Source organism: Rhodoferax sp. (assembly GCF_028714215.1).
Taxonomy (GTDB): domain Bacteria; phylum Pseudomonadota; class Gammaproteobacteria; order Burkholderiales; family Burkholderiaceae_C; genus Rhodoferax.
On record NZ_JAQTMS010000019.1, the window covers coordinates 1 to 56603 of the forward strand.

The following is a 56603-nucleotide window of genomic DNA, read 5'->3' on the forward strand; positions in this document are numbered from 1 at the left end:
CCCCAGGCGGTTTTCGACGCACTTGAACGCCGCGACGACTTGTCAATCTGGAATGCCGCAAGATTGGCTCCGTCCCAAGATCTGTTCTACGAACAGTTGCGGGCTCAGGTCGGGTACTCGACGCACCATTACGGGCAGGCAAAAAATGCCAATAAAGGGCTACGGCATCATTGTGCAATGGTGATGATGCCACTCATATTTCGACCCAGGTTCACCAATGCGCTCAGTTCGCCATTTCAGACCGCTGGCACGAATTGCGCAATCACTACGATCTCAGCATGGATCGGCCAATGGCTTGACTACAAGTCTGATATCTCACTGGTGTCCACGCCAATAGGCTATTCGGAAATCTGTAGGTGGTCACCTTCCGACATGCGCGAAAGACTTGACAAACTCGTTGCGGAGAAGACGTTTTGTATATCTACCGCTGGTGATCAAGCGGCGCAAGAGAATTCTTTTCGGCTGCCAGAGGACGCGCCCAAGCTGATGTTTATTGTTGGATACATTCAACGCCCCCTGGAGTGGCCAACATTGCCGGCGGAAGATGCCCTCAAAGACATGAAGCTGACGTCCAAGGTCGTTGCCGCCATGCAATTTTGTTCCGGCCGGAACGTTCAAGACGAAATTACCGCACGCCCACCAAGTTTTGCATCAGAAGCGTTGGCAGATGGGATCAGTTGCTGGCTGGACGCCATACATGCCCACAACGGAATTTGTCGATGGGACGTAGAACAAGTGGATCAAGACGTTGTGAACCTCCACTTGGAAGTGGGTGAGGACGCGAACGAAACCAGCGCCATCCCACTACGCGCACATCAACTCGGCATCTGCGGTGTCGAAAACACGCTCAAGCACGTCGCGGCCATCGGATCCGGTTTGATCACAAAACCACAATAGAACAAAAAATCCGGCTCAAGATTTCAACAAAACCCCCTTGACAGGCCGAAGACATGCGGTAGGTTGAATCAGTAACAAGGAAATTTTGGATTCAATCAAATGAGCAATCAGTCTCCCATGCCACACGCCGTCCGGATGTCGGCCTTTTGCAATCGAGGAACATCCACCGCAAAGTTCTTTGACTGGGTCGAAGAAAAGATGGCAGTGACAATGGGTGGAGCCATCGTCTTTAGTTGCTGGATTCATGTTTACGCGTTGTTGTCGTTAAGCGAAGGATTCAATTACTTCATGACGAACAATGCACCGGGCGTGCGCAAATTTATTGCCGTGTCGTTCGCCGTTTGTCTTGTCTGGTGCATTCTTGCCCACTGGATCGAAGTCGAGCGTGCTGTTCCACGCGCCGACCGGTCCTACCCACTGGTTGGATCCTGCGACCCTGAAGTCATGCGCTGGCTGGCCTACGACATCCTGGCGTTTGCAGGGTTACTCTCACTAAACGCCAGGCATCCAATTGATTGGTGGTACGTTGGACTGATGTTCGCCATGGGTAGTTTCGGCTTTTTGTATAGCAAATACCCGCCCGCCTATGGTCACGTACCGTACAACGGCCACAATGAACACTTCCGTGCGCAATATACCCAACAAGTTTCCGCTACTACAGCCGATAACACTCCCGATTACGCCACACCGGTGGCAGCCCAAACGCCGAAGACCACGTTCGCGAACATATTCGGTATGCAAGCCATCAAGGACAAACTGCTGGAGCCTGCCAAGTTGATCGTTGCCGAGCGCAATTCCAATGGCAAGGCAGAGCCACCGGCCAACGGCATCCTGCTCCACGGTGAACCCGGCAACGGTAAAACCGTCTTTGCCGAAGCTCTGGCTGGCGAGCTGAATGTCCCGTACGTCTCTCTCACCTACGGCGATGTGTCGTCCAAATGGCTTGGGGAAATGCCTCGACTTATCAGCAATTGTTTCATTTTCGCCAAGCTGCGCGCTCCATGCGTGATGCTTATCGATGAGATTGACAGCTTTATCCGCTCACGCGATACCGCGGGCAACAGCGAAGAAGGCCTAAAGATCACGAACACCTTGCTCACTGAGATCGTCAACCTGCGCAATCACCGTGTGGTGCTGCTGGGTGCGACAAACTACTTGGAGAACTTGGACGCTGCGGCAATCCGCGAAGGTCGTTTCGACTACAAAATCGAGATCACACCACCCGACGAAGAAGCCCGCATCGGGATTTTGCAAAAAGGGGTGGCCAAGCATGCGCAACACCTGAAAGTCGACCAGGAGGCTTTGCTCTCGGTTGCCAAGCGCTGGAACGGGTTTAGTGTGAGCCGCCTGCTGGCCGTGGTCAAGGCGCTGCCACGGTATGCCAGGGACCACAATCTCGCCGACATTGGCCACGACGCATGGATGGGAACACTGCGCGAAGTGCAGGGACGCAATGGCCGCGTGCCGAAGAACACGAAGAGTTTGAGCGAGCTGGTGCTCGACGTGCCAACGCGCGAAGCACTGGAAATGGTGGGCTCGCGCCTAAAGGACGTGGCTCGGATCGAATCGCTGGGTGGCACCTTGCCCTCGGGAATGCTGTTCCATGGCCCCTCCGGTACCGGCAAGACGGCTGCCGCCTGCGCCCTGGCTAAAGAAGTCGGCTGGGCCTTCCTCTCGGTGGCGGGGCCTGACCTGATGGCTGACCGCGAGAAGATCAGCAAGCTCTACGCCGAGGCGAAGGACATTCGCCCCTGCATCATCTTCATCGATGAGGCCGACGACGCACTGCGCAACCGCCAGTATTCCAACACGCCGGATCTGACCAACCGAATGCTGGCGTTGATGGATGGCACGGACGAGAAAGTCAAGGACGTGGTATTCATCGCGGCCACCAACCATCCCGACCAGATCGACCCGGCCTTGCTGCGCGCTGGCCGCTTTACCGAGAAGGTGGAATTTGCACCACCGCCGCGAGATCAGATTCCGCGCTTTGTATCGAACTGGATCAAAGGCAAAAAGGTCATGCTCGATGTCGGACTGGACGTGTTTCAAATCACCACCTTGCTTGAAGGCCAGACGATTGCCAATATCGAAGGTGTCTTGCAGTACGCGCTAAACCGCGCAATCAGTCGCAAAACAGGCCAGAAGCCCGTGGTGCTAAGCCTTGAGGATGTGACGGCCGGTGCTCGAATTGTTTTAAGCGAAGGGGAAGTGACTTGAGCGATCCGAATCAAAAAACACAGGGCCAGACCTGCCTGGCAAAGTTTTTCATGGCATGGGTAACGGAATGGATAACGGAATTTGCAAATCTTCATCCAGCGACCTACACTGAAAACCAATAGTGATCAATTCACCTGACATTCCTCATGTTCAAAGATCCTTTCCTTAACGTCATCAACATCATTCTTTTGGTTGGCATAGTCTTGGCGCTCTTTGTAGCACCCAAACTAAAAAAGGGGACACGCGAACTCCACGACAGGAATCGCGCCGCGCGCCGCAGACTCCACGGACACGACGACGACTAAACGCGACAAAGCGGCTGCATAAGCAGCCAATGAAACAAGAAAGATCGGCGGCATTCACGCCTTCTTTTTTTCCTATTTCGTCCTTGCCGGGGAGATCCACGGCTAGCACATCCTCACCAGCAATGGCGTAGCATGGAAGTGTGAACAAGCCATATTTCATCCGCGCCGAGTGGGATTCCGGGGCGCACGTCTGGGTTGCATCGTCTGACGATGTGCCAGGACTTGCCACCGAAGCGGACACCATTGAAGCGCTTGATGCCAAGCCGCAAACAATGGTGCCGGAACTTTTGGAGGCGAATGGATGCTTGCCCTCCGGTGAGTCCATTCAAGTGGAGCTATTTGCCCGACGTTTTAGCATCGCCACTTTGGCGCACGCATGATTCGTTAAGGGACAAAGCTTTCCGCCGTTTTGAAGTCAAAAACCGACAGGACTGGTTGTGGCCAAGGCGCGCTCCTGCGTCAGGCCGATGAGTTCCAGGCCTTCGATATTCTGCTGGCGAAAGCTGGCGTAGGTGATGCAGAAGCAGGGCTTGCCCATGATTCTTCCGACCACGGCCCCGATGCGGCTGCCGGCGTCGGGCGCTACCTCGCCGCCCTCCCCTGCGGTTTGCATGGAGATCATCATGTGGCTTCCGATGGGCGCGCCGCTCGCTTCAGGCCCTACCACCCAGACACTTGTCACGCCTTCGGTTTTGATGAGTTCGCGCAGCTCGTGGCTGGCTTCCAGTTTGGCGAGCAGGCCCTTGATGTTGGCCCGGCGCGAGCGACCCAGCGTGACGTGATTGCCGAGGTAGGCAGAGGTGACAGAAGGTCGGAAATGTCCCAGCAGTTCCGACACCTCGCGCCTGGCAGCAATTTCTTGACGGTGTGGGATGCGCTCACCGCCGTTGACCGGGCTGTCCACGCCGGTGATTTTTTTGTACTGGGCGTTGGCAAAGGTGTGACGCAGGCCATGCGAGGTGGCGCCCAGGTCTTTTCTGGTCAGGCCGATTTTGCTACACAGGTAATAGTAATGCGATACGGCCTGTTGCAGCTTCCGATTCTTGTCGGTGAGGATGCCTTTTCGGTTGCTGGTGGCCATGACCTTGGCCTCATCGAGCAAGGTGCGCTGTTCCGCGGTCTCAATCGGGATGACGCGAGCTTTGCCGCCTTTGGTGCCGTCCACCAGGAACAATTCCTTACCCATATCGGCGGCGAAGGGTTTGAACATGACCGTTTCCAACACGCGCAGGCCGAAATGGAGCTGGAGTCTCAGCTGGAGGCCTGCGACCACGCACAGTTCGTCCATCTGGCAGAACAGCTCTTGCGGATCGATGTTCTTGGCGGTGACGGCCTTCGATGCGATGGCCGAGTACTGGCGGCGGGCCAGGTCCGGGTCTTCGCCGATTTCCGCCAGCAGGTCCGGCAAGGCGGGGCAAAGATGGGGTTTGCCCATCCACACACCCATGCGGTGCAGCACAGTGACTTTGTTGGCCATGGTGGAGGCTGACCGGCCGTCGCGAACCCACTTGCGCACCAGTTGCGTTATCTGCTTTTTCGACAACTCCCGCAGGTTCTGAATTTTGATGTTGAGGCTGGCGAGTTCGCGCAGGCTGCTCTTGAGCCGCCAGATGTAGTCCCGCTTGGTCTGGATCGAGGCCTCCCGCTTGAGCCCCGTGCCGGAGGGGATCCTGAACCGGACAAAGAATTCATCGGCTTGACGCAGTGGATCGCCCTTGCAGGCCTCCTCAACCGCTTTGAGCAGGACCAGACCGATGCCGGTTTCCTTGTCGCCACGGCGCGGCGCCAGAACCTCAACGGGCATGGGTGTGTAGGGTTCAAGCATGTCACGTTGAGCACGGTCGGGATGGCTGTCTTTGGTTCGTAAGTTCATAGTGGTACTTTCCGGTTTTCGTTTTAGTATTTCCAAGCTCAAAGGTGCCATGCCAGTAGTTCCGGCCCAAATGCCGAAATCCACGAGTGCAGCACCCATGCCTGGGTCGCAAATGATTTTTCGATCACGTTCAAACTTCCAATAAATTGCCTCAGAACAGGTTGCAGCAGTCCTGTTCTGGTTACTGGCGGGCCATAGCACGCTATGGGGTCCCCAGGGGTGGGATGGGTCGTTAGCACTTTGTCCTGCGGTCTGATGTCCAATCAGACGCCCCGGCCAATCGCAAGGCGACGGTCGGCACCCGATCCCAGAGACTGAGGATCGGGGGGGTGTTGATCAACTGATAGGCGATCAACCCTGTACTACGGCACGCAGCCGCAGCAATGTCATTTGATTCAGGTAGCCTGCTGGCTCCTTGCGCATTCCTACCTGGTTTGCCCAGCCTGTTGGCGCTGCACGTGGGCAGGCTTCAAGGTGGACTCCCGGGCTGCACGACTGCTTTCAGCAGAGGTGACCGATGGGATCAGGTAGGTGGTACTCAAATTCAAATATCAGGAGAACAGGGGGAATGCCCTGCCCTGGCTCACATGCCACCCTCTCGGGGTAGGCGATGTGGAGGTGGGACTACGGTAACTGTCCGCGAATCCCCATCTTGCGTGGGTGAATGATGTTCGCTAAGCCAGGCGGCTAGACGTTCATGACGCGCTGAAGTAAGGCGAAGGAAACGCGCCACTCATGGCCATCCTCGCAGACGATGGAAGCGGTTTTCTGATTTATCCGTGAGATCTTGCCGAACTTCCTGATCAGATCGCGCCCTTCGAAGCTCACCGTGTCGCCGACTACAAAATCTTCTCTGCGTGGCAGAACCTCTTTGGGCTGCGACTGCGCAGCCTTTGCCGAAGGATCAAGTGCAACGGCGGCATAGCGAATCCACTTGTACTTGGCGTCATGTGAGGCATGAACCATGAGCTGATCGGGTTTGAACTCGATTACCTTGGCGGCATGCATGCGGTTGTCGCGTACGTCCAGATATTGAACCGTCTGGCCGACGTGCAATTGCTGGCGGATTGCGATCATGCGAGAGGGTTGCATGAGCAGATGTTCAACGGCGGTTTGAAGCTGCAGTAGCTCCAGATCGGTGGCCTGGGTGGCCAAAGTAGACATCAGGTTGTGCCAGTCCATTGATTTGCCCCGCCGCCCTGAAATGGGCCGTCAAGTTTGATTGGTGAATTGCCGTTTCCAGTTATACGGCAACAATTCGGCTAGTTTAGTGACTGGGTGATTGGGCAGGCGCTTGAGAACATCGCAAAGCCAGGCGTAGGGCTCTACCCCGTTGAGCCGGCAGGTGCCAATGAGCGAGTACATGGTGGCAGCCACGTGGCCGCCGCGTTCGGCACCCAGGAATAGCCATGACCGTCTGCCGACTGCAACAGGACGTATGGCAGATTCGATCAAGTTGTTGTCGGGCTGCAAAATCCCATCCTCGGTGTAGCGAACAAGCGTTGACCACTGGCGCAAGGCATATCCAAATGACTGACCCAACTCACCGCGCGGCGGGATGGTCGACGCATGACCAACAAGCCATGCATGGAACTGATCGAGCACGGGCCGCGACTGGGTTTGCCGGGTAAGCAGCTTCTTGTCAGGCGGATGGTCTTTGATGTGCGATTCGATCTCGTAGAGCTTGGCAATCCAGGCCAGCGCCTGCGCCGCCAACCCGGTGGCACCAGACGGGTCTTTGCGCGCCACCTCAAAGAAATGTCGCCTCGCGTGGGCCATACAACCGACGGCCACGATATCGCCCGATTTGAGCAAGGCGTCGTAGCCCGAATACGCGTCAATCTGTAGGTAGCCTCGGTAACCCTTCAAGAACTGCTGCGGATGAAGGCCTTGGCGTGTCTTGGTAAATTCAAAAACCACCGAGGGTGGGTGCTCTACCCAATTGCCTTGACCATCGAGTCGCTGGCCGGCACCGAGATAGCCCCAGAGTCGGCTGGTATGCGTTGAGTTTTTACTCGAATCGCGCAGTTGCACGGTCGTATCGTCGCTGTGCAACCTTGGTGCCGCCAATGTGTGCGCAATCAGCGGGGCACGCAGCACTTGCAGCAACTCGGCACTGGCGAGTTTCCAATCGCACAGGGTCGTGCGCGGTAGATCAATGCCATGACGGCCAAAGATGACGGCCTGTCTGTTGATCGGCATGTGGTCGGCATAGGTGGCCACCAGAATCTGGGCCAGCAAACTGGCATCGGCGTTGCTCTTGGGTAGTGGTGAGGGCTGAGCATGGGCGGTGCGCACCGTACTCTGGCCGTCCTTGGTGCATGCATATTTGATGCGGGCGTGTTCCAGTACAACCAGGCGTGCTGGCGTGTATTGCAGGGTTTCACTGACTTCCTCGCCAATGGGCTTGACGCTATCGAACTCGGCCTTCTGTTGGTCATCAAGGTGGTACTCAATGCGTTGGCGCGGCAAATCCTTGGGCAATGCGGGGCGACCCTTATGTTTGCGCTCGTACGAAATCTTTTGTTTGACCACTGGTGGCAGTGGCAAATCGAGCACCTCTGCGAAGAGCTCGGTCTGCGCGCTCAGGCGTTCGCTGCTGGCCCCAAACTGGGCGTGCCGAAGCTTCATGATCTGCTGGTGCATGGCCTCAATGGCGGCGCCGTATTGCGCATGCAGCTTGACCAGGAGCCCCTTCAAAACTGCACAATCATCAGGCAGTATGTCGACGTTCAAAGGGGCCAGAGCGAGCATCTCCAATTAACGTTTTTGGAGAGCAGACGTTGACAAAATGAGAGGGGAAATCGTCAATAAAAATGCGCACACAGAGGGTGAAAATAATTCGGCCTTGCGGCTCAACTGACGCGCGTCGCGTTCACCGTTTTGAAACTACTTTTTGCAATCGGCATGCCCTCCAACCAGGCCGACAACTGCGCCATGTTCAGGCCTGCCTTGGCAATCTCACCGGGGTGCGCAAAGCGCGCCCCCTCAAGCCGCTTGTACCAAAGTGCAAAGCCGGTTCGGTCCCAGTACAGGATCTTGACGCGGATGCGGTGGCGGCACAGAAAGACAAAGAGATGGCCCGAGAGCGGGTTGGCATTGAACAGCGGCTCAACCAGCACTGCCAGGGCATCAATGGACTTGCGCATGTCCACCGGATGCTCGCAGATCCAGGCGCAGGTGTTGGAGTTGACCAGCATCGCCGGGCTTAACGAAAGCCGCCGCCACTCAGGCGTTCGGTGATGATTCGCATGACGCGATCAGCGTAATGGCCGCTGAGAACCACATCCACGCCACCAAGTTTGATGGCCATCTTGGCGTCATCGCAGTGAAGCTCGGCATCACTGCGCATCGGCGCCTGTCGTTGTTTCGAATTTGAAGGACTGCTCTGCGTCAGCCCCAACGGAACTGCAAGGAAACCCGGCAACGATTGGGTCTCAAGGTGTGACGCAGGCGATCCGCTTTGCGACTGCCCCTTCAATACCTTACGCCATTTGAAGAAGGTCGCCTTGGCAAGCCCGCGCTCCAGACAAAACTGACTCGGGCTCAGACCTGAAATCTCATGGTCATGCAAAACCTGCTGCCAGAACTCCTTGCCGTGCCGGATCAATGGTGCGCTGCACCGGCGCTGCGTTACTGTCAAGAAATTGGGGATTGATTCCATCCCCCTGACGATGCCAGCGATGCCCTACCACCGCAAGATGGGGATTCGCGGACAGTTACACCGCTACTCCCAGTTCTGCGAGAACTACCGCTGCTATGCCAAGCGCCTCAAACGCTCCATGCGCCAGAATCACCGCGCCGGCGAGAAGCTGTTCATCGATTACGCCGGACCGACGCTCGAACTCACCGATGGCAGCCGCGCCCACATCTTTGTGGCTGCTCTGGGCGCATCGAGCTATACCTTTGCTTGCGCCACACCTCGCGAAACCATGGCCGATTGGCTCGGCGCCACTGCCCAGGCTCTGCGTTTCATTGGCGGCGTGCCCCAGCTCATCGTGCCCGACAACCCGAAGGCGCTGATTGCCAATGCCGATCGGTACGAACCCAGGGCCAATGAGACTGTGCATGACTTTGCGCGCCACTACGGCACCTCCGTTCTGCCAGCCCGCCCGTATCACCCGCAGGACAAAGGCAAAGTCGAGTCCGCTGTACAGGTGGTGGAGCGCTGGATTCTGATGCGACTGCGTCACCAACGGTTTGCCACGGTCGATGACGTCAACGAAGCCATCACACCACTGCTGGAGCAACTCAATGCCAAGGCGTTTCAGAAACTGCCGGGCAGCCGCGCCAGTGCGTTTGCCCAACTTGATGCTCCGGCACTGCAACCCTTACCGGCCCAAACCTGGGAACTGGCGGTTTACAAGACAGTTCGGGTGCACATTGACCAGCACGTCGAGTTTGAGGGGCACCGCTACAGCGTCCCGCAGTCGCTGGTCGGCCAAATCCTGGAAGCTCGCGTCACGGCACGCACAGTGGAACTGCTGCACCGGGGCCAGCGTGTGGCGTCCCACCTGCGTTGTGCGCACAAGGGTGGCTTCACCACAGTGCCGGAGCACTTGTCCGCCGCCCACCGGGCGCATATGGAATGGACGCCAGAGCGGCTGGTTCACTGGGGCAACAGCATTGGGGTGGCCACCGGGGCCTTGGTGACGCGCCTGCTGCAAACGCGCAAACACCCCGAGCACGGCTACCGGGCCTGTCTGGGGTTACTGGCATTGGCCAAGCGTTTTACCAGACCACGGCTGGAGGCCGCTTGCGTGCTGGCGCTGGAGTTGGGCACTACCAACAGCGCCCATGTGCGCGACATCCTGGTCAATGGGCGCGACCAGGTGCAACCTGCCACACCGGAGTGGACCAGTCCGCAGCATGCGCATGTGCGTGGCCCTGGTTATTACCAATGACGCCAATCAACACAACAACGCAAACACCCATGATGATGAACACGACGATTGAACAACCGCGCAATCTGCGCCTGGCTGGCATGGCCTCGGGATTGGAAGAGCAACTCACCCAGGCTGGAATGACAGCCATCAGCTTTGAGGAACGCATTGCGCTGTTGGTGGACCGTGAAGTCCACTGGCGCAATGACAAACGCCAAGCCCGACTGCTCAAGGATGCCCGGCTGAAGTACAGCCAGGCCAGCATTGAGGATCTGGACACCCGCGCCGGGCGCGGTCTGGATCGCAAGGCGGTGATGAGTCTGGCATTGGGCGACTGGATTGACAGTGGCCACAGTGTGCTGATCACCGGCCCCACCGGGGCGGGCAAGTCCTGGCTGGCCTGTGCGCTGGCGCAGTACGCCTGCCGCCGGGGTCACTCAGCCTATTACCAACGTGTCCCCAGGCTGAGTGAGGAACTGCGCATTCGCCATGGCAATGGTACGTTTGGCAAGTGGCTGATTCAGTTGGCCAGGACGGATGTGCTACTGCTGGACGATTGGGGCATGGCCGGTATCGACAGCCAGACCCGTGCTGACTTGCTGGAAATCATCGATGACCGGGCTGCCAACAAAGCCACCATCATCACCAGTCAGCTACCAATTGAGCATTGGCATGCATGGGTCGGTGACGCCACTATTGCCGACGCCATTCTGGACCGGGTGATGCAAAAGAATCACCGTTTCACCCTGACGGGCGAGTCTCTCCGGCAGAAACCAAAATTGAGCAAAAAGGAGATCAATCCAGACCCATCGTGACCGACACCCCTACAATTTGGATGCGCAATACCGCACGCTGCGCCACCGGTCACGATCAACCGGAATCAGCGGTCACGATCACCGGAATACGCACCAGGCGCCTTGAGCCATTTCTTGACCGTGTTACGCGATAACCCTAAGTGTCAGTTTTCGGTCGGCGGCAACACGCATTGAAAACAGACAGGACACTGACTGCGGGCGCAAGCGGCCCAGCCACCACACCGGTGGTTCCCCAGCCCAATCCTTTGGCTGCGGCTGGTTTCGATATGGGTCGCGCCGCACAGGCGTTCGCACCCTTCCTATGCCGCGGACGTCCTGATCCGATTGATGTACGGGTAATGAATTTTGGGGTTGACAACCAAGACTTCCATGAGAAATTGATTGCATGACTAATCAAAAACTCACCCCACAATGGACCGCTCAAGCCGCGGTAGGTGGTTTGACGGATGTTCAATCCCGTCGCTCTGGCCAAATCAGTGTACTCGCGGCCTTCCGTCGGAGCGCCCTCGACCTCAACCCCGACCTTGTCTGGCGCGTTGACGCGATGGAGTCAGGCGCTGCTTACAACGATTCTGTGAAGCCACTGCACTGGGTACTGGCGAACGCCTCCCTGCGCAGCATGGTCGACTCGCTGGTGCGCGACAAGCGCAAGCTGGCCTACTAGCAGGGTCTGGACTGTCGGCACACCAGCGCTGAACTGGCCGAAGAAATGGTGGGCGAGTTGGACGTGGGGAACGCTACGAAAGTCGGTAGACCTGGGTCGGTTTGGGCAATGGCCAAATTCGTGACGGGCTTTACCGCTCGCTGCCTGTCAATGGCTATCCAGCTCCAAGTTGAAATCGCGGCGGTCAAACGCCAGTTGAGGCGCGCGCAAGTGGCGTTTGACCAAAATAGTCGCGTAAGCCCCCCGCCTGAGCCATCGGGTGAGCGGCCGGAATTGTCCTATGTCGAAAAATGGGACTTGCATAAAGTAGCTTTTAAGCGAATAATTGAACATGGAAATCATCCGGTACATGAAAGAGGATGGTTCGGTCCCATTGACTGACTGGCTCTCGACGCTTCGCGATTTGCAGGCGAAGACGGCAATTCGACGTCGCATAGACCGCTTCGGCGCTGGCAATCCTGGTAGTTCCAGATCATTGCGAAGTGGCGTAAGCGAGCTCAAGATCGACATGGGACCAGGCTATCGGGTGTACTACGCACTCCATGGCCAAACCATCGTCCTGCTGCTTTGCGGCGGTAAGGGGCTCAGGCCGCCGATATTGCGAAGGCAATTGGCTACTGGGAAGATTGGAAGACTCGCAATAGGAGTGGATCATGAAACATGCTGCTTCTGTGTCTCATGAAGAGGCAACGATTCAGGAGTTTAAAGACAATCCACAAGAGGCCGCAGCTTATCTCAGCGCAGTGCTTGAGGATGGCGATCAGGAAGAAGTTTTGCTAGCGCTGCGTCGGATTACCACTGCATTTGGAGGTGTTCCGAAGCTCGCTGAACAAGCAGATCTGAACGCCAAGACACTTTACCGCACGCTCTCAGCACGCGGTAACCCAGAAATGAAAAGCCTCATGGCGATTCTGAAGGCAATGGGCATGCGGTTGGCTGTTGAGCCAATTGATGCGGCCCACGCATAATTTCAACACCATCAAGGCTTCCCTTCTTCGGGTCGGCGGCCTTTTTCAATCCTGCTCGCTTTCCAACTTTCCTTGATGACATTATTCGTAGTCGGTCATGCAAAATTGTTCTTCAAAAGACTATTTACTTCCGACACACGGTTGCAAGTTCGGTTGCAAGGAGCCTCTTGGTGATATATAGTTAATATATACGACTGAAGGTGAAAAAATGACGGTTGCAAGCGAAAACCTGCTGGTGAAATTTCGAAACAAAGACACGCAATTCGGGGTGACCCGAGGCACGGTAAAGGCATTGGCGTCGGAATTGGATGTGACCGAGACGCAAGTCATTCACATGGCTTTGTCAAAATTCGCTGGTGATGTTCTGCCTGCGTATGCGCCCGATGATGGGCCGCTAACTGCCAAGCAAATCACAGCCCTGCGCAAGGACGCAGCCAAGCACCTACCGAAAGGTAAAACTCTCTCCAGACAGGACTTGTTCCAATGACACAGAGCTGGAAACGCCCCGCGCCAGGCGACATTGTTTGGTGCTTGTTTCCAGAATTGCCAGATGTTGAACCAGGGCCAAAGTCTCGACCGGCGCTGGTCCTAAGCGTCGAAAGCCGAGAGGATGGTGATTTGGTCAGAGTTGCGTACGGGACGTCCCAGAATGTGACTCGACTAAAAGCCGGTGAAGTTGCAATCTTGCAAGCCAAGCATCCGGCGGCCTACGCCCTGGCGGGTCTGGCCTACGATACAAAATTTGACTTCAAGGTGATTGTGGAACTGGCATGGTCTGATCGGTACTTCAAGGTGCCACTCAGAAACCGCCATGGAAACATCCCAAAAATTGGGACTTTGCATGCGACCGTGCATCACGCAGTTGAAGCCGCTTATCGTGCAGCTATGTCACGATGATTCTCATGACCACGAAGGCCACCTTTTCGCTTCACAGCGGTCTTCTGGTGCGACTGGGCGTAGACGGACCCGCAGTTCCTGGCGGCTTGAGATCTATGCGACGGCAGTTGCCTGCCACATCTGGGCTCTCTCAGCCAGGTGACCAAAGCCAGCGCCTTCTTCCAGCACCACGGTCACACTCCCCGACCAGTTGATGCTATCTATGTTGTTTTGGTGGCCGGCCGCGTAGTCGCTGAATAGACGCATTCGTGGGCTCAGTGCCGTCTGCTTCCCCTGTTGCGGCAGATCCTTGGGCCCAGGCCACTAGCTCAGCAAGCCGGAAAACAATTTTTCGGCCGATCATAACCGGCCGTGGAAAGCCCGCTGGCGGATGGTGAATCCAGCGACGGACCGAGCTGAGTGGCTGACCCAAAAATACTGCAACAAAGGGAAGATCTACGAGCGCACCCGGAACGCCGCCGTTATGGATATTAGACATGGCTCAAAATACCTTGAACAAAACTCTTTGCAGCCGTGCATAGCGCGGCTGGAAGACGGTTTCGTGCCCACCGTTTGGGCGCAGTGCAGACTACAGAAAGTAGAACGACACCAAGGTGATCAGGACTTGCACCTGGTGACCAAAGTAGCTGGATCCAGCTACAAGGGCCTTACTTCAAGGCGGGCACATGACCCGCGACGTGACTCTATGACAGAGTCCGACATGCGTATCTTATCAAATCACATCCTCACTGCAGCAGCGGGCATCTACAGCAGGCAAAAAAACAACAAAAATGTCAAGACTCATTTCACCAGTCCGCCAGCCGGGACACTGCGGGGACAGACCGAAACAACAAGAGAAATCAAAACAGGTAAAGCCAAGTAAACCGGGACAAAATGGGGACAGTGATTTTCCAGAAACCAAGAAAAAAGCCCGATGCGCTTACATCGGGCTTTTCGTAACTCCTTGATTTACAAGGTAATTTTGGCGGAGTGGACGGGACTCGAACCCGCGACCCCCGGCGTGACAGGCCGGTATTCTAACCAACTGAACTACCACTCCTGGTAGCGATAACGTTCACTCTTTCGAGCCAAGTCGCCGACCCTCTCGGGCCTGCTGTTACCGACTTGCGCCACGTTCATCGGATGATGAATTTGGCGACCCCACGGGGATTCGAACCCCGGTACTCACCGTGAAAGGGTGATGTCCTAGGCCTCTAGACGATGGGGTCATAACCTTTGGACTTCCGTCTCAACCGGCAAAACCTTTCGGCCTTGCTTCACACATTCTCGGAAATTTTGGTGGAGGTAAGCGGGATCGAACCGCTGACCTCTTGCATGCCATGCAAGCGCTCTCCCAGCTGAGCTATACCCCCCAATCCCGCGAACACCTGACTCAAAACCACTTCAAGTGTTCCCAATCTCCAAGCCATAAATTATAGCTTGAAAATTCAGACGCGGCGTAAACGCGCCAGTACTTTTTCTCTGTCGCTGAGTTCCAGCACCGCGTCCAGGGACGGCGTCTGGGCCGTGCCCATTACCAGCACCCGCACCGGCATGGCCAGTTGTGGCATCTTGATGGCGCAGGCCGCCAGCACTTCCTTGATCGCCGCCGCAATCGAAGCCCTCTCCCAGTTGCAAGCGCCTAACTTTTCCGCCAGCAGACCGAGTGCCGGCTGGATCGCTTCGGTGACATGCAGCGCCACTTCTTCGGGTTTGACGGTTATATCTGCATAAAACCTTGCCGCCCAGTCGGCCAGCGCGACCGTCGTGTCACAACGGTCTTTGAACAGACCGCAGATGCGCGGCAAGCGTTGATCCGAACTGATGCCACGCTTTTCCAATTGCGCAGCCACAAGAGGAGCCAGGGCGTCGTCGCTCATGGCCTTCAGATGCTGCGCATTCACCCAGCGCAACTTGGCTTCGTCAAACTGCGCGGCACTGCGGCCCAGATGGTCCAGATTGAACCACTGCAGGAACTGCGCACGGCCGAAGATTTCGTCATCGCCGTGGCTCCAGCCCAGGCGCGCCAGGTAATTGACCATGGCGTCCGGCAGATAACCTTCGTCGCGGTATTGCGTCACTGGCTTGGCGCCGTTTCGCTTGCTCATCTTCTCGCCCTGCTCGTTGAGCACGGTGGGCAGATGGGCATACACCGGCGGCTCTTTGCCGAGCGCGCGAAAGATGTTGATCTGGCGCGGCGTGTTGTTGACGTGGTCGTCGCCGCGGATGACGTGGCTGATGGCCATGTCGATGTCGTCCACCACGACGCAGAAGTTGTAGGTCGGGGTGCCGTCGGGCCGCGCAATCACCAGGTCATCGAGCTCGTCATTGCTGATCTCGATGCGGCCTTTCACCTTGTCCTCCCACACCACCGCGCCGCCCTGCGGATTCTTGAAGCGCAACACCGGTCTCACGCCCTCTGGAATCGGGGGCAGTGTCTTGCCGGGCGCCGGGCGCCAGGTGCCGTCATAGCGCGGCTTTTCCTTGGCGGCCATCTGGCGCTCGCGCAGCGCATCGAGCTCGGCCACGCTCATGTAGCAGGGATAGACATGGCCCGCCGCCTGCAATTCGGCCAGCACCGCTTTGTAGCGCTGCATGCGCTGCATCTGGTAGATCGGGCCTTCGTCGTAGTCCAGTCCGAGCCAGGACATGCCCTCGATGATGACGTCCACCGCGGCTTGCGTGGAACGGTCCAGGTCGGTGTCTTCAATGCGCAGGATGAAGTCGCCGCCGGTGGCGCGGGCAAAAGCCCAGGGGTACAAAGCCGAGCGGATATTGCCCAGGTGAATGAAGCCGGTCGGTGACGGGGCGAAGCGGGTGCGAATTTTTTGTGTCATGGAAGTAGATCGAGACCACGGGCGAGGTCAGTTTTCAAATCGTCAATATGGTCCAGTCCCACCGCCAGACGGATCAGGCCCTGGCCGATGCCGGCGGCCTGGCGTTGCGCCTCGGTCAGACGGCCATGCGAGGTGCTGGCGGGATGGCTGATGGTGGTCTTGGTGTCGCCCAGGTTGGTGGTGATGGAACTGACCAGCGCCGCATCAATCACCGCAAAAGCATTTCGGCGCAGCGACGCGCTGTCACTGCCCTTGACATCGAAAGACACGACGGCGGCACCCGAACCTTTGCCGCTGGCCGACTGCTGCCGCATCGCCAGGGCGTGCTGCGGATGCGACGCCAGACCGGGGTAATAGACCCGCCCCACTTGGGGATGCGTTTGCAGCCACTGCGCCACCGCCAAGGCCCGCTCGGACTGGGCTTGCATGCGGATACCCAGCGTTTCCATGCCCTTGAGCACCACCCAGGCGTTGAACGGTGCCAGCACCATGCCGGCCGTGCGATTGATGGGCAAGAACACTTCGTCCACATAGCGCTGGTCGCAGCAAATGGCGCCGGCCATGACACGGCCCTGCCCATCCAGGTATTTGGTGCCGGAATGGATGATGAAGTCGGCGCCAAAGCGCCTGGGTTGCTGCAATGCCGGACTGCAAAAACAGTTGTCGACCGCCAGCAGCGCGCCCACGTTGTGAGCCAGATCGGCCAGCGCCTGGATGTCACAGACATCGGTCAGCGGATTGGTGGGCGTCTCGGCGAACAGCAGTTTGGTGGTGGGGCGAATGGCGGCGCGCCAGGCCGCCACATCGGTCTGCGAGACATAGCTGGTCTCAATGCCGAACTTGCCGAATTCGCCCGAAAACAAGCGCATGGTGGAACCAAAGACCGACTGCGAACAGACCACATGGTCGCCGGTGCGCAGCAATCCCATGCCCAGCAGCAGAATCGCCGCCATGCCGGTAGAAGTGGCGATAGCCGCTTCGGTGCCTTCCAGCGCCGCCAGGCGCCGTTCCATGCTGGTGACCGTGGGGTTGCCGACACGGGTGTAGGTGTAGCCCTCTTCTTCCTGGGCAAAGCGGCGCGCCGCGATCTCGGCGCTCGGTTGCACAAAGCTGCTGGTGAGATAGAGTGCCTCGGAGTTTTCACCGTACTGGCTCTTGTCGACGGCCGTGCGCTGGGCCAGCGTATCCGGATGCAGGTGTGCGGGGAGTTTTCTTTCAGTCATGTCATTCCTCGTGATTGGGCAGGGCCAGACGCGAGTTGTCTTCGCCGCCTTCCTCCGCCACGACCCGATTGGAGTTGAGCCGGGTAATGTCCGCCGCCGTGATGTCGCCGGTGACATAAACACCGTCGAAGCAGGAGGCATCAAAGCCCTTGATGCCGGGGTTCAGCGAACCGATCGCTTTCTTCATGCCGTCCACGTCCTGGTAAATCAGCGCGTCGCAGCCAATCAACTGGCGGATCTGCTCGACCGTGCGGTTGTGCGCCACCAATTCATCGGAAGTGGGCATGTCGATGCCATACACATTGGGATAGCGCACCGGCGGCGCGGCACTGGCCATGTAGACCTTGCGGGCACCGGCGTCGCGCGCCATCTGCACGATTTCACGGCTGGTGGTGCCGCGCACGATCGAGTCATCGACCAGCAACACGTTGCGGCCCTTGAATTCGCTCGGAATGACGTTGAGCTTCTGGCGCACCGATTTCTTGCGCACCGATTGGCCCGGCATGATGAAGGTGCGCCCGACATAACGGTTCTTCACAAACCCCTCGCGATAGGGCAAGCCCAGTAACTGCGCCAGTTGCGCGGCACTCGGTCGACTCGACTCGGGGATCGGAATGACGACGTCGATCTCATTGGGTGGCACGGTCGAGATCACGCGTTTGGCCAGGGTTTCGCCCAGGTTGAGGCGAGCCTGGTAGACCGAAATACCGTCCATCACGGAGTCCGGTCGGGCCAGATAAACGTATTCGAAAATGCAGGGATTGAGCACCGGATGGTCCGCACACTGCTGCGCATGAACGACGCCCTGCAGGTCGATGAAGACGGCCTCACCGGGGGCGATATCGCGCTCGAATTTGTGCGAGGTACCCTCCAGCGCCACCGATTCACTGGCCACCACCACAGTGCCGTCATCGCCACGCCCCAGGCACAGCGGGCGAATGCCGAACGGGTCGCGAAAAGCCAGCACGCCATGACCGGCGATCAGCGCAATCACCGCGTACGAGCCCTTGATGCGGCGGTGCACCTTGCGCACCGCTTCAAACACATCATGGGGTTGCAGCGGCAGCCCGCGGGTCGTCTTTTCAAGCTCATGCGCCAACACGTTGAGCAAGACCTCGGAGTCGCTCTCGGTATTGATGTGGCGGTGGTCGGCGCTGAAGAGTTCGGCCTTCAAGGCCTGCGCGTTGGTCAGGTTGCCGTTGTGCACCAACACGATGCCAAACGGCGCGTTGACGTAAAACGGTTGTGCTTCTTCATCGCTGTAGGCATTGCCGGCGGTCGGATAACGTACCTGGCCCAAGCCGCAATTACCGGGCAGCGAGCGCATGTTGCGGGTGCGAAAGACGTCGCGCACCATGCCCTTGGCCTTGTGCATGAAGAACTTGCGCTCCTGCTGCGTCACGATGCCGGCCGCGTCCTGGCCCCGGTGCTGCAACAGCAACAAGGCGTCATAGATCAGTTGATTCACCGGTGCGCTGCTGACAACGCCTACGATTCCACACATTATGGTAAGTACTTTCCAAATTCTGGCGGCACCAGCGGCTTCGATCCATGGAGCGCCGCCTGTGCAAAGCCGACACCCATGGATTCCTGCCACCAGAGGCCTTGCCGCAACGGTGTCATACCGATGACAAGGGTTACCGCCAATAACAAAAACACACCCCGGGTCAAACCGAATACCGCGCCCAATGCGCGGTCGGCCGGCTGCAGGCCAGCCGAGGCGAACAGTTTTTTCACCAGCTTCGCCAACAGCCCCCCAGCAAACACTGACAGCACGAAGATCAACGCAAAAGCTACTGCGTAGCGAACCGCCTCACTGGCGCCGTTCATGGGCAGCCGGGCCGCTGCCTCAGGTGCCAGCCACTGCGCCAGGACAAACGCGGCTACCCAACTCGCCAGCGACACCAGTTCGTACATCAAGCCGCGCCAGGCGCCCAGTGCCAACGAGGCCAGCAACACCACCACAATCATCCAGTCCAGCGTCGGCATCTTAAGTAGTTGAGGACAGAGCTTGCGAACTTCCAGTATCCCGGCATCGGTTGGGTGCAGAACTGGTCACTTCGTGCAGCCGGGCTCTGTCCCGCAAGGTTTCAGCATCGTTCCTACAAGGTCAAAGTGGTGGCGGGCAAACTCAGTTTCCTGATTTTTTCCGCCGCCTTGTCGGCCTCAGCCTTGCCGGCAAACGGACCTACCCGCACACGAATCCGGCGACCCTCCTTGCTCTCTACCACCTGGGTGTAGGTTTTCAGGCCGGCGTGCTCGACTTTCAGGCGAACTTCGCGCGCCCGCGCGACATCGGCAAAAGCCCCCACCTGAACGACAAACCGGCCTTCGCTGGCGCCAACTTTTTTGTCGACCTCTTGACCGTCCAGCAGTGCTTGGGCCTTGGCTCCGTCATCCGCCTTGGGCGGCACCGGCGGCGCTTTCTCGGCGACTTTCTCAAGCGCTTTCTGGACCGGTTTTTCAATCGCAGCCGGCTCCGGGTTGGCGCCTGCCTTGGGTGTTTCAGATGCCGCCGGGGCGGCGGGGACAGGCAATTTCTCTTCCGTCTTCAACGCTGCGGCTGGTTCCGGAATAGCTAGCGGCTTAACCTTGTTCCGATCCGGTATCTCGATCGGAATATCGACCGAAATGGGACGTGGCTGCTTGTCAAACAGGAGCGGGAAACCAATCACGCCGACCAGCACCAGCACGGCGGCACCGATCAAGCGATGCCTGGCCCGCTTGCGCATCACCTCGATACTCTCGGGCTGGACAGGCGTCGCCGATGGCTCGTCGCCACTCTTTCGGAACTTGAAAAATGCCATTTTGTAGGAGTTCAGAAGTTCAAATGTTTGACAGGCGTTGGGCGTGAAGGCGGGGCACTCCGTCCTTCAAAACGCCACCGACCGTGTGGAACGATCCAAACACCACGATTCTATCAGCGGGGCCTGCCGTAGCGATGGCTGCCCGCAGGGCTTGCCGGGGGTCGCAGTAGCTCGCGGCAGCGACATCAGGCTTGCTATTCAGCGCCTGCCAGCGCTCCAGCAAATGCGCCGAAGACGCGGCGCGGGGTATCGGCAAGTCCGTGAAATACCAGCGGTCGATCAAGGGATTTATCGTAGCCAGCATGGCTGCCAGGTCTTTGTCGGCCATGGCGCCAAAAACCGCGTGGGTGATCGGGAACAGGCCCATGGCCTCCAGATTGGCGGCCAGTGCCGCCACCGCATGCGGGTTGTGCGCCACATCCAGCACCAGTGTGGGATGGCCCGCAATGACCTGAAAGCGCCCCGCCAGTTGCACCGCGGCCAGGCCGTTGCGCACCGCCTGCGCGCTTACCGGCAAGCGTTCCCGCAAAGCGGCCAAGGCGGCCAGCACACCGGCCGCATTGACCAACTGGTTGGCACCCGGCAGCGCCGGGTAAGGCAGACCACTGTAGCCCCGCCCCCGCCCGCTCCAGCCCCATTGCTGCAGATCCGCAGACAGCTTGAAGTCGACACCGAAACGCCAGATGTCGGCATCGATCTCGGTGGCGTGGTCCAGCAGGCTCCGCGGCGGCATCGGATCACCGACCACCACCGGCCGGCCGGTGCGCATGATGCCGGCCTTCTCGAACCCAATGGACTCCCGGTCCGGGCCCAGGAACTCCATGTGATCCAGGTCTATGCAGGTGATCACGGAGCAGTCCGGGTCGATGATGTTGGTGGCATCGAGCCGGCCACCCAGGCCCACTTCGAGGATCACCACGTCCAACGCGCTGCGGACCATCAGGTCCAGCATGGCCAGCGTCGAGAACTCGAAGTAGGTCAGCGATATTTCTGGATCGGTTCGGCTTCTGGCCTCTTCCACGGTAGCGAAAGAGGTCACCAAATCAGCCGCATCGACGACCTCGCCGGAGAGCCGCAAGCGTTCTTCAAAATGCACCAGATGCGGCGACGTATAAACCCCCGTGCGATAGCCGGCCTGGCGCAAAATCGACTCCAGCATGGCACAGGTCGAACCTTTGCCATTGGTCCCCGCCACGGTGATGACGGGGCAGCCGAACTGCAGCCCCATCCGGTCCGCCACCTCCTTGACGCGCGCCAGTCCCATATCGATATTTTTGGGGTGCAGCCGTTCGCAGTGAGCCAGCCAGTCATCAAGCGTTTGGGGTTGAATTTTCATACGGACCCCCATTGTCGCCGAGTACGGCATGATCATGGCCCATGAAAACCCAACTCATCACCCTCTACGGCATCCCCAACTGCGACACCGTCAAAAAGGCCCGCGCCTGGCTCGGTGCGCAAGGGCTGGACTACCAGTTTCACGATTTCAAGAAGCAGGGCGTGCCCGCACCCGCACTCGACGCCTGGATCAAGGCCCTGGGCTGGGAGCCGCTGGTCAACCGCCGCGGCACCAGTTGGCGCCGGCTTGACGACGCCACCCGGGCCGGCGTAACGGACGCCGCCAGCGCCCGAGCCCTGATGCTGGCGCAAGCCAGCGTGATCAAGCGCCCCGTGGTGGAATGGACGAACGGCGAAGTGTCGGTCGGTTTTGATGCGCAGGCATGGCGGTCGCGCGTCAGCTAGGGCCTGTTCACACTATTTCTAAGAGCAAAAATGGGGTGAACAGGCCCTGAAGCGATCGCGATGCGGCCGGTAAGCACGGATGTGGGTCGCCTAAAATCACGGCTTACTTAAAAAACTGTGCAGAACACACCATGGCCACCATTCTCCAAAACCTCCCCGTCGGCCAGAAGGTCGGCATCGCTTTCTCCGGCGGCCTGGACACCAGCGCCGCGCTGCACTGGATGAAGCTCAAGGGCGCCGTCCCCTACGCCTATACCGCCAACCTGGGCCAGCCGGACGAGACGGACTACGACGAAATCCCGCGCAAGGCGATGCAATACGGCGCGCAAGCGGCGCGCCTGATCGACTGCCGCAGCCAATTGGCGGCCGAGGGCATTGCGGCCCTGCAGAGTGGCGCTTTCCATATCTCCACCGCCGGCGTGACTTATTTCAACACCACGCCGTTGGGGCGCGCTGTCACCGGCACCATGCTGGTGGCCGCCATGAAAGAGGATGACGTCAATATCTGGGGCGACGGCAGTACCTTCAAAGGCAATGACATCGAGCGTTTTTACCGCTACGGCCTGCTCACGAATCCGTCGTTGAAGATTTACAAACCCTGGCTGGACCAGTTGTTCATCGACGAGCTGGGCGGCCGCGCCGAGATGTCGGCCTTCATGACGCAGCACGGCTTCGGCTACAAGATGTCGGCCGAAAAAGCCTACTCGACCGACTCCAACATGCTGGGCGCCACGCACGAGGCGAAAGACCTGGAGCAGCTCTCAAGCGGAATGAAGATCGTCAACCCTATCATGGGCGTGGCGTTCTGGAAGGACGAAGTCTCCATTGCGCGCGAGGAAATCACCGTGCGCTTTGAAGAAGGCCGCCCGGTGGCCCTCAATGGCGTCGAATACGCCGACCTGGTGACGCTGATCCTGGAAGCCAACCGGATCGGCGGACGCCACGGTTTGGGCATGAGCGACCAGATCGAGAACCGCATCATCGAGGCCAAGAGCCGCGGCATCTATGAAGCGCCCGGCCTGGCCCTGCTGTACATCGCCTACGAACGGCTGGTGACCGGCATCCACAACGAGGACACGATAGAACAGTACCGCGACAACGGCCGCAAGCTGGGCCGTCTGCTGTACCAGGGCCGCTGGTTCGACCCGCAGGCCATCATGCTGCGCGAGACCGCGCAACGCTGGGTGGCGCGAGCCATCAGCGGCGAAGTCGCGCTGGAACTGCGCCGTGGCAACGACTACTCGATCCTCAACACCGAGAGTCCCAACCTGACTTATGCGCCCGAGCGCCTGAGTATGGAAAAAGTGGAAGACGCCCCGTTCTCGCCGGCCGACCGTATCGGCCAGTTAACCATGCGCAACCTCGACATTGTGGACACCCGCGCCAAGCTGGGCATTTACGCCCAGGCCGGCCTGCTGTCACTGGGCAAAGGGGGGGATTTCCTGAGTCTGAGCAACGACGAAAAGTAACCCCGGCAACAACCTTCAGGGACGCACCATGAGCACTTCCAGCATCGCCAATATCACCATCACGACCCAAGCCAACGTCTACTTCGATGGCAAGTGCGTCAGTCACGGTATCACCTTCCCGGACGGCAGCAAAAAATCCGTTGGCGTGGTGTTGCCCGCGACACTGAAGTTCAACACCGGCGCACCCGAAATCATGGAATGCGTGGCCGGCAGTTGCGAATACAAGCTGGCCGGCAGCGGGAACTGGGTGAAGTCGGCGGCCGGTGACAAATTCAGCGTGCCGGGCAACTCATCGTTCGAGCTCCGGGTCGCCGAGGTCTATCACTACATCTGCCATTTCGGCTGATTCAGACCACTACCGGTTCCGGTTCCAGCAGGATGCCGAAACGCTCGTAAACGCTGGTCTGAATCGCCTTTGCCAGCGTCATCACCTCACCGCCGGTGGCACCACCGCGGTTGATCAGTACCAGCGCCTGTTTTTCGTAGACACCGGCGTTGCCAACCGATTTGCCCTTCCAGCCACAGGCGTCGATCAACCAGCCGGCTGCCAGCTTGACTGAGCCATCGGCCAGGTGGTAATAAACGATCTTTGGATCGCGCGCGATGATATCGGCGCATTGCTCGGGCGTGACGGTGGGATTTTTGAAAAAACTCCCGGCATTGCCGATCTGATCGGGGTCCGGCAACTTGGCACGGCGAATGTCGCAAATCCACTGGTAAATTTGCGGCGCGGTGGGTTGAACGACGTTCGCCTCCGCCATTTTTCTCGCCAGATCGGCGTAGCCCAGCACCGCCTTCCAGGGTTTCGGCAACGAGAAGCGAACCTGGGTAATGAGCGCCCTGCCCGCCAGACCCATCTTGCTTGAGGCATGCTTGAACACCGAATCGCGGTAACCGAAAGCGCATTGGGCGGCATTGAGAGTGAACAGCTTGCCGGTTTGCAAGTCCACGGCATCAAGCGAATCAAAACGGTCTTGCAGTTCGACACCGTAGGCGCCCACGTTTTGCACCGGGGCGGCACCCACCGTGCCGGGAATGAGCGCCATGTTTTCCAGTCCGTAATAACCCTGCTGCAGCATCCAGCTCACGAAGTCATGCCAGTTCTCCCCGGCACCGGCTTCCACGATAAAAGCCTGGGCGGTTTCCTGCAACAACCGGCGGCCCTTGATTTCGACTTTCAAAACCATTGCCTTGAGATCTCCGGTCAGCACAATATTGCTGCCACCGCCCAGGACAAATTTGGGTACTTCAGCCCATTGCGGGTTGGCGACAAGGGCTTGCACATCGGCCGCACAGGCAATACGCGCCAAGGACTGCGCCTTGGCCACAATGTGAAAGCTGTTGCATGCTTGAAGAGGGACGTTTTTCTCGATTAACATTGTTGCAATTCTCTCATTTACCCTCATACTGGTACTTCAAGCCGGAGTTTAGCCATGCCCTCTTTCGATACTGTTTGCGAAGCCAAGTTGGTGGAAGTCAAGAACGCAGTGGAAAATACTGCCAAGGAGATAGGTACCCGTTTTGATTTCAAAGGCACACCGGCTGCGATTGAAATCAAGGAACGGGAAATCACCTTGATCGGCAACGCCGATTTCCAACTCAATCAGATCGAGGACATTCTGCGCAACAAGCTGACCAAGCGCGGCGTCGATGTGCGCTTTCTGGACCTGGGTGAAGTGCAAAAAATGGGTGGCGACAAGGTCAAGCTGGTGATCAAGGTGCGCAACGGGATTGAGACTGAAGTGTCGAAGAAGATCCAGCGCCTCCTGAAGGACAGCAAACTCAAGGTTCAGTCCAGCATTCAGGAAAACAAACTGCGCGTGACCGGGGCCAAGCGCGATGACCTGCAAGCGGCCATGGCCTTGATCAGGAAAGACATCACCGACATGCCCTTGAGTTTCGACAATTTTCGCGACTAACGAGATCTCCGTGTGACAGTGCAGACCGAAAACGAATATGAGGATTTGCTCAGCCTTTGGTCCGACCTGGAGTCGGGCCTGGGCATGATTCTGGGCAGTCCGGACAGTACCCAGGAATTCGAACAACGGGTCTGGCAGTACGACCGCTGGATGCAGGACCTGCTCAGACGCGACCCGGATCTGGGTTTGTACCTGCTTTTCCAGTTGGCAACCAACTCGCCGGTAGGCTACAGCGCATCACACGCGCTGATCAGCGCCGTCCTGTGTCATCTGATCGCGAAGGAACTGGGGCTGCCCAAGACCGAGCGAGATAGCTTGGTGCATGCGGCCTTGACCATGAATATGGCGATGACCGGGCTGCAGGACCAGTTGGCCGAACAGATGGAAAAACCCAGCGGCCTGCAACTCGCCGCGATCAGTGCGCACGCCGCCAAAACCTCCCTGATGCTGGCCAACCTGGGGGTCATGGATGAGCTGTGGCTGGATACCGTCAACCTGCATCATGACGAAAGCACCGACAAAGGCGAGTTGCGCGTCATTCCGACTGTGCAACGGCTGGCGCGCATTTTGCGCATGGTGGACCGCTACGCCGCCATGATCAGTCCGCGCAAAACACGGGAAGGCCGCAGCGCGACTGATTCGATGCGCTCCATCATCACCAACTCGGGACCGCGCCATGATGAAGTGGGCCATGCCCTGGTACGTGCTGTCGGGTTATGCCCGCCAGGCACCTATGTACGGCTCGACAGCAGCGAAGTGGCGGTGGTGGTACGCCGCAGCAACCAGCCCAACCTGCCGCACGTGGCCATCGTGCTCAACGAAGGTGGCATGGTACTGAACCCGCCCCGCCTGCACCGGACCGCCATCAGCAGTCCCAGAATCAAAGCCGCCTTGGCAACCTCCGCGATACGCCAGCGCTTCAATCATCACCTGATCCTGGGGCTCGCCTGAGCTTCAGCGCTGGGGTTTCGCTAGCGCAACCACTTCTGCAAAAACTGGGCCTGTCCCATGGCGGGATCAAGTTGATAGTTGGAAAATCCGACCCGGTTGTAGAGTTTGATGGCACCGGCATTGCCCGCCAGCACCTCCAGCGTCAGTTTGCAGGCACCTCGCTCAAGCGCCATTTGTTCCACCAGCTTCAGCATCTTCTCGGCGATGCGCAGCCCTCTGTAGTCTGGCAGGACGGCGACGTCGTGCACATTCACCAGAGGCCGGCAGGCAAAGGTGGAGAAGCCTTCAATGCAGTTCACCAGGCCAACCGGTGTGCTGTCGTCGGCGCCGCTGAAGGCCAGCACACTAAACACCTGCGGCCGCGCCGCCAGCGCGTCGACCAGATTGGCCCGTGCAAAATCGCTCAGGCCCTCCGCGCCACCCATCGGATCTCTGGCATAGGCGTCCAGCATGGCTACCAGTGCCCTGGCATGACTCGGGTGGCCGTAGTCGGCGCGGCATACGCGCACTTCGTCGGACGGCCTGCTCATGCCGTCAAAGTGCTGGCAATGCGCTGCGCACAACTTTGCGCCTGATTCGCATCGCGGGCTTCCACCATCACCCGGACCAGCGGTTCGGTGCCACTGGCGCGAATCAGTACCCGCCCGTTTGCGCCCAGTTCAGCTTCCACCGCCTGGGTTGCGGCCAGCAAGCGCGGGTTGGCCTGCCAATCCTGCGCCGGTTGCAGACGTACATTGATCAGCACTTGCGGAAACAGTGTCACATCAGCCAGTAGCTGGGCCAATGTCTGGCCACTGCGCAGACAGGCTTGCAACACCTGCAGGGCGGAAATCAACCCGTCACCGGTGGTGTGCTTGTCCAGCGCCAACAAGTGCCCGGACCCTTCGCCACCCAGCAGCCAGCCGCGCTTTTCCAACTCTTCGAGTACATAGCGGTCGCCCACCTTGGCCCGCACCAGCTGAACGCCTTTTGCCTTCAGGGCAAGCTCCACCGCCATGTTGGTCATCAAGGTCCCTACGACGCCGGCCACCGCTTCGCTGGCGCGTTTGTTACCGCCATTGCCGCCGCGCAATTGGCGCTCTTTCACCATCAGATAAAGGATCTCGTCGCCATTGAACAAACGACCCTCGGCGTCCACCAGTTGGAGTCGATCGGCGTCACCGTCGAGCGCAATGCCATAGTGCGCGCCACTGGCTTGGACGGCCTTGACCAAGGCTTGGGGATGGGTTGCACCGACCTCGTGATTGATGTTCAAACCGTCGGGGGCGCAGCCAATGGAAGTGACCTCCGCACCGAGTTCGTGAAACACCATGGGAGCGACATGGTAAGCCGCGCCATGCGCCGCATCGACCACGATCTTCACACCTTTAAGGGTCAGGTCGTTGGCAAAAGTGCTCTTGCAAAATTCAATGTAGCGACCGGCTGCATCACTCAGGCGACGGGTCTTGCCCAGGCTGGCCGAATCAGCCCACACTGGTGCCTCGTCCAATGCCGTCTCAACGTCCAATTCCCAAGCATCGGACAACTTGCTGCCCGACGCACTGAAAAACTTGATACCGTTGTCAGCGAAAGGATTGTGGCTGGCGCTGATGACGACACCCAGCGATGCGCGCTGCGCCCGCGTCAGATAAGCGACACCCGGAGTGGGCAAAGGGCCTAGCAGCACCACATCGACACCAGCCGAGTTGAAACCGCTCTCCAGCGCACTCTCCAGCATATAACCCGAAATGCGCGTGTCCTTGCCGATCAATACGGTCGGTCGGGCTTCGGATTTTTTCAGTACGTGCCCCACCGCGTGGGCCAGCCGCAGCACGAAATCAGGGGTGATGGGAGCTTGCCCGACAGTGCCACGAATGCCGTCTGTGCCGAAATATTTTCTCTTCATTGTGTATCCCTGACCATCGATTCATGTAATTTGACGCTAGCTATTTTATAGCACTCAAAACCTTCAATGCCTGCACTGTTTCACGCACATCGTGCACCCGAACGATGGAAGCACCGCGCTCCACAGCCAGCAAGGCGGCCGCCACGCTGGGAACCATGCGCTCATGCCCCAACGAGCTCGTGACCGCGCTGCTGGCGCAGCCGGCGACCGCCGCCAGCGATGATTTTCGCGACCAGCCGACCAGCAAGGGATAGCCGTCGCCTAGCAACTCGCCCTGGCGCGCCAGCAAAGCAAAATTCTGCGCCACGGTCTTGCCAAATCCGATGCCGGGATCAATCGCGATCCGGTTCTTTTGCACGCCCGAAGCTTGCAGATCCTGCGCCACCTCTTGCAAAAACAATCGCACCTGGCCGACTGCGTCGCCGGCCATCGGTTCGAGCTGCATGGTCAAGGGTTGGCGGTGCATGTGCATCAAGCAAACACCGCAGCTTGGATGGCGTGACACAACCTGCTTCCCGTCGATTTGGGAGGGGTCAGCGTCGGGCTCGCGCCAGCGCAAGGCCCAGATGTCGTTAATGATGTCGGCACCAAGGTCCAGCACCGCCTGCATGACTGCCGGCTTACAGGTATCCACCGATACCGGCACCCCGAACTTGACGGCTTCACGGACCACCGGCAGGACGCGGGCCAGTTCTTCCTCCAAGGCAATGGAGTGGGCGCCGGGACGGGACGACTCACCACCGATGTCAAGCATATCGGCACCGTCCTTGAGAAGGATTTCACAATGGCCAAGAGCGGCTGCCGTGGAGGCATGCTGCCCACCATCCGAAAACGAATCGGGCGTCACATTGACGATGCCCATCACTTTGGGGCTCGTCAAATCAACAAGAAATCGGGTGGTGTTCCATTTCATGGCGACGTCGGCGCTTTGGGTCAAACAAAAACGGGGCAACTGTGCCCCGTTAATATCGGTCTGAATACCGCTTCTAGGCGGCGGTGGGGGCAGCGTCAGTCTTGACTGCCGGTGCGCCACCGCTGCCAGTGTCTCCGCCCGCAGACGGCACGCGCGGCGTCCAGTCCTTCGGTGGACGCGGTTCCTTGCCGGCCATGATGTCGTCAAGCTGATCGCTGTCTATGGTCTCCCACTCCAGCAAGGCCTTGGCCATGGCATGCATCTTGTCCCGATTGTCCTCAATCAGCTTGCGCGCCAGGCTGTATTGCTGGTCAATGATGCGGCGCACCTCACCATCCACCTTCTGCATGGTCTGCTCGCTCATGTTGGTGGTCTTGGTGACGGAACGACCGAGAAAGACCTCGCCCTCGTTTTCGGCATAGACCATGGGGCCCAGGGCATCGGTCATGCCGTAACGGGTCACCATGTCGCGCGCAATGTGGGTGGCGCGCTCGAAGTCGTTGCTGGCGCCGGTGGTCATCTGGTTCATGAACACCTCTTCCGCGATACGGCCACCGAACAACATGCTGATCTGATTCAGCATGTATTCGCTGTCGTAGCTGTAGCGGTCCTGTGCCGGCAAGCTCATGGTGACACCCAAGGCGCGGCCACGCGGGATGATGGTTACTTTATGCACCGGGTCGCATTTGGGCAACATCTTGCCGATCAGGGCGTGCCCGGACTCGTGATAAGCGGTGTTCCGGCGTTCGCTTTCCGGCATCACCATGCTCTTGCGCTCCGGGCCCATCAGGATCTTGTCCTTGGCCTTTTCAAAATCCTGCATCTCGACGGTGCGGGCGTTGCGCCGCGCCGCCATCAGTGCGGCTTCGTTGCACAGATTGGCAAGGTCGGCACCCGACATGCCCGGGGTGCCGCGCGCGATAACGCCCGCGTTGACATCCTGACCCAGAGGCACTTTGCGCATGTGGACATTGAGAATCTGCTCGCGTCCGCGAATGTCGGGCAGCGTCACGTAGACCTGACGGTCAAAGCGGCCGGGGCGCAGCAGCGCCGCGTCAAGAATGTCGGGCCGGTTGGTGGCAGCAACCACGATCACGCCGGCATTAGTCTCGAAGCCATCCATCTCGACCAGCATCTGGTTCAGGGTCTGCTCGCGCTCATCGTTGCCACCGCCCAGTCCGGCACCACGCTGGCGTCCCACCGCATCAATTTCATCGATGAAGATGATGCAGGGGGCATTTTTCTTGGCGTTGTCAAACATGTCGCGCACCCGGGAAGCGCCCACGCCGACAAACATTTCGACAAAATCGGAGCCTGAAATGGAGAAGAACGGCACCTTGGCCTCGCCGGCGATACCTTTGGCCAGCAGCGTCTTGCCGGTGCCAGGCGGGCCCACCAGCAGCAGCCCACGGGGGATCCGGCCTCCCAATTTCTGGAATTTGGCCGGGTCCTTCAGGAAATCAACCACCTCTTTGACTTCTTCCTTGGCCTCGTCGCAACCGGCGACGTCGGCAAAGGTAACCTGGTTCGTGTTTTCATCCAGCAAACGGGCTTTGCTCTTGCCAAAACTGAAGGCACCGCCCTTGCCACCACCCTGCATCTGGCGCATGAAATAAACCCAGACACCAATCAAGAGCAGCATGGGTCCCCAACTGACCAGCAGCGTCATCAGCAAGGAACCTTCTTCGCGCGCCTTGACGTCGAATTTGACCCCGTTGGCAATCAGGTCTCCCACCAAGCCGCGATCCAGGTAGGTGGCGGTGGTTCTGACCTTGCGGTCGTCGTTGGTGACCGCAATAATCTCGGTCCCCCCCTGACCTTCCTGGATAACGGCGCTCTTGATGCGCTTGCCGCGCACCTCCTCCAGGAAATCGGAATAACCGAGATTCCCGGCGCCTGCCGGCCCCCTGGTTTCGAACTGTTTGAAGACAGTGAATAGCACAAGCGCAATGACCAGCCAGACGGCTATTTTCGAGAACCACTGATTATTCAAGCGAGGCTCCAATAGGGACGCAAATAAGAAGACGAAGCACAGTTGGGCTCTATTTTAGGCGTTTCAAGGCCAACGGCACGCGGTGCCGGATTTTCAACTTCCCGGCCCTGGAAAACGCAGGGAATTCAGGTCCGCTGCAAGCCCGATCCGAGCAGAAACGTTTCCGACGATTTGTCACGGGAGGCCTTGGGTTTGATTACCTTGACGACCCGAAACGTTTCCTTGAATCGTTTGACCAACTGGTCGTAACCGCCGCCATGGAAAACTTTTGCAACCAGCGCGCCCTCTGGTTTCAGGTGGTTCTGGGCGAATTCAAGTGCCAACTCGACCAGCGTTTCGATGCGCGCGGAGTCGGCCGATGCGATGCCGGACAAATTGGGCGCCATGTCCGACACCACCACGTCAGCCTGCCGGCCCTTCATTTCATCCGTCAGGCGCTGCAAAACTTCCGGCTCGCGAAAATCCCCCAGTAAAAACAGGACGCCTTCCACCGGTTCCATGGGCAAGATGTCCAGCGCGATGATGCCGCCATTGAGTTCCCCCGCCGCGGCGCCGCCGCCGATCGCGGTTTTGGGTGACATTTTTCGCCGCAGGTACTGGCTCCAAGCGCCCGGGGTCGAACCCAGGTCAACCACCAGCTGACCCGGCTTGATCAGATGATGAGTTTCGTCAATTTCCTTGAGTTTATAAGCCGCACGGGCGCGATAGCCTTCCAGCTTCGCCAGCTTGACGTAGGGGTCATTGACGTGATCGTTGATCCACGCCCGGTTGACCTTGCTGCTTTTGGTTTTGACTTTCATTTTTGCCTTCGTGACCGATAATACCGGCATGTCCCAAATTCAATTGACTCCTGCGCAACGCAAAGAATACCGCGCGCAAGCGCATCACCTCGACCCCGTCGTGATGGTGGGCGGCGACGGGCTCAGCGCCGCGGTCAAAAAGGAAGCCGACGCCGCCTTGAACGCCCATGGACTGATCAAGGTGCGTGTGTTTTCGGACGACCGCGCAGCGCGGGAAGCCATGTTTCAGACGCTGGCCGACGAACTGGGTGCGGCACCAATTCAGCACATTGGCAAACTGCTGGTGCTCTGGCGGCCCATGCCAGAACGGGAAAAGACAGCCGACGAAGACCGCCTGCCCGGTCCGCGCGACTTCAAGGTACTCAAGTACAGCAAACGGGGCGGTCAGCGCCCCGAAGTCAAAACCTTGCGCGTTCTGGGCAATCAACGCCTGACGGCGGGCGGTCAGGTCAAGCGTTCCAAGCCCAAGCAAATCAGCATCAAAAAGCGAAGCCAGACCTGACCTAGGCAGCACGGCGGGCCGCGAGCCGGCGCCGCCCTCAAAGCGTCAGTTTTCCGGCTTCGTGGACGTCAGCTTCCAGAACACCAGCGCAGCGCACAACCACTGGAGCACAAACATCGCGCTGCCAACGCTGTGCCACAAACGCAAGTTCTCACGGGCCACAATGCGCGGCGCCACGGCAAACTCGGACAACAGCGCCAGCAGCATCCCGGCCACGATGAAGATCAGCACCTGCTGGGCAACGGGTACGCCTTTTGCCGATGGATTCGAGCGCAACAATAAAAACAAGCCGCAGCTGCATGACAGCCAGGTTTGCGCCGAAAACAGCTTGGCCGCCATGCCGCCAGCGAGTGCCGGCGTCGGCAAATGCGCAAACAGCAAGGGCACGACCAAAAAACCGATCGTGCTCAGGCTGGCCCACCACAGCGCCGCCACCCAAACCGGCAAGCGCGACATCAGATCCGACACTGGACTGCCCCAAGACCGATCATCCTCTTGAGAGAAGGATACAAAGCGCCGAACGTGGGGGTCAAGATCCGGCGCCGGGCCGCCCCAAGCCGGATCAGCCCCCTTGGGGCTGATGCCCGCGGCTCCCAGCCGGCCTGCGCAGGGTGGGACGGGCAGAAGAGTCGTTGCCTGTGGCATCGACCTGTACAGAGAGTACACGCAGCGACGAACGTGGGGGTCATTTTCTTCAGATGTAGCTTACCGCCACCACTTCATAGTGCTTGACGCCGCCGGGCGCCTGAACTTCTGCCGTATCGCCTTCTGATTTGCCGATCAAAGCGCGGGCAATGGGACTTCCAATATTGATCAAGCCCAGTTTGATGTCGGCCTCGTCTTCACCCACAATTTGGTAAGTCACGATATCCCCTGAATCTTCCTCTTCAAGCTTCACGGTTGCGCCAAACACGACTCTGCCATCGGCATTGAGTTCAGCCGGATCAATGATCTGGCAGACCGACAACTTGCCTTCAACTTCCTTGATACGCCCTTCAATGAAACCCTGGCGATCCTTGGCAACTTCGTATTCGGCATTTTCACTCAGGTCGCCCTGGGCGCGTGCCTCGGCAATGGCGTTGATGACCCAGGGGCGATCCACGGTCTTGAGTTTTTGCAGCTCAAGTTTGAGCTTCTCGGCGCCGCGCTTGGTGATGGGAATGGTAGCCACGTACTGCTCCGTCAGGGGTTATACAAAAGGAAACCGCCGAGCGTTGCCGTCCGGCGGTAATGAAATTTTGCGGGACAGACCGCAGTTACGCGAAGCGAACCAGCTCTGTCCTCAACTGTATGTTCGGATTATGCCGCGATTGTCGGCACACCGTCACACACCGCAGCCAATTGCGCATGCATTTCCTGCACCGAAATCACATCCAGGTGATCGACGTGCGGCAGGCCCTGCACTGCCGCCTCGGCCCCGGCAATGGTCGTGAAGGTGGTGACTCGCGCCAGCAAGGCCGAGGTGCGAATCTGGCGCGAGTCGGCAATCGCATTGCGACGCTCTTCCACGGTGTGGATAACCAGGGCAATCTCATTGTTTTTGATCATGTCCACGATATGTGGACGCCCCTCGGTCACTTTATAGACCATGGCGCATGGCACACCGGCCGCATTGATGGCGGCGGCGGTGCCCTTGGTCGCCAACACAACGAAACCCATGGCAGCCAGCGCACGCGCCACCTCGACGGCACGCGGTTTGTCATTGGTTTTGGCCGAGATAAACACTTTGCCGGAGCGCGGCAGTCTGGTACCGGCGCCGATTTGGGATTTCACGAAGGCTTCGCCAAAGGTCTTGCCAACACCCATGACTTCACCGGTGGACTTCATTTCAGGGCCGAGAATGGTATCGACGCCGGGGAATTTGACAAACGGAAAAACCGCTTCCTTCACACTGAAATAAGGCGGTGTCACTTCCTTGCCAATGCCTTGTGACGCCAGCGACTGGCCGACCATGCAGCGCGCGGCCACTTTGGCCAGTTGAACCCCGGTCGCCTTGGACACGAAAGGCACGGTGCGGGAAGCGCGCGGATTGACTTCCAGCACGTAGATGATGTCCTTGCCGTCGATGTTCTGAATGGCAAACTGCACATTCATCAGGCCCACCACCTCCAGGGCATGAGCCATGGCAGCGGTCTGGCGCTTGATCTCGGTGACCGTTTCAGCGCTCAGGCTGTAGGGCGGCAGCGAGCAGGCCGAGTCGCCGCTGTGCACGCCAGCCTGCTCGATGTGCTCCATCACCCCACCGATAAAGATGGCTGCTTCGGCACCAGCGGACGGGGCATCGCGAATGCAATCCACATCGCACTCGATGGCATCGTTCAAAAATCGGTCCAGCAATACCGGGGAATCATGGCTGACCCGGACCGCTTCACGCATGTAACGCTCCAGGTCGCGCTGCTCATGCACGATTTCCATGGCCCGGCCACCCAGCACATAGCTGGGGCGCACCACCAGCGGGTAGCCCAGGGCAGCGGCTTTTTCCAGCGCCTCGGATTCGGTACGGGCGGTTGCGTTGGACGGCTGGCGCAGGCCCAGCGCATGCAGCAATTTCTGAAAACGCTCGCGGTCCTCGGCGGCGTCGATCATGTCGGGCGAGGTGCCGATGATGGGCACGCCGTTGGCCTCCAGGTCCAGCGCCAACTTCAAAGGCGTCTGGCCACCGTATTGCACGATCACCCCCAGCGGTTTTTCCTTGTCCACGATTTCGAGGACATCCTCCAGTGTCAGCGGTTCGAAATACAGGCGATCCGAGGTGTCGTAGTCGGTCGAAACCGTCTCCGGATTGCAGTTCACCATGATGGTCTCATAACCATCCTCGCGCAGCGCCAACGCCGCATGCACGCAGCAATAATCAAACTCGATACCCTGGCCGATGCGGTTCGGACCACCGCCCAGCACAATGATCTTTTTCTTATCGCTGGGCGCTGCTTCGCACTCGGCACCCTCGGCCTCGTAAGTCGAATAAAGATAGGCTGTGGTGGTGGAGAACTCGGCGGCGCAAGTGTCCACCCGCTTGAACACCGGACGCACGCCCAGGGCGCGACGCTTTTCACGAACAGCGCTATCGGTGGTCTTGAATTGGCGCGCCAAGCGGCGATCCGAAAAGCCTTTTTGCTTCAGGGCGCGCAGCGTTGCCGCATCGATATGGTCCAGCGCAGTGCCAACGGCGGGCGCCGGAAGGCGCTCGATTTCGAGCTCGATCTTGACGATCTGCTCGATCTGCACCAGAAACCAGCGGTCGATCTTGGTCAGCGCAAACACTTCATCCACGCTCCAGCCGGCGGCGAACGCGTCGCCCACGTACCAGATGCGCTCCGGGCCTGGTTCACCCAATTCCTTCTCCAGCACCTCACGGTCCTGCGTCTTCTCGTTCATGCCGTCGACGCCGACTTCCAGGCCGCGCAGTGCTTTCTGGAACGACTCCTGAAAAGTGCGTCCAATCGCCATCACTTCACCGACCGATTTCATTTGGGTCGTCAGGCGACTGTCGGCCGCCGGGAATTTCTCGAACGCGAAACGCGGGACTTTGGTCACCACGTAATCGATGCTGGGCTCAAAACTCGCGGGCGTGGCGCCACCCGTGATTTCATTGCGCAATTCGTCCAGCGTGTAGCCCACCGCCAATTTGGCCGCCACCTTGGCAATCGGAAAGCCGGTGGCCTTGGAGGCCAGGGCGGAGGAGCGCGAGACCCGCGGATTCATCTCGATCACCACCATGCGCCCGTCTTGCGGGTTGATGGCGAACTGCACGTTGGAGCCGCCGGTGTCGACCCCGATTTCACGCAGCACCGCCAGCGACGCGTTGCGCAGGATCTGGTATTCCTTGTCACTCAGCGTCTGCGCCGGCGCCACCGTGATCGAATCGCCGGTATGCACCCCCATCGGGTCAAGATTCTCGATGGAACAGATGATGATGCAGTTGTCCGCCTTGTCGCGCACAACCTCCATCTCGTACTCTTTCCAGCCCAGCAGGGATTCTTCAATCAGCAGTTCATTGGTCGGTGACGCCTCCAGGCCGCGCTTGCAGATGAGTTCGAACTCTTCCGCGTTGTAGGCAATGCCGCCGCCGGTGCCGCCCAGCGTGAAACTGGGACGGATGACGGTTGGGAAGCCCAGTGTTTTTTGCACGCCCCAGGCTTCTTCCATGCTGTGTGCGATACCCGAACGCGCCGAACCGAGGCCGATCCTGGTCATGGCGTCCTTGAACTTCAGACGGTCTTCCGCCTTGTCAATGGCTTCGGGCGTTGCGCCAATGAGTTCGATGGCGCGTCCCGTGGCCGCGCCCTGGTATTTTTCCAGTACCCCTTGATGCCACAAGTCGAGGGCGCAATTGAGCGCAGTCTGGCCGCCCATGGTCGGCAAAATGGCATCAGGACGTTCTTTGGCGATTATTTTGGCCACCGTCTGCCAGGTGATGGGCTCGATGTAGGTCACATCGGCCGTGGCCGGATCGGTCATGATGGTGGCCGGGTTGCTATTGATCAGTATGACTTTGTAGCCCTCTTCGCGCAGCGCCTTGCAGGCTTGCACGCCGGAGTAGTCGAACTCACAGGCCTGACCGATGATGATGGGGCCGGCACCGATGATGAGAATGGATTGGATATCTGTGCGCTTAGGCATTCTTGTTCTCCCGGGCTTTCTCCATCAGCGCAGTGAAGCGATCAAACAGATAGGCAATGTCGTGCGGACCGGGCGATGCTTCCGGGTGGCCCTGAAAGCAAAACGCCGGCTTGTCGGTGCGCTCCAAGCCTTGCAGCGTGCCATCAAACAAGCTGACGTGGGTGGCGCGCAGGTTGACTGGCAGCGAATGTTCGTCCACCGCAAAACCATGGTTCTGGCTGGTGATGCTGACGCGGCCGCTGTCCAGGTCTTTTACCGGGTGGTTGGCGCCATGGTGACCGAACTTCATCTTGAAGGTTTTGGCGCCGCTGGCCAAAGCCATGATCTGGTGGCCCAAGCAGATGCCGAAGACCGGAATACCCGTTTCAAGCAACTCGGCCACCGCCGCAATGGCGTAGTCGCAGGGCTCGGGGTCGCCCGGGCCATTGCTCAGGAAGATGCCGTCGGGTCGGTGGCTGAGCACTTTGGCCGCAGGCGTATCCGCCGGCACCACGGTGATCCGGCAGGCATGCAGTGCCAGTATGCGCAAAATGTTGAACTTGATACCAAAGTCATAGGCGACAACGTGAAACCTGGCACCGGTTTGCTCGCCGTAACCCGGTTTGCCCTGGAGTTGCGGATGTTTGAGCTGCCACTCGGTTTGCGTCCACTCAAAAGCGGCTCGGGTCGACACCACTTTGGCCAGGTCCGTTCCCGCCATGCTGGGCGCACAGCGTGCCAGGGCCAGCGCCTGCTCAATCCTTGCCGGCGTGATGGACTCGCCTTCGCCTAGCGCGAGAATGCAGCCATTCTGCGCGCCTTGGGTACGCAGATGACGCGTCAACTGGCGTGTATCCAGATTCGCAATGGCCACAGTCTTCTGCTGTACCAGATACTCTGGCAGCGACATGCTGGCGCGGAAATTGGAGGCCACCAGCGGCACATCCTTGACGATCAGCCCCGCCGCGTGCACCTTGGCGGCTTCGACGTCCTGCGTGTTGACGCCGTAGTTGCCAATATGCGGATAGGTGAGTGTGACGATTTGCTGGCAGTAGCTCGGGTCTGTGAGAATTTCCTGGTAACCAGTCATGGCGGTGTTGAACACCACCTCGCCAACGGTCGAGCCAGAGGCTCCGACGGAATTTCCAACAAACACCGTGCCGTCTGCAAGCGCCAGAATGGCGGGGGGATAGGTTCCCTGTAAAGACAAAAGCACTGGGTTCTCCGGATGGGTTTTCGGGTACGCCCAAACGCGCTCAAGAGACCACTCTTGGCTTGCTTTGATGAGGGAATTGGCTTGAGGGGGCTCCGGGCGTACGGGGTGCGGTGAAGCGCCTCATTATAGCCGAGGGAGCGTCATTTCAGCGCTGTGGTGGCACTGGCGTGCAGGCAAATGGCCGCCGCGGCGGCGACGTTGAGCGACTCTTCGCCGCCCGGCTGGGCGATGCGCACGTGCAGGCCAGCCAAGGCCTCGAGTTCGGCACTGACGCCCTGCCCTTCATGCCCCAGCGCCCAGACACAGGGCATCGGCAGCGCTCCCTTGTTCAAGGCTTGGTGCAGCAGGCAACCGCGGTGCGAACTGGTGACGACGATCGGCAGCGTCAGGGCGGCAAGATCGGGTAGCGCAAGACCTTCCAGCAGTTGCAAACCCCAGTGCGCACCCATGCCGGCGCGCAGCACTTTGGGACTCCACAACGCGGCCGTGCCCTTGAGCGCAAGGATCTGCCCGAAACCAAAAGCCGAGGCACTGCGCAAAATGGAGCCGACATTGCCGGCATCCTGCACCCGGTCAAGGACGACACTGGCCAGGTCCGGCCGCAAAGCGACAACCGGTGGCAGATCAAAGACAAAACCCATGCTGGCGGGCGACTCCAAAACGCCAATATCGAAAAACAGGGCGTCCGGAATCACCACGTTTTTTATCGCTGACTGGACCCATTCGATCGGCGCCAGCGGCCAAAATGTCTCGGAAAAAACCGCCAACGCAGGTTGCACGCTGCGCGCCAGCGCGGCGCGGCACAGGTGCTCGCCCTCGACCCAAAACTTGCCTACTTTGCGGTAGGCGGTGCTGTCACGAGACAAACGACGCAGGTCTTTCAGAAATGCGTTGTCGCGCGAGCTGATGTGCTGCGCCTGCCGGCTGCTCATGGCAAAACCTCGCGCACGAGCTCGCTGACGGGGCGGAAGGTTTTGCGATGCTGTGGACAAGCCCCATGCTCGCGCAAGGCCGCCAGATGCTCGACAGTGCCATAGCCTTTATGCCTGGCAAAACCATATTGCGGGAACTGTTGGTCGTACTCGGCACACCAGCGATCACGGTACACCTTGGCCAGAATGGAGGCGGCTGAAATGGCCGGCACCAGTGCGTCCCCCTTGACGATGGCCTCGGCCCGCACCGCCAGCAGCGGTAGACGGTTGCCATCGACCAGCACCAACTTGGGCAGCAGCCGCAAGCCTTCAACCGCCCGGCGCATGGCCAGCAAGGTGGCTTGCAGAATATTGAGTTGCTCTATTTCCTCGACAGTGGCCTGGGAAATTGAGCAGCACAAGGCTTTGGCACGTATTTCATCAAACAGTCTTTCCCGCCGCAAGGCGGTCAGTGTCTTGGAGTCCGCCAGACCCTTGATCGGATGAAGCTCATCCAGAATCACGGCCGCCGCCACCACAGGCCCCGCCAGGGGACCGCGGCCGGCCTCGTCGACCCCGGCGATCAGACCACCGGGAATGTCCCAATTCAGTGCGGCTTGTTCAGCCTTGGAGTATTTGCTGGATCGCATGCGCGGCTATTCGAGGGGTATCGCGCTGCAACTCGACATGCAGCGCGGTGAATTTTTGTTGCAAGCTGGCTATTTTCTCCGCTGCCGCGTCGCTGGCATCAAGCCATGCCAGTACCGCATCTGCCAGCGCCCGCGGCGTGGCGGCGGCCTGCAACAATTCGGGCACCACAAAGTCGCCGCAAAGAATGTTGGGCAGGCCGACCCAGGGCTGCAATTGTTTGCGCCGCATGATCTGCCACGACAGCCAACTCATATGGTAGGCAATCACCATGGGCCGCTTGAACAAGGCCGCTTCCAGGGTGGCGGTGCCGCTGGCAATGAGGGTGACGTCACAAGCGGCCAGGACGGTGTGGGATCGCCCTTCCACGATTTGCAGGTTATGCAGATCACGACAACTGCGGGCAGCCTGTTCGATCTCGGCTTTCAGGGTGGCCACCGCGGGCACCAATAACTTGGTGGTCGGCCGGGCCTTCTGCACCAACGCTGCCGCCTCGAAGAACCTGGACGCCAGATGACTTATTTCGGACTTGCGGCTACCCGGAAGGATGGCCAGCACACAGTCCTGATCGGTCAGCCCAAGGGCGGCCCGCGCCGCCGAACGGTCTGGCACCAGGGGAATCACGTTGGCCAGGGGATGACCGACATAGGTGGCCGCAATCCCGTGCTTGGCCAGCAAGGCGGGCTCAAACGGAAAGATACACAGAACATGGTCCGCACTGCGACGGATTTTCTCGATCCGTTCGGGGCGCCAGGCCCACACCGAGGGCGACACAAAGTGCACCGTCTTGATGCCTTGCGCCTTCAAATTGGCTTCCAGGTCCAAATTGAAATCAGGTGCGTCCACACCAATGAACAAGTCCGGATGCCGCTGCAACAACCGGGCCTTGAGTTGGTCCCGAATGGCGACAATCTCCCGGTAGCGGCGCAGCACTTCCCAGCCATAGCCATGCACCGACAATTTGTCGTGCGGCCACCAGGCCTGAAAACCGCGACGTGACATCTGCGGGCCGCCGATACCCACCGCGGTCAGGCCGGGCCAGCGCTCGCGCAGACCGTCCAGCAATAAGCCAGCCAGTAAATCGCCCGAGGTCTCGCCGGCCACCAAAGCTACGTCAAGAGGTGGTGTGACCGGGTCTGTCATCCGAGCCCCGGTTCAGGTCCTGGCCCGGCATTTAGCGATTGCCAACCCAGTCCGGGGCCACCAGGGTTGAACCCGCAGTCACGGTAGCCTAACCGACCCGTCATGGGAACCTAGCGCGCGATGCCACGCGGCGCATGGGCCAGGAATTCGCCCATCAACCTGATGTCGTCAGCGGCATCGGGCTCCGTTGCCGCCAAGGCAGCGATGGCCGAACGGGCTTGCGCCAGCGTCTGCCCCTGGCGGTACAGCAAGCGATGCATCTGCTTCACGGCACCGATGCGGGCGGCCGAAAAATTGCGCCGCCGCAAGCCTTCAATGTTGATCCCCCGCACGGCCAGCGGATTGCCATCGACCAGCATGAAGGGGGGAATGTCCTGCGACACGGCACTGGCAAAACCGAGCATGGCGTGCGCCCCCACTCTCACAAACTGGTGAATGCCAGTGAGTCCGCCCACTGTCACCCACGGCCCCAAGTGCACATGGCCGCCCAGGGTGGTATTGTTGGACAGCGTTGTATGGCTATCAATCTGGCAATCGTGCGCGACGTGGGTGTAGGCCATGATCCAGTTGTCGTCACCCACCCGGGTGACCCCCATATCCCCCGCCGAGCCAATGTTGAAGGTACAAAACTCGCGCACGGTGTTGCGGTCGCCAATGACCAGTTCGCAGGGTTCACCAGCGTACTTTTTGTCCTGCGGAATCGCCCCCAGGGAGTTGAACTGGAAAATACGGTTGTCGCGCCCGATCGTGGTATGCCCTTCCAGCACACAATGCGGGCCAATGACCGTGCCGGCTCCGATCTTGACGTGGGGGCCAATCAGTGTGTACGGACCAACGCGGACCGAGTCGTCGAGTTCGGCGCCAGGATCGACGATGGCCGTGGCATGAATCGCTGTCAATTGCTGCTCCTTACTTGACGGCGCGCATGGCGCAGGTCAACTCAGCTTCCACGGCAACCTCGTCGCCAACCAGGGCGCGCGTCTTGAACTTGAAAATACCGGCTTTCATGCGCACCAGTTCGGCCTCCAGAATGAGTTGATCGCCAGGCTCCACCGGGCGCCTGAAACGCACGCCTTCCATGCCCGCAAAATAATAGATCATCTGCTCGTCCGGCGACGCATTGAGCGCGTCAAACGACAGCAGGGCCGATGCCTGGGCCAAGGCTTCCAGCATCAGCACACCCGGCATCACCGGGCGGTTTGGAAAATGGCCTTCAAAAAAAGGTTCGTTGATGGTGACATTTTTCAACGCCTTGATGCTTTTGCCCTTGTCGATTTCCAGCACCCGATCGACCAGCAGAAACGGGTAACGGTGTGGCAGTTGCTTCAAAATTTTGTGAATGTCCATCATGTCTGTTCTGGTGAGTTGAGGACAGGGCCGGGTATCGGACTGTCCTGCGGGGTTTCATGCTTTCAGTTTGTCTTCCAAGGCCCGAATGCGGTCCCGCAAGCCATGCAACTGTTTCAGTGAGGCGGCATTTCTTTCCCAGGCAGCATTGTCGTCAATCGGGAAGAAGCCGGTGTAATGGCCTGGTTTGCGAATCGAGCGGGTGACCACCGTCGCGGCTGAGATATTGACGCCGTCGGCCAGCACCAGATGCCCCAGCACAACCGCCCCGCCGCCAATGGTGCAATGCGCGCCAATGGTGGCGCTACCCGCCACGCCGACACAACCGGCCATGGCTGAATGCTTGCCGACCCGTACGTTGTGGCCGATCTGGATCAGGTTGTCGAGTTTCACGCCATCCTCGATGACGGTGTCTTGCAAGGCGCCTCGGTCGATACAGGTATTGGCGCCAATTTCAACATCGTCGCCAATCCGCACAGCGCCCAATTGTTCGATTTTTTCCCAAGCCCCGGCGTTCGGTGCAAAACCAAAACCGTCGGCACCGATGACAACCCCGGGATGCAACAGGCAGCGCTCGCCAATGACGCAGTCCTGTGCCACGGTGACCCGTGATTTGAGCTCGGTGTCGGCTCCGATGCGGGCTCCGCGTTCGATCACACAGAAGGCTCCAATGCGAGCACGTGGATGAACAAAGGCCTGCGGGTCAATCACGGCGCTGGGGTGCCTCAGTGGCGGCAGCGTCTGCGCATTGCTTCTCTTCCAAAGCTGCGTGACCCGGGCAAAATACAGATAAGGCTGGTCCGACACGATGCAGGCACCGCGCACCAGCGCAAGGTCGCGCATTTCCGGACCAACAATGACACAAGCTGCTTTCGATGCGGCCAACTGGCTCAGGTACTTGACGTTGCTAAGAAAGCTTAAGTGTTCAGAAGTTGCCGCCTCAAGCGGGGCCAGCCCTTCAATATTGAGGCCGGGGTCACCGTGCAGTTCACCACCCAGCGCCTCGACAATCGAACCTAGACTTAAGCCCACGCTTCACATGCCTTGGGGGCTTTACTTGGTGCCACCCGCATTCAGCGACTTGATGACTTTGTCGGTAATGTCGTGCTTGGGATTGACATAGACCGCCTCTTGCAGAACCAAATCATATTTTTCGGTTTCGGCGACCTGTTTCACAACCTTGTTGGCGCGTTCCAGAACCTGCTGCAATTCCTCGTTTTTTCTGGAATTGAGGTCTTCCTGAAATTCACGGCGCTTGCGCTGAAACTCGCGATCCTGGTCCAGCAACTGCTTCTGGCGGCTGGCCTGCTGCTCCTTGGACAAGGTCGGTGCCTCGCGCTCGAACTTGTCGGCCATTGACTTCAACGTGGCGCCCAACTCGACGATATCTTTCTCGCGTTTGGAGAATTCCTGCTCCAGCTTGGCCTGTGCCGCCTTGGCGGTATTGGCCTCCTTGAAAATGCGATCGGTGCTGACAAACCCAATGCGGAACTCTTGCGCCTGAACCGTTGCACAGACCAGTAAGCCGCCCAGCAAAACAGCAGCACCGCAACGATGTAGAAAATGGTTCATTAGAAATTTGTCCCAATCTGAAATTGCATGTTTTGTATTTTATCGCCATCAAACTTCTTTATCGGCTTGGCAAAGGCCAGACGCAAGGGCCCGACAGGAGAAATCCAGCTGACACCCACCCCCACCGAAGAGCGCAGGCTGTTGGCGTTTTGATTGACACCGTCCGGACCGGCAATACCACCAATATCGGCAAAAGCGTACATCCTCAAAGTCCTGTCATTGCCCGACCCGGGAAACGGCGACAACAATTCGGCGTTCAAATTCAACTTGCTGGAGCCGCCCAGGGCAACGCCACTGGCGTCTTGTGGCCCCAGGGTACCCTGTTCAAAACCGCGCACGGAACCCAGTCCACCACCGAAAAATTTCTTGAACACCGGATATGAACGATCCCCCGGCGCCATGCCCCAGCCGGCTTCGCCATTGAAGGCAACCGTGAATTGCTTGTTGAGGGGAATGAATTGCTGATATTGGTAAGTGGTCCGCAGGTAGCGGGCTTCACCGGCCATCGACCACTCCGCATAGGCACGTTGAAAGCGGCCGGAATTGGGTGAAAGAGCGCTGTCACGGCTGTCGCGCGACCAGCCGGCGGTAAATGGGGTGGCCATGCTGGAATAGCCATACTGGTTGGCATACGCCATGTAGGAGGTTGGCAAGGCAGTGCCCGGTACGATCGTCGTCTTTTCGATGCCGGCACCAAAATAAACCGTATCGATCTCGGTGAACGGCACGCCAAAGCGCAGACTGCCGCCGGTGGCTACCAGTTGATAATAATTTTGGTCCTGATACGGACTGCTGTTCCGGTGGTAAAGGTCAATGCTGCGGGACACGCCATCCTGCGTGAAGTAGGGATCGATAGTGTTGAATACGATGACCCGATTGATCTTGCTGGTGTTGACCTGCACGCCCAAGGAGTTGCCCGAGCCAAAAGCGTTGTCCTCCTTGAAACCAAAAGAGATGCCAAACCCGTCGGCGCTTGAAAAACCGGCACCCAGACTCAGACTGCCGGTGGGTTTTTCAGAGACCGTGATGGTGAGGTCAACCTGGTCCGGCGAACCAGGTACTTCCTGGGTCTCGATACCGACATCCTTGAAATAGCCAAGACGATCCACACGATCACGCGACAACTTGATCTTTTCGCCGTCGTACCACGACGCCTCAAATTGCCGGAACTCCCGGCGCACGACCAGGTCACGCGTGCGTCTGTTGCCAACCACATTGACTTTTCTGACGTAGGCCCGACGCGAAGGATCGGCCTGCAGAATCAGCGCCACCCGGTTATTCGTCCGATCCACGTCGGGGCGTGCCTCGACACGCGCAAAAGCAAATCCGAAATTGCCAAAATATTCAGTGAAGGCTTTGGTCGTCTTGGCCACTTCATCGGCGTTATAGGCCTGCCCTGGCCGGATCGTCACGAGCGATTTGAATTCGTCCTCCTTGCCAAGAAAATTGCCCTCCAGTTTGACGCCACTGACAATAAAACGCTCGCCCTCGGTGACGTTGATGGTGATGGCAATGTCCGTCTTGTTGGGCAAGATGGCGACCTGAGTCGAATCGACCTTGAATTCCAGATAGCCCCGCGTCAAATAATACGAGCGCAGGGTTTCGATGTCGGCATTGAGCTTGGCTCGCGAATAGCGATCCGACTTGGTGTACCAACTCAACCAACCACCGGTGTCAAGATCAAACAGGCCGCGCAACGTCGACTCGCTAAACACCTGGTTGCCAACAATTCTTATCTCGCTGATCTTTGCCGGCTCGCCCTCAACCACGGTAAAGGTCAGGTTGACCCGATTGCGCTCAATCGGCGTCACGGTCGTCACCACTTCCGCCGCGTAAAGGCTGCGATTGATGTACTGGCGCTTGAGTTCCTGCTCGGCACGGTCGAGCTGGGCCTTGTCAAAAGGCCTGCCGTCAGCCAAACCCACATCCTTCAAGGCTTTTTTGAGGACGTCTTTGTCAAACTCCTTGGCGCCGACGAAATCAACATCGGCAATGGTGGGACGCTCCTCAACCACAATCACCAGCACGTCGCCACTGACTTCAATTCGAACGTCCTTGAACAAACCCAGATCAAAAAGCGCGCGGATTGCCGAAGAACCTTTTTCGTCGTTATAGACATCTCCGACCCGGACCGGCAGCGACACAAAAACCGTTCCCGGCTCCACTCTTTGCAAGCCTTCGATACGGATATCGCGCACTGTGAAGGGGTTGACGGCCCACGCCGTACCGGCCACGAAGGCCAGGCAAGCGACAGCGGATACAGTGCGCAAATGAAAGCGATTGAATTGCATTTTGATATAAAAAAGTCAAACCGGCGTTGCCCCAGCAACACCAGAAATCTAGCCAAACAGACGGTTGATATCGTTGAAAATAGCGATCGACATCATGACCAACAGAACCGCAACACCACCCTGCTGCAAGCGCTCCATCCAAGCGTCAGAGACCGGCTTGCCGGTAATCCCCTCCCAAAGATAATACATCAGGTGACCACCATCCAAAACCGGCAGCGGCAGCAGATTCAAAACTCCCAGACTGACGCTGATCAGGGCCAGAAACAAAAGGTACTGCGTCAACCCCATGCCGGCCGACTTGCCGGCATAGTCTGCGATTGTCAAGGGACCGCTGAGGTTCTTCAGGGAAGCCTCTCCGACCAGCATTTTCCCCATCATTCTGAGCGTCAATAGCGACACGTCCCAACTGCGCACCAAGCCCTGCCACAAACCGTCCGCAACGCCATACCGGACCAGCACCAGCTCCGGCATGGCGCCGACATAAGCACCAATTCTGCCGATCAAAACCCCACCCTCCTGCTGCTGATCCGGCTTGACAGTCAGTTCCAGCTCGGTTGTGCCACGACTGATTTTCCAGACCGCCGAAGCAGCCCCTCCCGGAGCGACCGAAGCCCGGATCACCTGCCGCAGTTGCTGTCCGTCGAGCACCGGAGTCGAGCCCACTTGCCGTACCAGATCACCCTCCCGCAGCCCGGCTCGGTCGGCTGCGGCGCCGGCCATGACAGGGCCGATCACCGGCCGGGTAAAAGGCCCCACAACGCCGATCTTGTGGAACAACTCAAGATTTGCCTCACTGGCATCGAGTTCGCTCAATCTCAGCAAAACCTCATCACTGCGGGAGCCTGTCGGCGTCAGCAGCAAGCGCACATCCTGTTTTTCGAGGGCGCCGCGGGTCAGCAACCAGCGAAGCTCTTCAAACGATTGAAGGTCCCGCGGTTCGGCGCCGACAAACCCACCGCGTGCAACCCTCTCGCCGCCGATCAATCCGGCGCGTGCCGCGACGGATCCGGCCTCGGGACTGGCCAAGACGGCGGCCGGTTGTTGTACCCCGCTCCAATTCACCAGTGTGTACAACAGGGCGGCCAGCAACAGGTTGGCCAATGGGCCAGCCGCCACAATGGCCACGCGCGAACGCAGGGGCTGGAAGTTGAACGCCAGGTGCCGCTCCGCGTCGGCAACCGGGGCTTCGCGCTGGTCCAGCATTTTCACGTACCCGCCGAGAGGGAAAGCGCCGACGACAAACTCGGTTGACGAGCCCTTGGGCTGCCAGCGGATCAGGGGTCTTCCGAAGCCGATGGAGAAACGCAACACCTTGACGCCGCAGGCCACGGCCATTCGGTAGTGGCCAAATTCGTGGACCGCGATCAACAGTCCGAGGGCGAGCAAAAAAGCGGCTAGGGTCAGCATGATCGCTTCAGCGCAGCCTTATCTGGCACCAACGCGGCCAAGCACGCTCTGGGCGGCCTGGCGTGTCTGCAGATCCAGAGCCAACAGATCATCCAAGGAGCGCGGACTGGCCACGCTGACGGCGGCCAGCGTTTCCAGATTCACGACATGAATTTGATCGAAACGAATGCGCCCGTCCAGAAAAGCGGCAACCGCCACTTCATTGGCAGCGTTCAATACCGCAGTCGTACCGGAAGGGGCTTTCAGTACCGACCACGCCAGTTTCAAACCGGGAAAGCGTTGCTCGTGTCCCAGTGAGTCGAGCGACTCGAAAGTCATGTCCTGCATGGCCCTGAAATCGAGCGCGCTGGCACCGGACGCGATGCGGTCCGGCCACGCCAGCCCATAGGCAATGGGAACTTTCATGTCGGGCGTACCGAGTTGCGCCACCACCGAGTTGTCCTTGTACTGCACCATCGAATGGATGACGCTCTGCGGGTGAATCACAACTTCTATTTGATCCGGACTGACGCCAAACAGAAAGTGGGCCTCGATGACTTCCAGCGCCTTGTTCATCATGGTGGCCGAATCAACGGAAATTTTGCGTCCCATCACCCAGTTGGGGTGAGCACAGGCCTGCTGCGGCGTCACATCGCGCAAGGTAGACACTTCGCGCTGTCGAAACGGCCCCCCGGAAGCCGTCAGAATGATTTTGTCGATCTGCTTCGACCAGACAGCGGCATCGTCCGGCAGGGACTGAAACACGGCTGAATGCTCGCTGTCAATCGGTAGCAGTTTGGCCCCACCTTGGGTCACCGCTTGCATGAAGTAGTCGCCACCTACCACCAGGGCTTCCTTGTTGGCCAGCAGCAAGCGCTTGCCGGCCCGTGCCGCGCCCAGACACGACGCGAGTCCGGCCGCGCCAACGATCGCGGCCATCACGGCATCGACCAGTTCGTGCGCCGCGATCATGCTGATTGCTGCTGCCCCCCACAGAACCCGGGTCGTCAAGTTGAGCTCGCGGCACTTCTGCTCCAGCGCGCGGCCATGCGGTTCGCTGGCCATGACGGCAAACACCGGCTTGAACCGAACACACTGCTGCAACATCAAATCGATTTGCGTTGCAGCGCTCAGGGCAAACACTTCGAACCGCTGCGGATGCCGCGCAATCACATCCAGGGTGCTGACGCCGATGGACCCGGTGGATCCCAGTATGGCGATACGTTGTTTCGACGCCTCTGCAATATCAGTCATCGATACCTTCACACAGAATAAAGCAACATCGCCAATGGCAGCGTGGGCAACAAGGCGTCAACCCGGTCCAGCACGCCACCATGACCCGGCAGCAGCCCGCTGCTGTCTTTCACGCCGGCACTGCGCTTGACCAGCGACTCGACCAAATCGCCCACCACACTCATCGCCGCCAGGAACACCACCGCCAGCAACAACCAGAGCGCGCCACGGCGGCCGAGATGACTGTACAAACTGGGAACCGCAACGCCCCAGGCGGCATCAATCCAGCGCCAGGCCAACGCCAGTGCGACGACGCCCAGCATGCCGCCCCAGACGCCTTCCCAGCTTTTGCCGGGGCTGATGCCTGGTGCCAGCTTGCGGCGACTGAAACGCCCTCCGAAAGTGCGCCCCGCGAAATAGGCGAAGATGTCCGCCACCCACACCAGCAGCAGGATGGAAAGCAGAAAATTGATACCAATTACCCGCGCCTGAGCCACCGCCAGCCAAGCCAACCATAGCGCCACCAGACCCGTCAGCAGACGCAGTGTCCGTGGCTGACCTGACCACATCGAAACACCGCGACGCAACACCCATGCTCCGGCCAGTACCCAGATGGCGCCGGCCAAGATCCATAACCAAGTCAAACTCTGCTCCAGCGCGCCGAGCAACCAGGTGGCCAAGCAAACCAGGGCACTGGCAAGACCGCACAGCAGCGACGCGCTCCGGCCATAGCCATTGAGACGAGCCCACTCCCATGCAGCCGCGGCAATCAACACCAAGGCAAGCCCGCAAAACGGTAGCGGGGAGCCGTAAAACATTGCCGGCAGCAGGATGAGCAACAGCACAAGAGCCGTGATGACGCGCTGTTTCAGCATCGAATTTCCTTAAGCCCTGGCGGGCGGCAAGGTTTTTGCAACAAGTTGATCCGAAGTTTTGCCAAACCGTCTTTCACGTTGAGCAAACGACTGAATGGCCAAATCAAGCTCCGCTTCATCAAACTCGGGCCACAACTTGTCGCTGAAATAGAACTCCGAGTAGGCCGACTGCCAGAGCAGGAAATTACTGATGCGCTGCTCCCCGCCGGTACGAATGACCAGATCGGGATCAGCCACATGCGCCATCGCCATGGCGCTGCTCAACGACGTTTCATTGATCGGTTCACCTTGGGCAGCCAACTTCGCCGCCGCTTGCACAATGTCCCAGCGGCCCCCGTAATTGAAACAGATATTGAAAATCATGCGTGAATTGGCCGCTGTCGCCAATTCCGCCTGTTCGATGCCAGCCACCACCTTGGCCGATAAACCGGCACGTTCCCCAATGAAGTGCAACTGAACACCGTCCGCCTTGAGTTTGGGAACCTCCCTGGCAAGCGCCATGGTGAAGAGGGTCATCAGTCCCGACACCTCTTCAGCCGGTCGATTCCAGTTTTCTGAAGAAAAGGCGAATACGGTCAGCACCCCGACACCCCGTTGCGCGCAGGCCTTGACGCAGCGGCGCAGTGAAACAACCCCTTGCTTGTGACCGGCCACACGCGGCAGACAGCGCCTGGACGCCCAGCGCCCGTTGCCGTCCATGACGATCGCAATGTGGTGAGGTACCGGGGTCATGGCATGCAATGGGAACAACTCAGTACCTGCCGATCGGGCTTGAACCGTAATCGGAGAAATGAAAAGCCTGCAGGCGACAACCTAGACCGCCATGATGTCGTGCTCTTTGGCCACAACAAGCTGGTCGATGGCAACAATATGCCGGTCCGTCACCTTCTGGATTTCCGCTTCGGAGCGCTTTTGGTCGTCTTCAGAAGCGGTCTTCTCCTTAACCGCTTTCTTGACGGCTTCGTTGGCGTCACGCCGCAGATTGCGGACAGCGATCTTGGCAGTTTCGCCCTCGTGCCGGACGACTTTGGTGAGTTCCTTGCGGCGCTCTTCCGACATGGCAGGCATCGGGACACGTATCAAATCGCCCATGGACGAAGGGTTCAGTCCCAGATCGCTGTCACGAATCGCTTTTTCAATCTTGGGACCCATGCCCTTTTCCCACGGCTGAACACTGATGGTACGGGCATCCAGCAACGACACGTTGGCCACCTGGCTGATCGGCAGCATGGCACCGTAATACTCGATGTGGACTGAATCGAGCAACGCCGGATTGGCCCGTCCGGTGCGAATCTTGCTCAGGTTATTCTTGAAAGCACTGATGGATTGGTCCATCTTGACTTCGATCGCCTGTCTTATCTCGGTAATCGGCACGATTTTCTCCTTACACGACTGCTCGCAAAGTGCACTCTGCGCAGCGTAATTTTGACACAGTCAGGCGTACACCAGTGTGCCTTCATCTTCACCCATCACGACCCGTTTGAGAGCGCCATGCTTGAAAATGGAAAACACTTTGACCGGCAACTTTTGATCACGGCACAAGGCAAATGCGGTGGCATCCATGATGCCCAAATTTTGCGCCATCGCCTCGTCGAACGAGATTTTGCTGTAGCGGGTGGCGTGTGAATTTCTTTTCGGATCGGCCGTGTAAACGCCATCAACCTTGGTTGCCTTCAACACGATTTCCGCGCCTATTTCAGCGCCGCGCAAAGCCGCCGCGGTATCGGTTGTGAAAAAAGGGTTGCCGGTGCCGGCCGCAAAAATGACGACCTTGCCTTCTTCCAGGTATTGCAGGGCTTTCGGTCTGACATAGGGTTCGACCACCTGTTCGATGGCAATCGCCGACATGACGCGCGCCGTCAGGCCCGCCTTGTTCATGGTATCGCCCAGCGCCAGCGCGTTCATGACGGTGGCCAACATGCCCATGTAATCAGCGGTGGCCCGGTCCATGCCGACCGAACCACCCGCCACCCCGCGGAAAATATTACCGCCGCCAATCACCACCGCCACTTCGACACCCAGGCGGGTGACCTCGGCCACCTCCTCCACCATGCGGACAATGGTATCCCGGTTGATGCCAAACTGATCATCCCCCATCAAGGCCTCACCTGACAGCTTGAGCAGAATACGCTTGTAGGCTGGTTGGGTGACGGACATGATGTACTCCTTGATATGGCGATTATTGTGATCTGGGTGAATCCAAACTCTGCGCTATCGTCGCGATCCAGGTTTGAAGCAAGGGGGCGGGAACCGGTTATCGGCAGCTTCCCGTGGCTCAGCTTGACTGCTTGGCGGCGGCCACCTGGGCGGCAACTTCAGCGGCGAAATCGTCGGTCCTCTTCTCGATGCCTTCGCCCACCACATACAAGGTAAAGCTCTTCACCGTGGTCCCGGTCGCCTTGAGCATCTGCTCGACGGTCTGCTTGTCGTTCTTCACGAATGACTGGTTGAACAGCGACACTTCCTTCAGGTATTTTTGCACGCCACCTTCGATACGCTTGGCGACAATCTCGGCCGACTGAACCGGTTTGCCGGCGGCAGTGGCAACCGCCGCGTCCTCCGCCGCCTTGGCGGCCGCCACCGAGCGCTCCCGGGCTACCAGTTCGGCCGGCACATCGGCGCTGGACAAAGCCACCGGCTTCATTGCCGCCACGTGCATGGCCACATCCTTGGCTGCCACCTCATTGCCTTCAAACTCAACCACAACCCCGATACGCGTGCCATGCAGATAAGAGGCGAGCTTGTTACCCGCAGCGAAACGCTTGAAGCGGCGGAAACTCATGTTTTCACCGATCTTGCCAATCAAACCCTTGCGCACGTCTTCCAGCGTCGGACCAAAGCCGTCCTGGGTGTAGGGCAGCAGTCCCAGAGCAGCCACGTCGGGCGGGTTGTTCTTTGCAATCAGTTGCACGGCCGCGTTGGCGAGGGCCAGGAAACTGTCATTTTTGGTGACGAAGTCGGTTTCACAGTTGACCTCGAGCAGGGCACCGACATCGGCAGCGATGCAGCAGGTGACCACGCCTTCCGCGGTAATGCGCCCAGCCGCCTTGCCGGCCTTGGTGCCGAGTTTGACCCGCAGCAACTCTTCTGCCTTGGCCATGTCGCCTTGCGCCTCGGTCAGCGCGCGTTTGCATTCCATCATGGGCGCGTCGGTCTTGCCACGCAGTTCAGCAACCATGCTCGCGGTAATTGCAGCCATCTTGATTCTCCGTACTCAGTTCAGTAAATAAAATTTTTGACTAAAAAAAAGGGGCACAGAAGCCCCCTCTCCTGGGGTTGTCGACAACTCAGGCGGAAGCGTCGTCCACTTCAACGAATTCGTCGGCACTCTCGGCCGCAATCGCCTTGACGACATCGTCGACCATATTGGTGCGGCCTTCAATGATCGCATCGGCGATACCGCGTGCATACAGGACCACCGCCTTGGACGAATCATCGTTGCCAGGAATAACGTAATCAATGCCTTCGGGCGAATGGTTGGTGTCAACCACCGCAATCAGCGGAATACCGAGCTTCTTGGCTTCGGCAATCGCAATTTTGTGGAAACCCACATCAATGACAAAGATTGCATCTGGCAGAACCGACATATCCTGAATTCCACCAATGTCCCGCTCCAGCTTGGCGAGCTCACGGGCAAACATCAACTGTTCTTTTTTACTCAGACTGTCCAGACCGGCTTCATGCTGAATCTTCATGTCCTTGAGGCGCTTGATCGAAGTCTTGACGGTCTTGAAGTTGGTCAGCATGCCACCCAGCCAACGCTGGTCGACATAAGGGACTCCCGCTCGCCGGGCTTCCTCGGCCACGGTTTCACGCGCCTGACGCTTGGTGCCCACCATCAGCACAGTGCCGCGCTTGGCGGCAATTTGGCGCACAAACTTGGCTGCCTCCTGGAACATCGGCAGCGATTTTTCCAGGTTGATGATGTGGATCTTGTTGCGATGGCCGAAAATGAACGGCGCCATCTTGGGGTTCCAGAAGCGGGTTTGGTGACCGAAATGGACACCGGCTTCCAGCATTTCGCGCATGGTAACTGACATGATTAATTCCAAAGGTTGGGTCTAAAATCCAGTTCGTACTTGCATCTTCTGCTTGATGGGCAAGAATCAACTTGCCCGCAAAAGCCACAACACCTTGATGAAACTGGTTTGCTGATTTGTTTGCCAAACAGTCATTCGACCACTCAGCAAAACCCGATAATTCTAGCACAGGCCTACCTCCAGATGTTTCCCGACCTCCACTCCACGCTGCGCAAATTGCGCGGCGGCCAGACCCTAGCCGAGACAGAAATGGAGCGCGCCATCGAGATCGCGCAATCGGCCTGCTGCCAGTATGTTTTTCTCAAGCCCATGTTCGACGAGGCACGCAGCGTCGCCCGTATCCCGGAGAACCGGAAAAAACCGTTGGCCGGGTTGGCGGTCTCCATCAAGGATCTGTTCGACGTCGCCGGACAAACGACTGCCGCGGGCTCCATGGCGCTGCAAGATGCCGCAGTCGCGACACAAGACAGTCCGGCGGTGGCCCGCCTGCGCCAGGCAGGCGCCGCCTTCATAGGTCGCACCAACATGGTCGAGTTTGCCTTCTCGGGCGTGGGCGTCAATCCGCACTTTGGCACCCCGGCCAACGCCTGCGCCACCGATCTGCCACGCATCCCCGGCGGTTCCTCGTCGGGCGCCGCGGTGTCGGTGGCAACCGGCGCCGCCTTTATTGGATTGGGGTCGGACACCGGCGGCTCGATCCGGATTCCGGCCGCGCTCAACGGCATTGTCGGCTTCAAGAATACCGCCAGACTGGTACCGACTGCCGGTGCCCTGCCGCTGTCAAGCACGCTGGATACCGTTTGCGCCCTCACCCGCAGCGTGCCGGACGCGATACTGGCCCATGAACTGCTATCCCGGCGCCAGGTGACGCGCAACAGCGCTCCGCTTTCGGCCTACCGCCTGGGTGTGGCCAGTACCCAGATGCTCGACGGCCTGGACGCCACGGTGGCCGGGGCTTGGCAGCGCACCCTCGATACCCTGCGCAAGGCAGGCGCCCGCATTGACGAACTGGCGCTATCGGAAATCAACGAACTGCAACAAATTCAGGCCAGCGGCGGTTTTTCGGCAGCCGAGAGCTACGCCTGGCACCGCCACTTGCTGGCGCAAAAAGCCGAGTCCTACGACCCCCGCGTTGCCGCCCGCATTCAGCGTGGTGCATTGATGAGCGCTTGCGATTACATAGAGTTGATCAACGCCCGGCGCAATTGGATCGAGAAAATGGAGGCAGCGATGCAGGGTTTCGACGCCATCCTGTCGCCCACCGTTCCCCTTGTGGCGCCGCCCCTGGCGGAAGTAGCACCCGGGCTAGAGCGCGACGCAAGATTTTTTCAGATCAACACCCTGCTGCTGCGAAACACCAGCGTGATTAACATGCTGGACGGTTGCGCGATCTCGATACCCTGCCAGGCGGTCGGCGAGTTGCCGGTCGGCTTAATGGTCTGGGCCGGCGCCATGCATGACGACCCAGTTCTCAACATAGCATTTCAAATCGAACAATTGCTGGAACAGCAATAAGACTTGGCTTGGCCGAGCCGACCCAGCCAAGTCTTGACAAAGGGATACATGAGGATTGCAGTCATTGGTGCCGGCATTGTCGGTGTCACCACAGCCTACGAGTTGGCCTGCGATGGCCACCAAGTCACCGTCTTCGAGCGCCGCGGGGCCGCCGCCGAGGAAGCCAGCTTTGCCAATGCTGGCGTCGTGGCCCCTGGCTACGTGACACCTTGGGCAGCACCCGGCATGCCGATCAAGGTCATCGGGCATCTGTTTAGCCGCTACGCACCCGTCAAAATAAGCTTGCCGCTGTCGGGCCGCGAGTTGGCGTGGATGTGGAAGTGGTATCGCGCCTGCAAACTCGACACCTACCTGGCGCACCGTACCCAATTGCAACGATTGGCCTTTTACAGCCGGGAGCGGCTGCACCACATCGCAGCCGACCTCAAGCTGGTCTACCAACGCAGCGACGGCTACATGGTGCTGCTGCGATCCCAGCGCGACAGCAAACTGGTTCAGCCAGGGTTGCAGGTACTGCGTGACGCCGGCGTGAGTTTCCAGGAAATCAGCCCCGCGCAAGCGCGCAAAATCGAAACCGCGCTCAATCCGGACACGGATTTTTTTGGCGCCGTCCATTTGCCCGACGACGAAGTCGGAAACTGCCGCCAGTTTGCCTTGTTGCTGAAAAACGAAGCGCAGCGCAGAGGTGTTGAGTTTTCCTTCAACACCAGCGTCACGCGCATCAACGGTGGCCACCAGGTGGTGCTTGGCCTGGCGGGCGAAGAGGCGCCGCGTCAGTACGACGCGGCCGTGATCTGCGCCGGTCTGGACTCGGCCCGACTGCTTCAACCCTTGGGTCTGAAGACCGGGCTGGCAGCGGTCCACGGCTATTCGATCAGCGCTGCCATTCGCGAACCGCTCAACGCGCCGCGCAGCGCGGTCATGGACGAGCGCTACAAAGTCGCCATTTCACGTCTTGGCAACCGCGTCCGGGTCGCTGGCAGCGCCGAACTCGGTGGAGCACCGGACCGCAAACGGGCCAGCTCCCTGCAAACCCTGTACAAGGTACTGCACGACTGGTTTCCAGGTGCGGCCAACCTGACCGGCAGCGTGCAGGAGTGGAAAGGTGCGCGGCCGATGCTGCCGGACGGACCGCCACTCATTGGCGCCAGCGGCATTGCCGGCCTCTGGCTAAACCTGGGTCATGGCTCCAGCGGCTGGGCTCTGAGCTGCGGCTCGGCCAGAGTCCTGGCCGACCTGGTGAGTGGCAGGAAACCCGACCTGGATATCACCGGCCTTGATGCTGGA

Annotated in this window: 57 protein-coding genes, 3 tRNA genes and 1 pseudogene (1 of these 61 running past the window's edge); 20 read left to right on the forward strand and 41 right to left on the reverse strand. The window is 59.0% G+C overall.

Annotation, left to right across the window (positions count from 1 at the left end; genetic code table 11):
• The 3 genes from PHS32_RS10420 to PHS32_RS10430 all read left to right on the forward strand — a co-directional run.
• Nucleotides 1-897 (forward strand): hypothetical protein (locus tag PHS32_RS10420; protein WP_301078890.1); only part of this gene is annotated, 897 nt, incomplete at its 5' end.
• A 99-nt stretch (nt 898-996) separates the two neighbouring features.
• Entirely contained in the window at nt 997-3117 is a 2121-nt protein-coding gene (locus tag PHS32_RS10425) for an AAA family ATPase (protein ID WP_301078891.1), read from the forward strand.
• A 445-nt stretch (nt 3118-3562) separates the two neighbouring features.
• Complete coding sequence (locus PHS32_RS10430) at nt 3563-3802, forward strand: DUF1902 domain-containing protein (protein WP_301078892.1); 240 nt, start codon at nt 3563-3565, stop codon at nt 3800-3802.
• 35 nt (nt 3803-3837) lie between these two features.
• Here PHS32_RS10430 and PHS32_RS10435 read toward each other — a convergent pair whose 3' ends face one another.
• The 5 genes from PHS32_RS10435 to PHS32_RS10455 form a co-directional block, all read right to left on the reverse strand.
• Entirely contained in the window at nt 3838-5295 is a 1458-nt protein-coding gene (locus tag PHS32_RS10435; RefSeq protein ID WP_301078893.1) for a site-specific integrase, read from the reverse strand.
• A 687-nt stretch (nt 5296-5982) separates the two neighbouring features.
• Nucleotides 5983-6477 carry a hypothetical protein gene (locus PHS32_RS10440; RefSeq protein WP_301078894.1) on the reverse strand — a complete coding sequence of 165 codons (495 nt, stop codon included), beginning with the start codon at nt 6475-6477 and terminating at the stop codon, nt 5983-5985.
• Between the two features lie 30 nt (nt 6478-6507).
• Complete coding sequence (locus PHS32_RS10445) at nt 6508-8049, reverse strand: IS66 family transposase (RefSeq protein ID WP_301078959.1); 1542 nt, start codon at nt 8047-8049, stop codon at nt 6508-6510.
• Between the two features lie 101 nt (nt 8050-8150).
• Nucleotides 8151-8495, reverse strand: a complete 345-nt coding sequence (tnpB, locus tag PHS32_RS10450; RefSeq protein WP_301078895.1) for an IS66 family insertion sequence element accessory protein TnpB — start codon at nt 8493-8495, stop codon at nt 8151-8153.
• Between the two features lie 8 nt (nt 8496-8503).
• On the reverse strand, nt 8504-8959 hold the full coding sequence (locus tag PHS32_RS10455; protein ID WP_301078896.1) for a hypothetical protein: 456 nt from the start codon (nt 8957-8959) through the stop codon (nt 8504-8506).
• 64 nt (nt 8960-9023) lie between these two features.
• On the opposite strand from PHS32_RS10455, the pseudogene istA reads away from it, so the two are divergent.
• From istA to PHS32_RS10495, 8 genes and pseudogenes are all read left to right on the forward strand, one after another.
• Nucleotides 9024-10199, forward strand: a pseudogene (gene istA, locus PHS32_RS10460) (IS21 family transposase); the annotation flags it as partial.
• Nucleotides 10200-10228: 29 nt separating this feature from the next.
• Nucleotides 10229-10993, forward strand: coding sequence for an IS21-like element helper ATPase IstB (istB, locus tag PHS32_RS10465; RefSeq protein ID WP_301078897.1), 765 nt, complete (start codon nt 10229-10231; stop codon nt 10991-10993).
• Between the two features lie 385 nt (nt 10994-11378).
• Complete coding sequence (locus PHS32_RS10470) at nt 11379-11657, forward strand: hypothetical protein (protein ID WP_301078898.1); 279 nt, start codon at nt 11379-11381, stop codon at nt 11655-11657.
• Between the two features lie 108 nt (nt 11658-11765).
• Complete coding sequence (locus PHS32_RS10475; RefSeq protein ID WP_301078965.1) at nt 11766-12038, forward strand: hypothetical protein; 273 nt, start codon at nt 11766-11768, stop codon at nt 12036-12038.
• Nucleotides 12007-12339, forward strand: a complete 333-nt coding sequence (locus tag PHS32_RS10480; RefSeq protein WP_366143474.1) for a type II toxin-antitoxin system RelE/ParE family toxin — start codon at nt 12007-12009, stop codon at nt 12337-12339. The genes PHS32_RS10475 and PHS32_RS10480 overlap by 32 nt, the downstream gene beginning before the upstream one ends.
• The gene (locus PHS32_RS10485) at nt 12311-12625 is read left to right on the forward strand and encodes an addiction module antidote protein (RefSeq protein ID WP_301078899.1); all 315 of its coding nucleotides are present in this window, start codon (nt 12311-12313) and stop codon (nt 12623-12625) included. Before PHS32_RS10480 ends, PHS32_RS10485 begins: the two co-directional genes overlap by 29 nt.
• A gap of 208 nt (nt 12626-12833) precedes the next feature.
• A complete protein-coding gene (locus PHS32_RS10490) occupies nt 12834-13112 on the forward strand; it encodes a hypothetical protein (RefSeq protein WP_301078900.1) in 279 nt (92 codons plus the stop codon).
• Complete coding sequence (locus PHS32_RS10495) at nt 13109-13522, forward strand: type II toxin-antitoxin system PemK/MazF family toxin (RefSeq protein WP_301078901.1); 414 nt, start codon at nt 13109-13111, stop codon at nt 13520-13522. The genes PHS32_RS10490 and PHS32_RS10495 overlap by 4 nt, the downstream gene beginning before the upstream one ends.
• A 93-nt stretch (nt 13523-13615) precedes the next feature.
• On the opposite strand, the gene PHS32_RS10500 is transcribed toward PHS32_RS10495, so the two are convergent.
• Nucleotides 13616-13768: a hypothetical protein gene (locus PHS32_RS10500; RefSeq protein ID WP_301078902.1), complete on the reverse strand. Its 153-nt coding sequence runs from the start codon at nt 13766-13768 to the stop codon at nt 13616-13618.
• A gap of 124 nt (nt 13769-13892) precedes the next feature.
• On the opposite strand from PHS32_RS10500, the gene PHS32_RS10505 reads away from it, so the two are divergent.
• Complete coding sequence (locus PHS32_RS10505) at nt 13893-14384, forward strand: hypothetical protein (RefSeq protein ID WP_301078903.1); 492 nt, start codon at nt 13893-13895, stop codon at nt 14382-14384.
• Nucleotides 14385-14484: 100 nt separating this feature from the next.
• Here PHS32_RS10505 and PHS32_RS10510 read toward each other — a convergent pair.
• From PHS32_RS10510 to folC, 9 genes are all read right to left on the reverse strand, one after another.
• Nucleotides 14485-14561: transfer RNA gene (locus PHS32_RS10510), tRNA-Asp, on the reverse strand.
• 93 nt (nt 14562-14654) lie between these two features.
• A tRNA-Glu gene (locus PHS32_RS10515) sits at nt 14655-14730 on the reverse strand.
• Between the two features lie 68 nt (nt 14731-14798).
• Nucleotides 14799-14874, reverse strand: a tRNA-Ala gene (locus PHS32_RS10520).
• 75 nt (nt 14875-14949) lie between these two features.
• Nucleotides 14950-16338 carry a glutamate--tRNA ligase gene (gltX, locus tag PHS32_RS10525; RefSeq protein ID WP_301078904.1) on the reverse strand — a complete coding sequence of 463 codons (1389 nt, stop codon included), beginning with the start codon at nt 16336-16338 and terminating at the stop codon, nt 14950-14952.
• Entirely contained in the window at nt 16335-17561 is a 1227-nt protein-coding gene (locus PHS32_RS10530; RefSeq protein WP_301078905.1) for an O-succinylhomoserine sulfhydrylase, read from the reverse strand. The genes gltX and PHS32_RS10530 overlap by 4 nt, the downstream gene beginning before the upstream one ends.
• A 1-nt stretch (nt 17562) precedes the next feature.
• A complete protein-coding gene (gene purF, locus PHS32_RS10535; protein WP_301078906.1) occupies nt 17563-19065 on the reverse strand; it encodes an amidophosphoribosyltransferase in 1503 nt (500 codons plus the stop codon).
• Nucleotides 19065-19550 (reverse strand): CvpA family protein, encoded by a 486-nt coding sequence (locus tag PHS32_RS10540; RefSeq protein ID WP_301078907.1) that lies wholly within the window; start codon nt 19548-19550, stop codon nt 19065-19067. The genes purF and PHS32_RS10540 overlap by 1 nt, the downstream gene beginning before the upstream one ends.
• Nucleotides 19551-19663: 113 nt before the next feature.
• Nucleotides 19664-20368, reverse strand: coding sequence for an SPOR domain-containing protein (locus PHS32_RS10545; protein ID WP_301078908.1), 705 nt, complete (start codon nt 20366-20368; stop codon nt 19664-19666).
• Nucleotides 20369-20387: 19 nt separating this feature from the next.
• On the reverse strand, nt 20388-21704 hold the full coding sequence (folC, locus tag PHS32_RS10550) for a bifunctional tetrahydrofolate synthase/dihydrofolate synthase (protein ID WP_301078909.1): 1317 nt from the start codon (nt 21702-21704) through the stop codon (nt 20388-20390).
• A gap of 41 nt (nt 21705-21745) precedes the next feature.
• On the opposite strand from folC, the gene PHS32_RS10555 reads away from it, so the two are divergent.
• From PHS32_RS10555 to PHS32_RS10565, 3 genes are all read left to right on the forward strand, one after another.
• Nucleotides 21746-22108 (forward strand): ArsC family reductase, encoded by a 363-nt coding sequence (locus PHS32_RS10555; RefSeq protein ID WP_301078910.1) that lies wholly within the window; start codon nt 21746-21748, stop codon nt 22106-22108.
• A 131-nt stretch (nt 22109-22239) separates the two neighbouring features.
• Nucleotides 22240-23577 carry an argininosuccinate synthase gene (gene argG / locus PHS32_RS10560; RefSeq protein ID WP_301078911.1) on the forward strand — a complete coding sequence of 446 codons (1338 nt, stop codon included), beginning with the start codon at nt 22240-22242 and terminating at the stop codon, nt 23575-23577.
• A 28-nt stretch (nt 23578-23605) separates the two neighbouring features.
• Complete coding sequence (locus PHS32_RS10565; protein ID WP_301078912.1) at nt 23606-23923, forward strand: pyrimidine/purine nucleoside phosphorylase; 318 nt, start codon at nt 23606-23608, stop codon at nt 23921-23923.
• A 1-nt stretch (nt 23924) separates the two neighbouring features.
• Here the strand turns inward: PHS32_RS10565 and murB are convergent, their stop codons facing one another.
• Complete coding sequence (gene murB, locus PHS32_RS10570; protein ID WP_301078913.1) at nt 23925-24956, reverse strand: UDP-N-acetylmuramate dehydrogenase; 1032 nt, start codon at nt 24954-24956, stop codon at nt 23925-23927.
• Nucleotides 24957-25010: 54 nt separating this feature from the next.
• Between murB and PHS32_RS10575 the strand changes: the two genes are divergently transcribed.
• Nucleotides 25011-25496 (forward strand): YajQ family cyclic di-GMP-binding protein, encoded by a 486-nt coding sequence (locus tag PHS32_RS10575; protein WP_301078914.1) that lies wholly within the window; start codon nt 25011-25013, stop codon nt 25494-25496.
• A gap of 12 nt (nt 25497-25508) precedes the next feature.
• Nucleotides 25509-26447, forward strand: coding sequence for a phosphodiesterase (locus tag PHS32_RS10580; RefSeq protein WP_301078915.1), 939 nt, complete (start codon nt 25509-25511; stop codon nt 26445-26447).
• Between the two features lie 20 nt (nt 26448-26467).
• Here PHS32_RS10580 and PHS32_RS10585 read toward each other — a convergent pair whose 3' ends face one another.
• The 5 genes from PHS32_RS10585 to PHS32_RS10605 form a co-directional block, all read right to left on the reverse strand.
• On the reverse strand, nt 26468-26977 hold the full coding sequence (locus PHS32_RS10585) for a GNAT family N-acetyltransferase (RefSeq protein WP_301078916.1): 510 nt from the start codon (nt 26975-26977) through the stop codon (nt 26468-26470).
• A complete protein-coding gene (gene glmM, locus PHS32_RS10590; RefSeq protein ID WP_301078917.1) occupies nt 26974-28332 on the reverse strand; it encodes a phosphoglucosamine mutase in 1359 nt (452 codons plus the stop codon). Before glmM ends, PHS32_RS10585 begins: the two co-directional genes overlap by 4 nt.
• Nucleotides 28333-28372: 40 nt before the next feature.
• Complete coding sequence (folP, locus tag PHS32_RS10595; protein ID WP_301078918.1) at nt 28373-29245, reverse strand: dihydropteroate synthase; 873 nt, start codon at nt 29243-29245, stop codon at nt 28373-28375.
• Between the two features lie 73 nt (nt 29246-29318).
• Complete coding sequence (gene ftsH, locus PHS32_RS10600; RefSeq protein WP_301078919.1) at nt 29319-31238, reverse strand: ATP-dependent zinc metalloprotease FtsH; 1920 nt, start codon at nt 31236-31238, stop codon at nt 29319-29321.
• Nucleotides 31239-31363: 125 nt separating this feature from the next.
• A complete protein-coding gene (locus tag PHS32_RS10605) occupies nt 31364-32038 on the reverse strand; it encodes an RlmE family RNA methyltransferase (protein WP_301078920.1) in 675 nt (224 codons plus the stop codon).
• Between the two features lie 28 nt (nt 32039-32066).
• On the opposite strand from PHS32_RS10605, the gene PHS32_RS10610 reads away from it, so the two are divergent.
• Nucleotides 32067-32540, forward strand: coding sequence for a YhbY family RNA-binding protein (locus PHS32_RS10610; RefSeq protein ID WP_301078921.1), 474 nt, complete (start codon nt 32067-32069; stop codon nt 32538-32540).
• A gap of 45 nt (nt 32541-32585) precedes the next feature.
• On the opposite strand, the gene PHS32_RS10615 is transcribed toward PHS32_RS10610, so the two are convergent.
• From PHS32_RS10615 to rpsB, 20 genes are all read right to left on the reverse strand, one after another.
• Entirely contained in the window at nt 32586-32999 is a 414-nt protein-coding gene (locus PHS32_RS10615; RefSeq protein WP_301078960.1) for a DUF4149 domain-containing protein, read from the reverse strand.
• Between the two features lie 235 nt (nt 33000-33234).
• Nucleotides 33235-33711 carry a transcription elongation factor GreA gene (gene greA / locus PHS32_RS10620; RefSeq protein WP_301078922.1) on the reverse strand — a complete coding sequence of 159 codons (477 nt, stop codon included), beginning with the start codon at nt 33709-33711 and terminating at the stop codon, nt 33235-33237.
• Nucleotides 33712-33839: 128 nt separating this feature from the next.
• Nucleotides 33840-37160 carry a carbamoyl-phosphate synthase large subunit gene (gene carB / locus PHS32_RS10625; protein WP_301078923.1) on the reverse strand — a complete coding sequence of 1107 codons (3321 nt, stop codon included), beginning with the start codon at nt 37158-37160 and terminating at the stop codon, nt 33840-33842.
• Complete coding sequence (gene carA, locus PHS32_RS10630; RefSeq protein ID WP_301078924.1) at nt 37153-38355, reverse strand: glutamine-hydrolyzing carbamoyl-phosphate synthase small subunit; 1203 nt, start codon at nt 38353-38355, stop codon at nt 37153-37155. Before carA ends, carB begins: the two co-directional genes overlap by 8 nt.
• Before the next feature lie 140 nt (nt 38356-38495).
• Nucleotides 38496-39287, reverse strand: coding sequence for an RNA methyltransferase (locus PHS32_RS10635; protein ID WP_301078925.1), 792 nt, complete (start codon nt 39285-39287; stop codon nt 38496-38498).
• A complete protein-coding gene (gene rnhB, locus PHS32_RS10640; RefSeq protein ID WP_301078926.1) occupies nt 39284-39916 on the reverse strand; it encodes a ribonuclease HII in 633 nt (210 codons plus the stop codon). The genes PHS32_RS10635 and rnhB overlap by 4 nt, the downstream gene beginning before the upstream one ends.
• The gene (gene lpxB / locus PHS32_RS10645; RefSeq protein ID WP_301078927.1) at nt 39888-41057 is read right to left on the reverse strand and encodes a lipid-A-disaccharide synthase; all 1170 of its coding nucleotides are present in this window, start codon (nt 41055-41057) and stop codon (nt 39888-39890) included. The genes rnhB and lpxB overlap by 29 nt, the downstream gene beginning before the upstream one ends.
• A 110-nt stretch (nt 41058-41167) precedes the next feature.
• A complete protein-coding gene (lpxA, locus tag PHS32_RS10650; protein WP_301078928.1) occupies nt 41168-41956 on the reverse strand; it encodes an acyl-ACP--UDP-N-acetylglucosamine O-acyltransferase in 789 nt (262 codons plus the stop codon).
• A gap of 10 nt (nt 41957-41966) precedes the next feature.
• The gene (gene fabZ, locus PHS32_RS10655; protein ID WP_301078929.1) at nt 41967-42407 is read right to left on the reverse strand and encodes a 3-hydroxyacyl-ACP dehydratase FabZ; all 441 of its coding nucleotides are present in this window, start codon (nt 42405-42407) and stop codon (nt 41967-41969) included.
• A gap of 54 nt (nt 42408-42461) precedes the next feature.
• Entirely contained in the window at nt 42462-43436 is a 975-nt protein-coding gene (lpxD, locus tag PHS32_RS10660) for a UDP-3-O-(3-hydroxymyristoyl)glucosamine N-acyltransferase (protein WP_301078930.1), read from the reverse strand.
• A 21-nt stretch (nt 43437-43457) separates the two neighbouring features.
• Nucleotides 43458-43976 carry an OmpH family outer membrane protein gene (locus PHS32_RS10665; protein ID WP_301078931.1) on the reverse strand — a complete coding sequence of 173 codons (519 nt, stop codon included), beginning with the start codon at nt 43974-43976 and terminating at the stop codon, nt 43458-43460.
• Nucleotides 43976-46273, reverse strand: a complete 2298-nt coding sequence (gene bamA / locus PHS32_RS10670) for an outer membrane protein assembly factor BamA (protein WP_301078961.1) — start codon at nt 46271-46273, stop codon at nt 43976-43978. Before bamA ends, PHS32_RS10665 begins: the two co-directional genes overlap by 1 nt.
• A 42-nt stretch (nt 46274-46315) precedes the next feature.
• Nucleotides 46316-47677: an RIP metalloprotease RseP gene (rseP, locus tag PHS32_RS10675; protein ID WP_301078962.1), complete on the reverse strand. Its 1362-nt coding sequence runs from the start codon at nt 47675-47677 to the stop codon at nt 46316-46318.
• Between the two features lie 15 nt (nt 47678-47692).
• Complete coding sequence (ispC, locus tag PHS32_RS10680) at nt 47693-48907, reverse strand: 1-deoxy-D-xylulose-5-phosphate reductoisomerase (protein WP_301078932.1); 1215 nt, start codon at nt 48905-48907, stop codon at nt 47693-47695.
• A gap of 8 nt (nt 48908-48915) precedes the next feature.
• Complete coding sequence (locus PHS32_RS10685) at nt 48916-49761, reverse strand: phosphatidate cytidylyltransferase (RefSeq protein ID WP_301078933.1); 846 nt, start codon at nt 49759-49761, stop codon at nt 48916-48918.
• A 9-nt stretch (nt 49762-49770) separates the two neighbouring features.
• Nucleotides 49771-50493 (reverse strand): polyprenyl diphosphate synthase, encoded by a 723-nt coding sequence (gene uppS, locus PHS32_RS10690; RefSeq protein ID WP_301078934.1) that lies wholly within the window; start codon nt 50491-50493, stop codon nt 49771-49773.
• Nucleotides 50494-50574: 81 nt separating this feature from the next.
• A complete protein-coding gene (gene frr / locus PHS32_RS10695) occupies nt 50575-51135 on the reverse strand; it encodes a ribosome recycling factor (protein ID WP_301078935.1) in 561 nt (186 codons plus the stop codon).
• 60 nt (nt 51136-51195) lie between these two features.
• Nucleotides 51196-51918 (reverse strand): UMP kinase, encoded by a 723-nt coding sequence (pyrH, locus tag PHS32_RS10700; protein WP_301078937.1) that lies wholly within the window; start codon nt 51916-51918, stop codon nt 51196-51198.
• A gap of 118 nt (nt 51919-52036) precedes the next feature.
• Nucleotides 52037-52960 (reverse strand): translation elongation factor Ts, encoded by a 924-nt coding sequence (gene tsf / locus PHS32_RS10705; RefSeq protein ID WP_301078938.1) that lies wholly within the window; start codon nt 52958-52960, stop codon nt 52037-52039.
• Between the two features lie 88 nt (nt 52961-53048).
• Nucleotides 53049-53801, reverse strand: a complete 753-nt coding sequence (rpsB, locus tag PHS32_RS10710) for a 30S ribosomal protein S2 (protein ID WP_301078939.1) — start codon at nt 53799-53801, stop codon at nt 53049-53051.
• 183 nt (nt 53802-53984) lie between these two features.
• Between rpsB and PHS32_RS10715 the strand changes: the two genes are divergently transcribed.
• Both PHS32_RS10715 and PHS32_RS10720 read left to right on the forward strand, forming a co-directional pair.
• Nucleotides 53985-55316: an amidase gene (locus PHS32_RS10715; RefSeq protein ID WP_301078940.1), complete on the forward strand. Its 1332-nt coding sequence runs from the start codon at nt 53985-53987 to the stop codon at nt 55314-55316.
• Between the two features lie 48 nt (nt 55317-55364).
• Nucleotides 55365-56603, forward strand: partial view of a D-amino acid dehydrogenase gene (locus PHS32_RS10720; protein WP_301078941.1) — the 5' portion only. It continues 15 nt past the right edge of the window; the window shows 1239 of its 1254 coding nt (coding positions 1-1239); its start codon is at nt 55365-55367; the stop codon falls past the right edge of the window.

Coding starts and splice junctions, on each gene's coding strand:
- PHS32_RS10575 (WP_301078914.1), top strand. CDS start 25,011: ATGCCCTCTTTCGATACTGTTTGCGAAGCCAAGTTGGTGGAAGTCAAG.
- PHS32_RS10435 (WP_301078893.1), bottom strand. CDS start 5,295: ATGAACTTACGAACCAAAGACAGCCATCCCGACCGTGCTCAACGTGAC.
- tnpB (WP_301078895.1), bottom strand. CDS start 8,495: ATGCTGGTCAACTCCAACACCTGCGCCTGGATCTGCGAGCATCCGGTG.
- glmM (WP_301078917.1), bottom strand. CDS start 28,332: ATGAAGAGAAAATATTTCGGCACAGACGGCATTCGTGGCACTGTCGGG.
- istB (WP_301078897.1), top strand. CDS start 10,229: ATGATGATGAACACGACGATTGAACAACCGCGCAATCTGCGCCTGGCT.
- PHS32_RS10485 (WP_301078899.1), top strand. CDS start 12,311: ATGAAACATGCTGCTTCTGTGTCTCATGAAGAGGCAACGATTCAGGAG.
- rpsB (WP_301078939.1), bottom strand. CDS start 53,801: ATGTCAGTTACCATGCGCGAAATGCTGGAAGCCGGTGTCCATTTCGGT.
- PHS32_RS10585 (WP_301078916.1), bottom strand. CDS start 26,977: ATGAGCAGGCCGTCCGACGAAGTGCGCGTATGCCGCGCCGACTACGGC.
- PHS32_RS10715 (WP_301078940.1), top strand. CDS start 53,985: ATGTTTCCCGACCTCCACTCCACGCTGCGCAAATTGCGCGGCGGCCAG.
- PHS32_RS10555 (WP_301078910.1), top strand. CDS start 21,746: ATGAAAACCCAACTCATCACCCTCTACGGCATCCCCAACTGCGACACC.
- PHS32_RS10685 (WP_301078933.1), bottom strand. CDS start 49,761: ATGCTGAAACAGCGCGTCATCACGGCTCTTGTGCTGTTGCTCATCCTG.
- PHS32_RS10470 (WP_301078898.1), top strand. CDS start 11,379: ATGACTAATCAAAAACTCACCCCACAATGGACCGCTCAAGCCGCGGTA.
- PHS32_RS10495 (WP_301078901.1), top strand. CDS start 13,109: ATGACACAGAGCTGGAAACGCCCCGCGCCAGGCGACATTGTTTGGTGC.
- ispC (WP_301078932.1), bottom strand. CDS start 48,907: ATGACTGATATTGCAGAGGCGTCGAAACAACGTATCGCCATACTGGGA.
- carB (WP_301078923.1), bottom strand. CDS start 37,160: ATGCCTAAGCGCACAGATATCCAATCCATTCTCATCATCGGTGCCGGC.
- pyrH (WP_301078937.1), bottom strand. CDS start 51,918: ATGTCCGTCACCCAACCAGCCTACAAGCGTATTCTGCTCAAGCTGTCA.
- PHS32_RS10530 (WP_301078905.1), bottom strand. CDS start 17,561: ATGACTGAAAGAAAACTCCCCGCACACCTGCATCCGGATACGCTGGCC.
- lpxB (WP_301078927.1), bottom strand. CDS start 41,057: ATGACAGACCCGGTCACACCACCTCTTGACGTAGCTTTGGTGGCCGGC.
- PHS32_RS10665 (WP_301078931.1), bottom strand. CDS start 43,976: ATGAACCATTTTCTACATCGTTGCGGTGCTGCTGTTTTGCTGGGCGGC.
- PHS32_RS10545 (WP_301078908.1), bottom strand. CDS start 20,368: ATGGCATTTTTCAAGTTCCGAAAGAGTGGCGACGAGCCATCGGCGACG.
- PHS32_RS10445 (WP_301078959.1), bottom strand. CDS start 8,049: ATGCTCGCTCTGGCCCCTTTGAACGTCGACATACTGCCTGATGATTGT.
- PHS32_RS10455 (WP_301078896.1), bottom strand. CDS start 8,959: ATGGAATCAATCCCCAATTTCTTGACAGTAACGCAGCGCCGGTGCAGC.
- gltX (WP_301078904.1), bottom strand. CDS start 16,338: ATGACACAAAAAATTCGCACCCGCTTCGCCCCGTCACCGACCGGCTTC.
- PHS32_RS10425 (WP_301078891.1), top strand. CDS start 997: ATGAGCAATCAGTCTCCCATGCCACACGCCGTCCGGATGTCGGCCTTT.
- PHS32_RS10505 (WP_301078903.1), top strand. CDS start 13,893: ATGGTGAATCCAGCGACGGACCGAGCTGAGTGGCTGACCCAAAAATAC.
- PHS32_RS10500 (WP_301078902.1), bottom strand. CDS start 13,768: ATGCGTCTATTCAGCGACTACGCGGCCGGCCACCAAAACAACATAGAT.
- PHS32_RS10610 (WP_301078921.1), top strand. CDS start 32,067: ATGTCCCAAATTCAATTGACTCCTGCGCAACGCAAAGAATACCGCGCG.
- uppS (WP_301078934.1), bottom strand. CDS start 50,493: ATGACCCCGGTACCTCACCACATTGCGATCGTCATGGACGGCAACGGG.
- fabZ (WP_301078929.1), bottom strand. CDS start 42,407: ATGATGGACATTCACAAAATTTTGAAGCAACTGCCACACCGTTACCCG.
- PHS32_RS10635 (WP_301078925.1), bottom strand. CDS start 39,287: ATGAGCAGCCGGCAGGCGCAGCACATCAGCTCGCGCGACAACGCATTT.
- PHS32_RS10605 (WP_301078920.1), bottom strand. CDS start 32,038: ATGAAAGTCAAAACCAAAAGCAGCAAGGTCAACCGGGCGTGGATCAAC.
- rnhB (WP_301078926.1), bottom strand. CDS start 39,916: ATGCGATCCAGCAAATACTCCAAGGCTGAACAAGCCGCACTGAATTGG.
- argG (WP_301078911.1), top strand. CDS start 22,240: ATGGCCACCATTCTCCAAAACCTCCCCGTCGGCCAGAAGGTCGGCATC.
- PHS32_RS10475 (WP_301078965.1), top strand. CDS start 11,766: ATGGCCAAATTCGTGACGGGCTTTACCGCTCGCTGCCTGTCAATGGCT.
- folC (WP_301078909.1), bottom strand. CDS start 21,704: ATGAAAATTCAACCCCAAACGCTTGATGACTGGCTGGCTCACTGCGAA.
- folP (WP_301078918.1), bottom strand. CDS start 29,245: ATGAAATGGAACACCACCCGATTTCTTGTTGATTTGACGAGCCCCAAA.
- PHS32_RS10440 (WP_301078894.1), bottom strand. CDS start 6,477: ATGGACTGGCACAACCTGATGTCTACTTTGGCCACCCAGGCCACCGAT.
- PHS32_RS10490 (WP_301078900.1), top strand. CDS start 12,834: ATGACGGTTGCAAGCGAAAACCTGCTGGTGAAATTTCGAAACAAAGAC.
- PHS32_RS10540 (WP_301078907.1), bottom strand. CDS start 19,550: ATGCCGACGCTGGACTGGATGATTGTGGTGGTGTTGCTGGCCTCGTTG.
- tsf (WP_301078938.1), bottom strand. CDS start 52,960: ATGGCTGCAATTACCGCGAGCATGGTTGCTGAACTGCGTGGCAAGACC.
- PHS32_RS10565 (WP_301078912.1), top strand. CDS start 23,606: ATGAGCACTTCCAGCATCGCCAATATCACCATCACGACCCAAGCCAAC.
- murB (WP_301078913.1), bottom strand. CDS start 24,956: ATGTTAATCGAGAAAAACGTCCCTCTTCAAGCATGCAACAGCTTTCAC.
- PHS32_RS10480 (WP_366143474.1), top strand. CDS start 12,007: ATGAAAGAGGATGGTTCGGTCCCATTGACTGACTGGCTCTCGACGCTT.
- purF (WP_301078906.1), bottom strand. CDS start 19,065: ATGTGTGGAATCGTAGGCGTTGTCAGCAGCGCACCGGTGAATCAACTG.